48 protein-coding genes, 1 tRNA gene and 3 pseudogenes (2 of these 52 only partly in view) are annotated in these 55870 nt (G+C 69.8%); 28 read left to right on the forward strand and 24 right to left on the reverse strand.

Annotated features, from left to right (window positions below; genetic code table 11):
* The 4 genes in view from ACFYXH_RS10560 to ACFYXH_RS10575 are tightly spaced (at most 17 nt apart) and all read left to right on the forward strand, a layout consistent with a single transcriptional unit that may run on beyond the window.
* Positions 1–124, forward strand: partial view of a zf-HC2 domain-containing protein gene (locus ACFYXH_RS10560; protein ID WP_389561690.1) — the 3' portion only. Its footprint begins 806 nt before the window's first position; only the last 124 of its 930 coding nucleotides appear in the window; its start codon lies beyond the left edge, outside the window; the stop codon is at positions 122–124.
* 17 nt (positions 125–141) lie between these two features.
* On the forward strand, positions 142–1008 hold the full coding sequence (locus tag ACFYXH_RS10565; protein WP_389561691.1) for an ABC transporter ATP-binding protein: 867 nt from the start codon (positions 142–144) through the stop codon (positions 1006–1008).
* Complete coding sequence (locus ACFYXH_RS10570; RefSeq protein ID WP_389561692.1) at positions 1005–2645, forward strand: ABC transporter permease; 1641 nt, start codon at positions 1005–1007, stop codon at positions 2643–2645. The genes ACFYXH_RS10565 and ACFYXH_RS10570 overlap by 4 nt, the downstream gene beginning before the upstream one ends.
* A complete protein-coding gene (locus tag ACFYXH_RS10575) occupies positions 2642–3349 on the forward strand; it encodes a hypothetical protein (RefSeq protein ID WP_389561693.1) in 708 nt (235 codons plus the stop codon). Before ACFYXH_RS10570 ends, ACFYXH_RS10575 begins: the two co-directional genes overlap by 4 nt.
* Positions 3350–3472: 123 nt before the next feature.
* Here the strand turns inward: ACFYXH_RS10575 and ACFYXH_RS10580 are convergent, their stop codons facing one another.
* Positions 3473–4162 carry a TetR family transcriptional regulator gene (locus tag ACFYXH_RS10580; protein ID WP_389561694.1) on the reverse strand — a complete coding sequence of 230 codons (690 nt, stop codon included), beginning with the start codon at positions 4160–4162 and terminating at the stop codon, positions 3473–3475.
* Positions 4159–5142 (reverse strand): acyl-CoA desaturase, encoded by a 984-nt coding sequence (locus ACFYXH_RS10585; RefSeq protein ID WP_389561695.1) that lies wholly within the window; start codon positions 5140–5142, stop codon positions 4159–4161. The genes ACFYXH_RS10580 and ACFYXH_RS10585 overlap by 4 nt, the downstream gene beginning before the upstream one ends.
* A gap of 214 nt (positions 5143–5356) precedes the next feature.
* Between ACFYXH_RS10585 and ppc the strand changes: the two genes are divergently transcribed.
* A complete protein-coding gene (gene ppc / locus ACFYXH_RS10590) occupies positions 5357–8086 on the forward strand; it encodes a phosphoenolpyruvate carboxylase (protein WP_389561696.1) in 2730 nt (909 codons plus the stop codon).
* A 210-nt stretch (positions 8087–8296) separates the two neighbouring features.
* Here the strand turns inward: ppc and ACFYXH_RS10595 are convergent, their stop codons facing one another.
* The 7 genes from ACFYXH_RS10595 to ACFYXH_RS10625 all read right to left on the reverse strand — a co-directional run bounded on the left by ACFYXH_RS10595 (position 8297) and on the right by ACFYXH_RS10625 (position 14004).
* Positions 8297–8977, reverse strand: coding sequence for an LPXTG cell wall anchor domain-containing protein (locus tag ACFYXH_RS10595; RefSeq protein WP_389561697.1), 681 nt, complete (start codon positions 8975–8977; stop codon positions 8297–8299).
* Positions 8978–9151: 174 nt separating this feature from the next.
* Complete coding sequence (locus tag ACFYXH_RS10600; protein WP_389561698.1) at positions 9152–9622, reverse strand: hypothetical protein; 471 nt, start codon at positions 9620–9622, stop codon at positions 9152–9154.
* A 55-nt stretch (positions 9623–9677) separates the two neighbouring features.
* On the reverse strand, positions 9678–10271 hold the full coding sequence (pth, locus tag ACFYXH_RS10605) for an aminoacyl-tRNA hydrolase (RefSeq protein ID WP_389561699.1): 594 nt from the start codon (positions 10269–10271) through the stop codon (positions 9678–9680).
* A 154-nt stretch (positions 10272–10425) separates the two neighbouring features.
* Positions 10426–11019, reverse strand: coding sequence for a 50S ribosomal protein L25/general stress protein Ctc (locus ACFYXH_RS10610; RefSeq protein ID WP_389561700.1), 594 nt, complete (start codon positions 11017–11019; stop codon positions 10426–10428).
* Positions 11020–11287: 268 nt separating this feature from the next.
* Positions 11288–12265, reverse strand: a complete 978-nt coding sequence (locus tag ACFYXH_RS10615) for a ribose-phosphate diphosphokinase (protein WP_385300722.1) — start codon at positions 12263–12265, stop codon at positions 11288–11290.
* 109 nt (positions 12266–12374) lie between these two features.
* Positions 12375–13823 (reverse strand): bifunctional UDP-N-acetylglucosamine diphosphorylase/glucosamine-1-phosphate N-acetyltransferase GlmU, encoded by a 1449-nt coding sequence (glmU, locus tag ACFYXH_RS10620; protein ID WP_389561701.1) that lies wholly within the window; start codon positions 13821–13823, stop codon positions 12375–12377.
* Positions 13824–13932: 109 nt separating this feature from the next.
* Positions 13933–14004, reverse strand: a tRNA-Gln gene (locus tag ACFYXH_RS10625).
* Between the two features lie 237 nt (positions 14005–14241).
* Here ACFYXH_RS10625 and ACFYXH_RS10630 point away from each other — a divergent pair.
* Positions 14242–15576, forward strand: coding sequence for a sensor histidine kinase (locus ACFYXH_RS10630; protein WP_389561702.1), 1335 nt, complete (start codon positions 14242–14244; stop codon positions 15574–15576).
* A 257-nt stretch (positions 15577–15833) separates the two neighbouring features.
* On the opposite strand, the gene ACFYXH_RS10635 is transcribed toward ACFYXH_RS10630, so the two are convergent.
* Both ACFYXH_RS10635 and ACFYXH_RS10640 read right to left on the reverse strand, forming a co-directional pair.
* Positions 15834–16325 carry an SUKH-3 domain-containing protein gene (locus ACFYXH_RS10635; protein ID WP_389561703.1) on the reverse strand — a complete coding sequence of 164 codons (492 nt, stop codon included), beginning with the start codon at positions 16323–16325 and terminating at the stop codon, positions 15834–15836.
* Between the two features lie 10 nt (positions 16326–16335).
* Positions 16336–16842 (reverse strand): YwqJ-related putative deaminase, encoded by a 507-nt coding sequence (locus tag ACFYXH_RS10640; RefSeq protein WP_389561704.1) that lies wholly within the window; start codon positions 16840–16842, stop codon positions 16336–16338.
* Positions 16843–17057: 215 nt separating this feature from the next.
* Here ACFYXH_RS10640 and ACFYXH_RS10645 point away from each other — a divergent pair, with 215 nt between their 5' ends.
* The 4 genes and pseudogenes from ACFYXH_RS10645 to ACFYXH_RS10660 all read left to right on the forward strand — a co-directional run.
* On the forward strand, positions 17058–18041 hold the full coding sequence (locus ACFYXH_RS10645; protein ID WP_389561705.1) for an SMI1/KNR4 family protein: 984 nt from the start codon (positions 17058–17060) through the stop codon (positions 18039–18041).
* A gap of 7 nt (positions 18042–18048) precedes the next feature.
* Entirely contained in the window at positions 18049–20664 is a 2616-nt protein-coding gene (locus ACFYXH_RS10650) for an SUKH-4 family immunity protein (RefSeq protein WP_389561706.1), read from the forward strand.
* A 359-nt stretch (positions 20665–21023) separates the two neighbouring features.
* On the forward strand, positions 21024–21914 hold the full coding sequence (locus ACFYXH_RS10655) for a cellulose-binding protein (RefSeq protein WP_389561707.1): 891 nt from the start codon (positions 21024–21026) through the stop codon (positions 21912–21914).
* Between the two features lie 173 nt (positions 21915–22087).
* Positions 22088–22381: pseudogene (locus ACFYXH_RS10660) on the forward strand (hypothetical protein); the annotation flags it as partial.
* On the opposite strand, the pseudogene ACFYXH_RS10665 reads toward ACFYXH_RS10660, so the two are convergent.
* Positions 22379–23182, reverse strand: a pseudogene (locus ACFYXH_RS10665) (IS5 family transposase); the annotation flags it as partial. The pseudogenes ACFYXH_RS10660 and ACFYXH_RS10665 sit on opposite strands and share 3 nt — an antisense overlap.
* A 45-nt stretch (positions 23183–23227) precedes the next feature.
* Entirely contained in the window at positions 23228–23812 is a 585-nt protein-coding gene (locus tag ACFYXH_RS10670) for a DinB family protein (protein WP_389561708.1), read from the reverse strand.
* A gap of 5 nt (positions 23813–23817) precedes the next feature.
* Here ACFYXH_RS10670 and ACFYXH_RS10675 point away from each other — a divergent pair, with 5 nt between their 5' ends.
* Positions 23818–23946 (forward strand): hypothetical protein, encoded by a 129-nt coding sequence (locus tag ACFYXH_RS10675; RefSeq protein WP_257548903.1) that lies wholly within the window; start codon positions 23818–23820, stop codon positions 23944–23946.
* Positions 23947–23955: 9 nt separating this feature from the next.
* Here ACFYXH_RS10675 and ACFYXH_RS10680 read toward each other — a convergent pair whose 3' ends face one another.
* The gene (locus ACFYXH_RS10680) at positions 23956–25686 is read right to left on the reverse strand and encodes an MFS transporter (protein ID WP_389561835.1); all 1731 of its coding nucleotides are present in this window, start codon (positions 25684–25686) and stop codon (positions 23956–23958) included.
* 390 nt (positions 25687–26076) lie between these two features.
* Between ACFYXH_RS10680 and ACFYXH_RS10685 the strand changes: the two genes are divergently transcribed.
* The 5 genes from ACFYXH_RS10685 (at position 26077) to ACFYXH_RS10705 (ending at position 34379) form a co-directional block, all read left to right on the forward strand.
* Positions 26077–26895 carry an ABC transporter ATP-binding protein gene (locus ACFYXH_RS10685; RefSeq protein WP_389561709.1) on the forward strand — a complete coding sequence of 273 codons (819 nt, stop codon included), beginning with the start codon at positions 26077–26079 and terminating at the stop codon, positions 26893–26895.
* Positions 26892–29471, forward strand: a complete 2580-nt coding sequence (locus ACFYXH_RS10690; RefSeq protein WP_389561710.1) for an ABC transporter permease — start codon at positions 26892–26894, stop codon at positions 29469–29471. Before ACFYXH_RS10685 ends, ACFYXH_RS10690 begins: the two co-directional genes overlap by 4 nt.
* A gap of 161 nt (positions 29472–29632) precedes the next feature.
* Positions 29633–29809: a phospholipase A2 gene (locus ACFYXH_RS10695; protein WP_389561711.1), complete on the forward strand. Its 177-nt coding sequence runs from the start codon at positions 29633–29635 to the stop codon at positions 29807–29809.
* Between the two features lie 256 nt (positions 29810–30065).
* Complete coding sequence (gene mfd, locus ACFYXH_RS10700; RefSeq protein ID WP_389561712.1) at positions 30066–33596, forward strand: transcription-repair coupling factor; 3531 nt, start codon at positions 30066–30068, stop codon at positions 33594–33596.
* 87 nt (positions 33597–33683) lie between these two features.
* Positions 33684–34379 (forward strand): hypothetical protein, encoded by a 696-nt coding sequence (locus ACFYXH_RS10705; RefSeq protein WP_389561713.1) that lies wholly within the window; start codon positions 33684–33686, stop codon positions 34377–34379.
* Between the two features lie 28 nt (positions 34380–34407).
* Here the strand turns inward: ACFYXH_RS10705 and ACFYXH_RS10710 are convergent, their stop codons facing one another.
* Both ACFYXH_RS10710 and ACFYXH_RS10715 read right to left on the reverse strand, forming a co-directional pair.
* Positions 34408–35049: a hypothetical protein gene (locus ACFYXH_RS10710; RefSeq protein WP_389561714.1), complete on the reverse strand. Its 642-nt coding sequence runs from the start codon at positions 35047–35049 to the stop codon at positions 34408–34410.
* A gap of 68 nt (positions 35050–35117) precedes the next feature.
* Positions 35118–35876 (reverse strand): GntR family transcriptional regulator, encoded by a 759-nt coding sequence (locus ACFYXH_RS10715; protein WP_389561715.1) that lies wholly within the window; start codon positions 35874–35876, stop codon positions 35118–35120.
* A gap of 99 nt (positions 35877–35975) precedes the next feature.
* Between ACFYXH_RS10715 and ACFYXH_RS10720 the strand changes: the two genes are divergently transcribed.
* From ACFYXH_RS10720 to ACFYXH_RS10730, 3 genes are all read left to right on the forward strand, one after another.
* Positions 35976–36245 (forward strand): hypothetical protein, encoded by a 270-nt coding sequence (locus ACFYXH_RS10720; RefSeq protein ID WP_389561716.1) that lies wholly within the window; start codon positions 35976–35978, stop codon positions 36243–36245.
* A 351-nt stretch (positions 36246–36596) separates the two neighbouring features.
* On the forward strand, positions 36597–36878 hold the full coding sequence (locus ACFYXH_RS10725) for a hypothetical protein (protein WP_389561717.1): 282 nt from the start codon (positions 36597–36599) through the stop codon (positions 36876–36878).
* Between the two features lie 138 nt (positions 36879–37016).
* Positions 37017–38270: a hypothetical protein gene (locus ACFYXH_RS10730; RefSeq protein ID WP_389561718.1), complete on the forward strand. Its 1254-nt coding sequence runs from the start codon at positions 37017–37019 to the stop codon at positions 38268–38270.
* 82 nt (positions 38271–38352) lie between these two features.
* On the opposite strand, the gene ACFYXH_RS10735 is transcribed toward ACFYXH_RS10730, so the two are convergent.
* Together ACFYXH_RS10735 and ACFYXH_RS10740 are read right to left on the reverse strand one after the other, a co-directional pair.
* Positions 38353–38952, reverse strand: coding sequence for a MepB family protein (locus ACFYXH_RS10735; RefSeq protein ID WP_389561719.1), 600 nt, complete (start codon positions 38950–38952; stop codon positions 38353–38355).
* Entirely contained in the window at positions 38949–39542 is a 594-nt protein-coding gene (locus tag ACFYXH_RS10740) for a TetR/AcrR family transcriptional regulator (RefSeq protein WP_389561720.1), read from the reverse strand. The genes ACFYXH_RS10735 and ACFYXH_RS10740 overlap by 4 nt, the downstream gene beginning before the upstream one ends.
* A 93-nt stretch (positions 39543–39635) precedes the next feature.
* On the opposite strand from ACFYXH_RS10740, the gene ACFYXH_RS10745 reads away from it, so the two are divergent.
* The 3 genes from ACFYXH_RS10745 (at position 39636) to ACFYXH_RS10755 (ending at position 42061) form a co-directional block, all read left to right on the forward strand.
* Positions 39636–40502 carry a hypothetical protein gene (locus tag ACFYXH_RS10745; RefSeq protein WP_389561721.1) on the forward strand — a complete coding sequence of 289 codons (867 nt, stop codon included), beginning with the start codon at positions 39636–39638 and terminating at the stop codon, positions 40500–40502.
* A gap of 331 nt (positions 40503–40833) precedes the next feature.
* Positions 40834–41280 (forward strand): hypothetical protein, encoded by a 447-nt coding sequence (locus ACFYXH_RS10750; protein WP_389561722.1) that lies wholly within the window; start codon positions 40834–40836, stop codon positions 41278–41280.
* Positions 41281–41287: 7 nt separating this feature from the next.
* Positions 41288–42061, forward strand: a complete 774-nt coding sequence (locus ACFYXH_RS10755) for an HNH endonuclease family protein (RefSeq protein ID WP_389561723.1) — start codon at positions 41288–41290, stop codon at positions 42059–42061.
* Positions 42062–42100: 39 nt separating this feature from the next.
* On the opposite strand, the gene ACFYXH_RS10760 is transcribed toward ACFYXH_RS10755, so the two are convergent.
* From ACFYXH_RS10760 to ACFYXH_RS10770, 3 genes are all read right to left on the reverse strand, one after another.
* Positions 42101–42811 (reverse strand): N-acyl homoserine lactonase family protein, encoded by a 711-nt coding sequence (locus tag ACFYXH_RS10760; RefSeq protein ID WP_389561724.1) that lies wholly within the window; start codon positions 42809–42811, stop codon positions 42101–42103.
* A gap of 155 nt (positions 42812–42966) precedes the next feature.
* Positions 42967–43566: a DUF6262 family protein gene (locus ACFYXH_RS10765; RefSeq protein WP_389561725.1), complete on the reverse strand. Its 600-nt coding sequence runs from the start codon at positions 43564–43566 to the stop codon at positions 42967–42969.
* Positions 43563–43955, reverse strand: a complete 393-nt coding sequence (locus ACFYXH_RS10770; RefSeq protein ID WP_389561726.1) for a hypothetical protein — start codon at positions 43953–43955, stop codon at positions 43563–43565. The genes ACFYXH_RS10765 and ACFYXH_RS10770 overlap by 4 nt, the downstream gene beginning before the upstream one ends.
* A gap of 466 nt (positions 43956–44421) precedes the next feature.
* On the opposite strand from ACFYXH_RS10770, the gene ACFYXH_RS10775 reads away from it, so the two are divergent.
* Positions 44422–44841, forward strand: coding sequence for a hypothetical protein (locus ACFYXH_RS10775; protein WP_389561727.1), 420 nt, complete (start codon positions 44422–44424; stop codon positions 44839–44841).
* A 509-nt stretch (positions 44842–45350) separates the two neighbouring features.
* On the opposite strand, the gene ACFYXH_RS10780 is transcribed toward ACFYXH_RS10775, so the two are convergent.
* The gene (locus tag ACFYXH_RS10780) at positions 45351–46472 is read right to left on the reverse strand and encodes a tyrosine-type recombinase/integrase (RefSeq protein WP_389561728.1); all 1122 of its coding nucleotides are present in this window, start codon (positions 46470–46472) and stop codon (positions 45351–45353) included.
* Between the two features lie 122 nt (positions 46473–46594).
* Between ACFYXH_RS10780 and ACFYXH_RS10785 the strand changes: the two are divergent.
* Positions 46595–47017, forward strand: a pseudogene (locus tag ACFYXH_RS10785) (HNH endonuclease family protein); the annotation flags it as partial.
* A gap of 72 nt (positions 47018–47089) precedes the next feature.
* On the opposite strand, the gene ACFYXH_RS10790 reads toward ACFYXH_RS10785, so the two are convergent.
* A complete protein-coding gene (locus ACFYXH_RS10790; RefSeq protein WP_389561729.1) occupies positions 47090–47950 on the reverse strand; it encodes a DUF4352 domain-containing protein in 861 nt (286 codons plus the stop codon).
* Between the two features lie 224 nt (positions 47951–48174).
* Between ACFYXH_RS10790 and ACFYXH_RS10795 the strand changes: the two genes are divergently transcribed.
* The 3 genes from ACFYXH_RS10795 to ACFYXH_RS10805 all read left to right on the forward strand — a co-directional run bounded on the left by ACFYXH_RS10795 (position 48175) and on the right by ACFYXH_RS10805 (position 52588).
* Entirely contained in the window at positions 48175–50334 is a 2160-nt protein-coding gene (locus tag ACFYXH_RS10795) for an N-6 DNA methylase (protein WP_389561730.1), read from the forward strand.
* Positions 50335–50447: 113 nt separating this feature from the next.
* Positions 50448–51068: a hypothetical protein gene (locus tag ACFYXH_RS10800; RefSeq protein ID WP_389561731.1), complete on the forward strand. Its 621-nt coding sequence runs from the start codon at positions 50448–50450 to the stop codon at positions 51066–51068.
* Positions 51065–52588, forward strand: a complete 1524-nt coding sequence (locus ACFYXH_RS10805) for a protein kinase (protein WP_389561732.1) — start codon at positions 51065–51067, stop codon at positions 52586–52588. The genes ACFYXH_RS10800 and ACFYXH_RS10805 overlap by 4 nt, the downstream gene beginning before the upstream one ends.
* Before the next feature lie 12 nt (positions 52589–52600).
* On the opposite strand, the gene ACFYXH_RS10810 is transcribed toward ACFYXH_RS10805, so the two are convergent.
* A complete protein-coding gene (locus tag ACFYXH_RS10810; RefSeq protein ID WP_389561733.1) occupies positions 52601–54994 on the reverse strand; it encodes a YfhO family protein in 2394 nt (797 codons plus the stop codon).
* A gap of 124 nt (positions 54995–55118) precedes the next feature.
* Between ACFYXH_RS10810 and ACFYXH_RS10815 the strand changes: the two genes are divergently transcribed.
* Positions 55119–55870: the 5' portion of a glycosyltransferase family 2 protein gene (locus ACFYXH_RS10815; RefSeq protein WP_389561734.1), read on the forward strand. Its footprint extends 226 nt past the window's final position; only the first 752 of its 978 coding nucleotides appear in the window; it begins with the start codon at positions 55119–55121; its stop codon lies off the right edge, out of view.

Below are 55870 nucleotides of genomic sequence, written 5' to 3' on the forward strand. Positions count from 1 at the left end.
ACAGGACGCGCTGCTGAGCGCCACCGGACAGCTGTCCGCGGCCGGAGTGCTCTTTGCCGCCGCCCTGTCCATCACCCTGACCCGCACCCGGTACGACCGGGACACCCAGCACGCACGCGCGTGAACCGGAAGGAAATCCCGATGAGCCCAGCCGCGGTCACCGTCCGTGAACTCGCAGTGAACTACCGGAGCTTCAAGGCACTGGCCGGGGTGTCCTTCACCCTGGGACCCGGCGTGACCGGGCTCCTGGGCCCGAACGGCGCCGGCAAGACGACCCTGTTGCGGACACTCGCCACCGCGGCGCTGCCCGACGGCGGCGACATCTCGGTGCTCGGCATGGACCCGCGGACGCCCGAGGGGCGGCTCGGGATCCGGCGCCGCCTCGGCTATCTGCCGCAGGACCCCGGCTTCCACCCGGCCTTCACCGCCTTCGAGTTCGTCGACTACGTCGCCATCCTCAAGGAGCTGACCGACCGCGCCGCCAGGCACCGCGAAGTCCTGCGCGTACTCGACGCGGTCGGGCTGCCGGGCCGGCGCGGCAAGAAGATCAAACAGCTCTCCGGCGGTATGCGCCAGCGGGTCGCGCTCGCCGCGGCACTCGTCGGCGACCCCGAATTCCTCATCCTGGACGAGCCGACCGTGGGCCTCGACCCCGAACAGCGGCTGCGATTCCGGGAGTTGATCGCCGACCTCGGCGACGGCCGCACCGTACTGCTGTCCACCCACCAGACCGAGGACGTCGCCGCGCTCTGTCGCCGCGTCGTCGTACTGGACCACGGAACCGTGAAGTTCGACGGCGAGCCGCCCGCGCTCGCGGCCGTCGCCGCCGGCCGCGTATGGAGCAGCGCCGAACGGGACCCGCGGGCGCTCGCCGGATGGCGCACCGGAGTCGGAACCGTACGGAACATCGGCACCGCCCCCTCCGGCGCGCCCCTCCTCGAACCCACCCTGGAGGACGGCTACTTGCTGCTTCTCGACGCCACCGCCCAGAAGGAGCACGCGGCATGACCGTCGTCGGCGACGCCCGCCGGGGCCGGGCGGACCGGGCCGCAGCCCCGGCCGGGCAGAGCGGGACGCGCGGCGCGGTCCTCGCGCTGGCCCGCGTGGAAGCGCTGCGCCTGCTGCGCCACCCGGCGATGCTCGGCGCCCTGGCCGGCTACCTCGCGTTGTGGGGCTACGCCCTGGCGACCGGGGACGCGGCGAACCGCTACCCGGTCCTGCAGGACAGTTCCCGCCACATCCAGCTGCCGACCCTGCTGCTCGCCGCAGGCACCCTGCTCGCCGCCGACTTCGGTGTGCTGCGGGCCGTCCGAAACGGCGTGGAGCCGGTGTACGAGGTGCTTGTCGTCGGCGCCCGCGGCCGCACCCTCGCCCATCTGCTGGCGGTGCTCCCCGCGGCCCTGCTCTGCGCGGGCCTCAGCCTCGCCAGGATCGGCTACCTCGCTGCCAAACCGGGAGCCGTCGGCACCGTCCAGTGGCTCGAGGTGGCGACCGGCCCCGCTGTGGTGCTCCTCGCCGGAGTCCTCGGGGTGCTGCTCGCGCGACTGTTCCCGGCTCCCGCCGCGGCCTCGCTCGCACTGGCCCTGCTCGCGGTGTTCACCTTCATCGCCGCCGTCCAGAACACCGCGGGCTGGCGCTGGCTCGCCGTCGTCGCCATCGAGGACGAGTTTGTGCAGCCGCTGCCGTCGGCGCTGGTCGGCAGGCCGGCCGGGTTGCATCTGCTGTGGCTGACCGGCCTCACCGTGCTGCTCGCCGCGTGCGCCCTGCTGCGCGGCCGGCCGGGCGCGGCGCCCGAACCGCCGCGCCGCGGCACACGTCCGCTGTGGGCGTGCGCCGCCGTGGCAGCGGCCGTGGCCGTGGTCGCGGGCGCGCTGCAGATGCGGCCGCTGCCCGACAGTGTCGTACGGGCCAGGGCCGACGTCACCGAGCACCCGGCCGCCGGCCAGCAGTGCGTGACCAGGAAGGGCGTCACCTACTGCGCGTTCCCCGAGTTCAAGGGGCGGGTGACCGAGTGGGACGGCGTGGTGCGCGGCGTTCTCGCCCGTACCCCGGACGCCGTGGCCGACGCCCGCTACTCCGTACGCCAGCGGATCTTCCGGGACGGCATCGAGGCACACGCCAACAAGCCGCTGCCGTACACCGCCTGGGACGCCGACGACCGCCGGGAAGGGACGCCGGGCGCCGTTCCCGTCGGCACCTGGTGGAGTGCCGGCGATGCGGGACAGGACGCGGAGAGCGACGCGGTGGCCGAGTTCTCGGCGCTGTTCGCCTACCGCGTGGTGACGGGCACGCTGCCGCGGGAAGAGGGCGGGACCACCGTCTGCGGCGCCCGCGCCGTACTGACCCTGTGGCTCGCCGGCCAGGCCACCGACGACTCCGAAGCCGCCCTCAAGGACCTCACCGGCCGCACCACCGGCGGTCTGAGCCTGCTGGTTCTCGAATCGTCCAGCGGACTCGACTTCGACGCCAGGGAACGGGAGCTCGCGCTGAAGCTGCTGGACGGGCCGTCCGACCGGATCGGCGAGCGGGTGAAGGCGTCATGGCGCGAACTGACCGCGACCGGGACCACCACCGACCGTGCCGCGGAGCTCCTCGGAGTACGCGCGCCGGCGCAGGTGCCGGCCGGCGAGCGGGCCTGCGCATGAGCACCCGAAGGCTGTTCCCGCTGCTCCTGCCGTACGCGCTGCGCTCCGCACGCACACTGCCGCTGCTGATCGCCGTGACGGCCGCGGTGCTGCTGGTGGGCGTCCCCGCACTGGTCTCCGGCGGCATGCGGCTCATCGACGTCGTCCTGCTGATCCGTTCCGCGGCCGTGCTGATCGCGGTGGGTGCGGCATTCCTGCTGGACGACCCGGCCGCCCGTACGACGGAAGTGGTGCCGACTCCGCGCTGGGTGGTGCACGGGCTGCGGATCTTCGTCGCGCTGCTCGGGGCGGCGGCAGGCTGGACGGCGGTGCTGCTCCTGGGCGCCATGGCGGTGAACCCGGACGAGCGGCCACTGCTTCCGCAGCCCGGCCTCACCCTGGAGGCGGCGGCACTGCTGGCGATGGTGATCGCGCTCGCCGCGCTCGGGTTCAGGCTCAGCACGGGCAACGGCACCGGCGCGGGCACCGGCGGCGGTGCGCTGGCGGCGCCGGGGGTGGTGATGGGCGTGATCGTGTCGGTGCTGCTGCCGCTGCCGGAGGCCCTGGATCCGTTCGCCCAGCCGCTGTCGGCGGGCTGGGATCCGTCGCGCCGTGTCTGGGCCCTGGTGCTGTGCGTCGCGGTCGTCGCGGCGGTCGCCCTGTGCCGGGAGACAGCCCCCGGACGGCGCGCCGTCGGGTGGCGCGCTCCCGGACGGCGCGGCTGACGCGCGCTCCCGGACGGCGCGGCTGACGCGCGCTCTGGACGGCGCGGCTGACGCGCGCTCTGGACGGCGCGGCTGACGCCGCGCGTGCGCTCGCCCCGGGACCCGGGCCGGAGGCGGCGCCGCTCAGTTCTTGCGGTGCCCTATCAGCCGCGGCTTCGCCTCCAGGCTGCCCAGACCGTGCCAGGCCAGATTCACCAGATGCGCCGCGACCTCCGCCTTCTTCGGACGGCGGGCGTCCACCCACCACTGGCCCGTCAGCGCGACCATGCCGACGAGCGCCTGCGCATACAGAGGCGCCAGCTTCGGATCAAAACCGCGAGCCTTGAACTCCAGACCCAGAATGTCCTCGACCTGGGTCGCGATATCGCTGATCAGCGACGCGAACGTACCGGTCGACTGGGCGACCGGAGAATCGCGCACCAGGATGCGGAAACCGTCCGTGTACGTCTCGATGTAGTCCAGCAGCGCAAAGGCGGCCTGCTCCAGCAGCTCACGCGGATGCCCCGCGGTCAGCGCGCTCGTCACCATGTCCAGCAGCTGACGCATCTCGCGGTCCACCACAACGGCGTACAGACCCTCCTTGCCGCCGAAGTGCTCGTACACCACGGGCTTGGAGACACCGGCCTTCGCGGCGATCTCCTCGACCGAGGTGCCCTCGAAGCCCTTCTCGGCGAAGAGGGTGCGGCCGATGTCCAACAGCTGCTCCCGGCGTTCCGCCCCCGTCATACGGACGCGGCGCGCTCGCCGGCTCCCGGAGGGCCGGTTCTTGTCCGTGCTGCTGTTACCGCCGTCGATCGCCACGTCGTCAATCATGCCGCCTCGGCGGCGTCAATCTTGCGCCGGGCATCAATACGTGACGCATCCGGCCAGCGCACGTCGTACGCCCAGCCCAGCTGCTCGAACCAGCGGATCAGCCGGGCGCTGGAGTCGATCTGGCCGCGCAGCACGCCGTGCCGTGCGCTCGTCGGCTCGGCGTGGTGGAGGTTGTGCCAGGACTCGCCGCAGGACAGCACCGCCAGCCACCACACATTGCCCGAGCGGTCGCGGGACTTGAAGGGGCGCTTGCCGACCGCGTGGCAGATGGAGTTGATCGACCAGGTGACGTGGTGGAGCAGGCAGACACGGACCAGCGAACCCCAGAAGAACGCCGTGAACGCGCCCCACCAGGACATCGTGACCAGGCCGCCGACCAGGGGCGGGATCGCGAGGGACAGAATCGTCCAGTAGATGAAGTGGCGGGAGATGCGACGGAGCGCGGGATCCTTGATCAGATCCGGTGCGTACTTGTGCTGAGACGTGCGCTCCTCGTCGAACATCCAGCCGATATGGGCCCACCACAGGCCCTTCATCAGCGCCGGCACGGTCTCGCCGAAGCGCCACGGCGAGTGCGGGTCGCCCTCCGCGTCGGAGAACTTGTGGTGCTTGCGGTGGTCCGCCACCCAGCGGACCAGCGGGCCCTCGACCGCCAGTGAACCCATGATCGCGAGAGCGATCCGGAGAGGACGCTTCGCCTTGAAGGAGCCATGGGTGAAATAGCGGTGGAAGCCGATTGTGATGCCGTGGCAGCCGATGTAGTACATCGCCACCAGCAGGCCGAGATCCAGCCAGCTCACACCCCAGCCCCAGGCCAGCGGCACCGCGGCGAGCAGCGCGACAAAGGGCACCGTGATGAACAGCAGCAGGGCGATCTGCTCCAGCGACCGCTTTTTGTCCCCGCCCAGCGTGGCGAAGGGGAGATCGTCGGCTTCCGACGGCTTCGAGGCGTCGTCCAGCAGATGCGGGCTTGTGGCCATGAGGGTCCCCTGTGGGGTGAGAGATGGGACTGAAGATCGAGGCTACGGATGCGTAACCTACGCCATCGTAAGTATGCAGGTGCGCGGCCCCGCGGCAAGAGACCTGTGGATAACGTCAGGGAAATGGACACCTATCCTGGGTGTCGTCGGACAGCGCGGTCCGCAGCCTCCAGAACCCTCCAGACGTGCTCAAACACTGCAAGGAGCCGCACCTGTGAGCAGTGCCGACCAGACCCCCACCGCCAGCGCCGAGCTGCGCGCCGACATCCGCCGACTGGGCGATCTGCTGGGCGAAACCCTCGTCCGGCAGGAGGGCCCCGAGCTCCTCGAGCTCGTCGAGCGGGTCCGCGCACTGACGCGCAGCGACGGTGAGGCCGCAGCCGAGCTGCTCGGCGACACCGACCTCGAGACCGCGGCCAAGCTGGTGCGCGCCTTCTCCACCTACTTCCATCTCGCCAACGTCACCGAGCAGGTGCACCGCGGCCACGAGATGCGCGAGCGGCGCGCCGCCGAAGGCGGACTGCTGTCCCGTACGGCGGACATGCTCAAGGACGCCGACCCCGAGCATCTGCGCGAGACCGTCAGGAACCTGAACGTCCGGCCCGTGTTCACCGCGCACCCCACCGAAGCGGCACGGCGTTCCGTACTGAACAAGCTCCGCCGTATCGCCGAGCTGCTCGAGACCCCCGTCATCGCCGCCGACCGGCGCCGGCACGATCTCCGGCTGGCCGAGAACATCGACCTCATCTGGCAGACCGACGAGCTGCGCGTGGTGCGGCCCGAGCCCGCCGACGAGGCACGCAACGCCATCTACTACCTCGACGAGCTGCACGCGGGCGCCGTCGGCGACGTGCTGGAGGACCTGTCCGCCGAGCTGGAACGAGTCGGCGTCGAACTGCCCGCAGGCACCCGGCCGTTGACCTTCGGCACCTGGATCGGCGGCGACCGCGACGGCAACCCCAACGTCACCCCCGCGGTGACCTGGGAAGTGCTGATCCTCCAGCACGAGCACGGCATCACCGACGCGATCGCGGTCATCGACCATCTGCGCGGACTGCTCTCCAACTCCATCCGCTACGCGGGCGCGACGGAAGAGCTGCTGACATCACTGCAGACCGACCTCGAGCGGCTGCCCGAGATCAGCCCCCGCTACAAGCGGCTCAACGCCGAAGAGCCCTACCGCCTCAAGGCCACCTGCATCCGGCAGAAGCTCGTCAACACCCGAGAGCGCCTCGCCAAGGGCACACCGCACGAGGCGGGCCGCGACTTCCTCGGCACCGCCGAACTGCTGCACGACCTCACCCTCATCCAGACGTCGCTCCGCGCACACCGCGGCGGACTCTTCGCCGACGGCGGCCTGGACCGTACGATCCGCACACTCGCCGCCTTCGGACTGCAGCTCGCCACGATGGACGTACGCGAGCACGCCGACGCGCACCACCACGCGCTCGGGCAGCTCTTCGACCGGCTCGGCGAGGAATCCTGGCGATACGCCGACATGCCGCGCGACTACCGGCAGAAGCTGCTCGCCAAGGAACTGCGCTCACGACGGCCGCTCGCCCCGACGCCCGCGCCGCTGGACGCCGCAGGAGAGAAGACCCTGGGCGTCTTCCACACCGTCAAGGAGGCCTTCGAACGCTTCGGGCCCGAAGTCATCGAGTCGTACATCATCTCGATGTGCCAGGGCGCGGACGACGTCTTCGCGGCGGCGGTGCTCGCACGCGAGGCCGGTCTGATCGATCTGCACGCGGGCTGGGCAAAGATCGGAATCGTGCCCCTGCTGGAGACGACCGACGAGCTGAAGGCCGCGGACGTCATCCTCGACGCGATGCTCGCCGACCCCTCGTACCGCAGGCTCGTCTCGCTCCGGGGCGACGTCCAGGAGGTCATGCTCGGATACTCCGACTCGTCCAAGTTCGGCGGCATCACCACCTCGCAGTGGGAGATCCACCGGGCACAGCGGCGACTGCGAGACGTGGCACACCGGTACGGCGTACGGCTGCGGCTCTTCCACGGCCGCGGCGGCACCGTCGGCCGCGGCGGCGGCCCCTCCCACGACGCGATCCTCGCGCAGCCGTGGGGAACACTCGAGGGCGAGATCAAGGTGACCGAGCAGGGCGAGGTCATCTCCGACAAGTACCTCATCCCGTCGCTCGCCAGGGAGAACCTGGAACTCACAGTCGCGGCCACACTGCAGGCCTCCGCGCTGCACACGGCGCCGCGCCAGTCCGACGAGGCGCTGGCCCGCTGGGACGCGGCGATGGACACCGTGTCGGACGCCGCGCACGCCGCCTACCGGCGTCTGGTCGAGGACCAGGACCTGCCCGCGTACTTCTTCGCAGCCACCCCGGTGGACCAGCTTGCCGACCTCCACCTCGGCTCGCGCCCGTCCCGGCGGCCGGACTCCGGCGCCGGTCTCGACGGCCTCCGCGCCATCCCGTGGGTCTTCGGCTGGACGCAGTCACGGCAGATCGTGCCCGGCTGGTTCGGCGTCGGTTCAGGACTGAAGGCGCTGCGCGAGGCCGGCCTGGACACGGTCCTGGACGAGATGCACGAGCAGTGGCACTTCTTCCGCAACTTCATCGCCAACGTCGAAATGACGCTGGCGAAGACCGATCTGCGGATCGCCCGGCACTACGTCGACACGCTCGTGCCCGAGAACCTCAAGCACGTCTTCGCCACCATCGAGGCCGAGCACGCGCTGACGGTACGCGAGGTGCTGCGGATCACGGGCGGTGAGCAGCTGCTCGACTCCCACCCCGCGCTGCAACAGACGTTCGGCATCCGGGACGCGTACCTGGACCCGATCTCCTACCTCCAGGTCTCACTGCTCGCCCGCCAGCGCGCGGCGGCAAAGCGCGGCGAGGAGCCGGACCCGCTGCTGTCGAGGGCGCTGCTGCTCACGGTCAACGGTGTGGCGGCGGGCCTGCGCAACACGGGCTGACGCCCGCGGCCAGATGTATGACGGATGCCCCGCGCCGTGAGGTGCGGGGCATCCGTCGTCCCGGTGCATCCCGGGGCTGCGCCCCGCACCCGTTGCCGCGCGACGGGACAACCACCGGTATGCGATACACGGTGCCCCCGCCGGAGTCTCTCCTGGCGGGGGCACCCTTCTCAGCGCCTCTCAGCGCCTCTCAGCGCCTCTCGGCGCTGCTCAGTGCCGCTGGGCCGTGCGGCGACGGGCCAGCAGATAGCCGCCGCCCGCGACCAGCGCGGCCGCGAGCGTCGCGAGCATGCCGATGGGCGCGCCGTTGCCGGTCTCGGCGAGGTCGCCAGAGGTGCCGTCGGCGCTCGGCGCCACGCTCGGCTTCGAGTCGCCCGCGGCGGTCGGGGCCGGGGTGGCCGGCGTGGACGGCTGTTCACTCGGCTGCTCGCCCGGCTTGTCACTCACCGTGGCGCTCGGCTTGTCGTCCGGCTTGGAGTCCTCGCTTCCGCAGTCGGTCCAGAAGACCTTGTGCTTGGCCCGGCCGTGCTCGCCGTCGAAGTTCCAGAACAGCTTGTAGTGGCCGTCGGGCAGACCCAGATCCGTGGTCCTGCCGTGGCCGTCGCCGTCGAGCGTCAGCGAACCGGACTGAACCGTCTCGCCCTTGACGTCGGCGGTCGGGGCCCAGGCCTCGATGTGCCAGTCGACCTGCTGGCGGGCGTCAAAACCGAAGGCGTCGAGATAGAAGGAGCAGACGTGCGGCTCGTTCTTGCGGAGTTCTTCACCGGTCTTGGCATCGTGGATTTTCACGGTGCCGTTGTCGCCGGGAGGGGTGGCGAGCGCGGAAGGCGCGGCCAGCAGCGAGAGCGCCGCTGCCGCCACCAGTGCGCCGGAGGATGTGAGGGTGCGCATGGGCAATCCAACGTGAGAGAGGACGGATGCCGTGGGGGGCGGCTCAGCGTCCTGTGAACCCGCGGGCCGGTCAAGACACCTGGTGACGCATCCGCCCCAAGCGCTGACACTTGTCCCAATAGTCCTGGATAACGATCAGGTGAACGTGACGTTCCGGTAAGGGAGCCGGATCGTTCAGAGCGCGAAGAACGCCCCCACCAGCAGCGCCCCGCCCGCCGCCGCCGTTACCCAGGCCACGCGCGTCAGCCGCAGTCCGCCGCCGATCACCAGACCGGCCAGAATCAGCGCGCCGCCGAGTGGGAGCCAGGCGAACAGAGCGCCCGCCGTGCCCGTCCGCACCACCTCGTCCGTACCGGGCTTCACCACGACCGCGAGCTTCGCGCCCTTCCGCACGGCAACCGACTTGTCGATGGTCACGCCGGAGCGGGGAGGAGCGGCCGGGTCTTCGGGCACGTACGGGCCCGTGCAGGTGTCCTTGCCGCAACTGGCGATCTTCAGGGTGCCGTGTTCACGGCCCTTGGCCAGCAGGACGTGCTGAGCCGTGCCCCAGGACGACCAGACGCCGGCGACGAGCAGCAGCGCGGCAACACACGCCATCGCCGCCCGTTGGCCGTACAGGAGCATGCGGGTCCGCTTCGGGCTCATGGCCCGCGATCCTTGGCCATGCACACGCGCCCGGTCAACTCGCGGCCCGGCTTTTTCAGGAGTTGTACGTACTTTGAGCCCGCTCCAGGCCCTCAGTCACCAGACACTCCACCGCATCCGCCGTGCGGTCCACGAGATACGCCAGCTCCTTGCGCTCCGTGGACGAGAAGTCCTTCAGAACGAAATCCGCGACCTGCATCCGGCCCGGCGGACGGCCGATCCCGAACCGCACCCGGTGGTAGTCCGCGCCCATCGACTTGGTCATCGACTTCAGACCGTTGTGCCCGTTGTCACCGCCGCCGAGCTTGAGCCGCAGCGCGCCGTAGTCGATGTCCAGCTCATCGTGGATCGCGACGATATTCGCGGTCGGCACCTTGTAGAAGTCACGCAGCGACGTGACCGGACCGCCGGAGAGATTCATGTACGACATGGGCTTGGCCAGCACAACCCGACGGCCACTCGGACCCGGCGGGCCGATCCGGCCCTCGACGAGCTGCGCCTGAGCCTTCTGCGCACGCTTGAACTTGCCGCCGATGCGCTCGGCGAGGAGGTCGGCGACCATGAACCCGACGTTGTGCCGGTTCGCGGCGTAGTCGGGCCCGGGGTTGCCGAGGCCCACGACGAGCCAGGGGGCGTTCGCGTCGGACATCTGCGCTGCGTCTCCTCGCATACGGCATACGTACAGCAGGTACAGGTACAGCAGGTAGAGGTACAGATACAGGAAACGGGGTGGCGGGCCGCAGCCCGCCACCCCGTCAAGCCAAGCCAGGCAGAGCCAGGCCCGGCCGAGCAGAGCGTACGGCTCAGGCCTCGGCGGCCTCTTCGCCCTCGCCCTCGGCCTCGGCGGACGGCTCCTCGGCCTGCGCGGCCAGGACCTGCAGGACGACGGTGTCGTCCTCGACGGCCAGGGTCGTGCCGGACGGAAGCGGCACGTCCTTGGCGAGGATGGAGTCGCCGGCCTCCAGGCCCGCGATGGAGACCGTGACGGACTCCGGGATGTGCGTGGCCTCGGCCTCGACCGGCAGGGCGTTCAGCACGTGCTCGACCAGGTACGCACCCGGGGCCAGCTCGCCCTCGGTGTGGACGGGGATGTCGACGTTGACCTTCTCGCCACGCTTCACGAGGAGCAGGTCGACGTGCTCGATGGAGCCCCTCAGCGGGTCGCGCTGGACCGACTTCGGGATGGCCAGCTCGTTCTTGCCCTCGATGTCCAGGGAGATCAGAACGTTCGGGGTACGCAGGGCGAGCAGCAGCTCGTGGCCCGGCAGCGTGATGTGGATCGGGTCGGAACCGTGACCGTAGAGAACACCGGGAACCTTGTGCTCGCGGCGGACGCGACGGGCAGCACCCTTGCCGAACTCCGAACGGATGTCGGCGGCGAGCTTCACCTCGGACATGTGCACTCCTCGTATTGCAGATAGATCTGGTGGCGGTCACCCGGCCACGACAGGCCTGCTACGAAGAGCGCGTCGATAACGGACCGCCGTACATATGAGTACGGCCTCCCTCGCCGAGCAACCCGCACAGTCTACTCGGAGCCCCCCGAGTCACCCAATCGATCAAGAGCCGATGCGCTGCGGGCGCGGCCGACGTGAGGCCGGCATGAGGCTGCGGGCATGAGAACGGGCCGCCCCCAAGCGGAAGCGGCCCGTTCTCGTAACGTACTTAGCCCTGCTCCTCGAAGAGGCTCGTCACCGAACCGTCCTCGAACACCTCACGCACCGCGCGTGCGATCGTCGGCGCGATCGACAGCACCGTGATCTTGTCGAGCTCCAGGTCGCCCGGGTCGGGCAGCGTGTTCGTGAAGACGAACTCGCTCACCTTGGAGTTCTTCAGACGGTCCGCCGCCGGCCCGGACAGGATGCCGTGCGTCGCCGTCACGATGACGTCCTCCGCGCCGTGCGCGAACAGCGCGTCCGCCGCGGCGCAGATCGTGCCACCGGTGTCGATCATGTCGTCGACGAGGATGCAGACGCGGCCCTCGACCTCACCCACGACCTCGTGCACCGTCACCTGATTGGCGACGTCCTTGTCGCGGCGCTTGTGGACGATCGCCAGCGGAGCGTCCAGGCGGTCGCACCAGCGGTCGGCGACGCGCACACGGCCGGCGTCGGGGGAGACGACGGTCAGCTTGTTGCGGTCCACCTTCGCGCCCACGTAGTCGGCGAGCACCGGCAGCGCGGAGAGGTGGTCCACCGGGCCGTCGAAGAAGCCCTGGATCTGATCGGTGTGCAGATCGACGGTGAGGATGCGGTGAGCACCCGCGGTCTTCAGCAGGTCGGCGACCAGCCGGGCCGAGATCGGCTCACGGCCGCGGTGCTTCTTGTCCTGCCGGGCGTAGCCGTACGACGGGATGATCACGGTGATGCTCCGGGCCGAGGCCCGCTTCAGCGCATCGATCATGATCAGCTGTTCCATGATCCACTTGTTGATGGGAGCCGTGTGGCTCTGCATCAGGAAGCAGTCGGCACCACGGGCCGACTCCTGGAAGCGGACGTAGATCTCACCGTTCGCGAAGTCGAAAGCCTTCGTCGGCACCAGGCCGACACCCAGCTGATGTGCGACCTCCTCGGCCAGCTCGGGGTGGGCGCGGCCGGAGAAGAGCATCAGCTTCTTCTCGCCGGTCGTCTTGATCCCGGTCACAGCACTGTCTCCTCAGACGTGTTCTCTGGCCACGGACATACTGATCGCGAGCCAGCCGAATTTGTGTGCACGTATCACGGTACGCCGAGTTGGACGCACCGGTTTCCGGTCAGTTCCCCTCGGCGACCTGTTCCGTTGCCACTTGAGCCGCCTGCGCGGAGGCGCTGCCAGGGCGCTTCCGAGCCACCCAACCCTCGATATTCCGCTGCTGGCCGCGGGCCACGGCGAGCGAACCAGCAGGCACATCCTTGGTGATGACCGAACCCGCCGCCGTGTACGCGCCGTCCCCGATCGTGACAGGAGCCACAAACATGTTGTCCGAGCCGGTCTTGCAGTGCGAGCCGATCGTGGTGTGGTGCTTCGCCTCGCCGTCGTAGTTCACGAACACGCTCGCCGCGCCGATATTCGTGTACTCGCCGATCGTCGCGTCACCCACATAGGAGAGGTGCGGCACCTTCGTGCCCTCGCCGATCGTCGCGTTCTTCATCTCCACATACGTGCCGGCCTTGGCCTTCGCACCGAGCTTCGTGCCGGGCCTGAGATACGCGTACGGGCCGACCGACGCCCCCTCGCCCACCACCGCGGAGTCCGCCACCGTGTTGTCCACCCGGGCACCCGCGCCGACGACCGTGTCCTTCAGTCGCGAGTTGGGGCCGACCTCGGCGCCCTCGGCGAGATGCGAGGCACCCAGCAGCTGTGTACCGGGGTGCACGATCGCGTCCGGCTCGAACGTCACCGTCACATCCACGAGCACCGACGCCGGGTCGACGACCGTGACACCGGCCATCATCGCCCGCTCGAGGAGCCGCTCATTGAGCAGCTTGCGCGCCTCGGCCAGCTGTACGCGGTTGTTGATGCCGAGGATCTCCCGGTGGTCACCGGCGACGGACGCGCCGACCCGGTGACCGGCCTCGCGCAGGATCCCCAGCACATCGGTGAGGTACTCCTCGCCCTGGCTGTTGTCCGTACGCACCTTGCCCAGCGCGTCCGCGAGCAGCTGCCCGTCGAAGGCGAAGACACCGGAGTTGATCTCCCGGATCGCGCGCTGGTCGTCAGTGGCGTCCTTGTGCTCGACGATCGCGGTGACGGCGCCGGTGGCGCTGTCGCGCACGATGCGGCCGTAGCCGGTCGAGTCCGGGACCTCGGCGGTGAGCACGGTGACGGCATTGCCGTCGGCGGCATGCGTGGCGGCGAGCGCGGTCAGAGTCTCGCCGGAGAGCAGGGGAGTGTCGCCGCACACGACGACGACGGTGCCCTCGGGGGTCCGGCCGAGCTCCTCGAGCGCCATCCGGACGGCGTGCCCGGTGCCGTTCTGCTCGGCCTGGTAGGCGGTGCGGGTACCGGCGTACTGCTCGGTCAGATGGCCCTTGACCTGCTCACTCGCATGGCCGACAACGACGACGAGATGCTCGGGATCGAGCTCCCGGGCCGCGGAGACGACATGTCCGACGAGCGAGCGCCCGCAGATTTCGTGCAGGACCTTGGGGGTCTTCGACTTCATGCGGGTGCCCTCACCCGCTGCGAGGACGACGACGGCTGCCGGGCGGTTGGCGCTCACGGGAATGCCCTTCGGCTTCGGGTGGTGGACATCCGAAGGATACCGGGGGGTTTCGGGGGCGAAATAAGCGCGGGTCCTGACCGTGGAGGTCAGGACCCGAAGTGAGATGCTCCCCCGCCAGGACTCGAACCCGGACATAAGGCACCAAAAGCCTCAGTGCTGCCAATTACACCACGGGGGATAAAAAACGGCTGAACCGGACATTACGTCAGGCCGCCGAATCGGCACCCAACACTATGCCGTACCAAGCGCCTTCTATGCGACGGTAAAGATCGGCGCTCATGGTGACCGTCGGGGTCGAAAGTCAGCTCGATTCACCAGATCGTGCGATCAACGCTTGTTTCGTGCGTGTTCGAACTCCTTCCCTGCTGTCGCACTCCAAGGAAAATGACTCGCGCCCGCCCGTAGGCTGGAAGACATGACCGTAACGGGGGCACACCAGGACGGCACGGGCACGACTGCTCGTAGCTGGCTGTGGTGGGGACGGCGGCGCAGTGTCGCCTTGGATGTGGGGCTGGGGCTTGTCTCCGCCTTTGAGTGCGCTCTGGAGGGTGTGGGGTTCGCCGACAAGGCATCGATTCCCGTACCCGTCGGCGTGCTGTTCGGATTGATCGTCGGATCCGTGCTGGTGCTGCGGCGGCGCTGGCCGATCGCCGTGGTGCTGGTGTCGATCGCGACCACGCCCGCCGAGATGGGCTATCTGATGGGCGTGGTCGGGCTCTACTCGCTCGCCGCCTCCGAGGTGCCGCGCCGGATCACCGCGACACTCGCCGGGATGTCGCTGGCCGCGACGATGATCGTGACGTTCGTACGCGTACGGCAGGAAGTGTCGTCCGCGGACTTCGATCCGGAGCCCGGAGCCTGGTACGTACCGACGATGGCCGGCTTCATGGCGCTCGGGCTGACCGCGCCGCCCGTGCTGTTCGGCCTCTACATAGGGGCCAGACGGCGGCTGATGGAGAGCCTTCGGGAGCGCGCGGTCAGCCTGGAGCAGGAGCTGTCGCTGCTGGCCGACCGGGCCGAGCAGCGGGCGCAGTGGGCGCGTACCGAGGAGCGGACCCGGATCGCGCGGGAGATGCACGACGTCGTGGCGCACCGGGTGAGCCTGATGGTGGTGCATGCGGCAGCTCTGCAGGCGGTCGCGCTGAAGGATCCGCAGAAGGCGGTGAAGAATGCGGCGCTGGTGGGGGACATGGGGCGGCAGGCGCTCACCGAACTGCGCGAGATGCTTGGCGTGCTGCGGGCCGGGGAGAGCGAACAGCGGGTGGTGACTCCGGTGCCGCTGGCGGCTGTCGGTGCCGCCGCGGCGGCGGCTGCCGCGGCCGCGGCCGAGGACGGGCCGTGTCTCGCGGATCTCGAGGGTCTGGTCGGGCAGTCCCGGCAGGCGGGGATGGTCGTGGAGCTCGCGGTGCAGGGCGAGGCGCGCGAGTACGCGCCGGAGGTGGAGCAGACCGCGTACCGGGTGGTTCAGGAGGCCTTGACGAATGTCCACAAGCACGCGGCCGGCGCGAAGGTGATGGTGCGGCTCGCGCACCGTGGCGCTGAGGTCGCGATGCAGGTGGAGAACGGAGCTCCGGACGCGAGTGGCGGTGACGCGGCCGCGCGGCTGCCGAGCGGTGGCAACGGCCTGGTGGGGATGCGGGAGCGGGTGATGGCGCTGGGTGGGGTGTTCGTGTCGGGGCCGACGGACGCGGGCGGCTTCCGGGTGTCCGCGGTGCTGCCGGACCGGGACGGGTACGCGGAGCAGGTCTGAGGCGGTGGGGGCTGGGCGGGTGCGGGTGTGGGTGTGGGTGTGGGTGTGGGCCGGCGGCCCGGTTCGGGTTCCGGTCCAGGTCCAGGTCCAGGTTCCGGGCTCGGGTGCGGGCCGGCGGTCCGGTTCGGCGGTCGTCTCGGGTCCAGGTTCCGGGCTCGGGTTCCGGTTCGGGTGCGGGGCCCGGTCCCGGTTCGGATCAGGCGCGGGTCCCGGCCGGGGGGCCTCGCGGCGCGCTCGGTGGCCGTCGCCGCAGTCGCTCAGCCCAGGGCCAGGCGGACCGGCTGGACGCCCGTGACCATGGTGGCCAGTGCCTGGTCGATGTCCGGCCCGAGGTACCAGTCGCCGGTGTGGTCGAGGCTGTAGACCCGGCCCTCGACATCGATGGCCAGTACGGCCTGGCTGTCGCCCTCCTCCCCGAGCGGCGCGACCTCCGTGTCGAGCGCGCGCCCCAGGTCCGCGAGAGTGCGCGCGAGGTGGAGCCCGGCGAGCGGGTCGAAGTGCACCGGTGTGGGCGCCGTGTGCCGTCCCGGACCGGGCGCCGTCACGCGCAGTCCGCCGAACTCCGCCCAGGCTTCGACGGCCGCCGGGAAGACCACGTGCCGGTGGCCCGCCGGTGAGGCGTACGAGCGCAGGGTGTCGGCCCAGTGCTCGGCCTGCTTGATGTCCCAACGGCCGGGCTGCCAGCCCGCGTCGCGCAGGGCGGCGTCGACGGCGACCGGGAACCGGGTGGTGCTGAGGTGGTCGGGCATTGGTGCGAGGTCAGCCGTTCTGGGTCGCGGTCGGGTCGACGGTGCGTACGCCGAAGTGGTCGAGCATCGCCGCGCAGGAACGGCAGGGTGGTGCGTAACTGCCGTGCAGCGGATCGCCGTCCTCGCGGATGCGACGTGTCGTCAGTTTCGCTTGTTTGAAGGTCCGCTTTGCCTCGCTGTGGGTCAGCGGCTTGCGCTGGGCCCGCTTAGAGCGCTGAGTTTCCGCGGCGGTGAGATGCCGCGAGAGCAGGATCGCCTCCGGACAGCGGCCCGTGAAGCGTTCGCGCTGGCCGCTGGTGAGGGTGTCGAGGAAATCCTGTACGAGCGCGTGGAGTATGGGTGGCTGGTCGGCCTTGCCCGCGGTGCAGGTGAGGGTCTCGCCGCGTACGGACAGTGCTGCCGCCACGGCGGGCAGGATTCCGTCGCGTCGGTGACCCAGTGCGGGCGGGCGGCCGGCGTCCGTACTGCTCCAACTGAGGCGTGGATCACCTGAAGTATTTGGTTGCGCTGTGTGCATGGTGTGCTCGTTCCCTCCCTGCACTCCCCCGAGTTGCGGGACAGCCTGCCAAATGGGACGGGTGGTGTGGAAGCTGGGGGCTGAAACGTGTCGCCTCTTCGTCATTCGGTCACTTGTACGTGACCCTTCGTGATGGAAGCGGAGCGTCGGTCCTCCCTATTGCCCCACCGCATAGGCTGTCCTGAACCAGCCAGAAGCAGCAGGGGGCATCCGCCATGACGACAGGTCGGCTCGGGCAGCAAGCCGCGCCACCGAATGCGGCCTACGCCGGGCAAGTCGTGAACTTCCCGGACCCGGTCCGGGCCTCCCGCCACCCCAGGGGTGTGCGTGTGGACGACAACGGCTATCCGGTCTTCTCGCCTTACGCGCGTGCCGCCGCAGAGATCGCGGAGCCCCCGGAGGGCTTCGGCGTGGACGAGCTGCGGCTCACCGACTACGTATCGGCGAATGCGGCGCTGCACGCCGACGGCCATGCGCTGTGGGACACGATTCCGTCGGTCGCCACTCCGCACGGCTGGACCTGGCACCACGTGCCGGGCACCCGTCGGCTGGAGCTGGTGCCCGTCGAGGTGAAGGCGCTGCTGCGGCATCACGGAGGTCTCGCGACGACGCCGGTGGACCAGAGCAAGCGGGGTACGCGTCCGCTGCAGGAGACCCGGCCCGCGCATTTCGGTCTGCCGAAGGGCGTTGTGTCGGTGAGCGAGCAGCAGCTGCTGAGTGTCGAGGAGGATCTGGGCTACCGGTTGCCGGGGGCGTACCGCTCCTTCCTGAAGGCGGCGGGCGGTTGCGCTCCGGTCGGGGCGGCGCTCGACGCCGAGCTGGGGCTGCTGGTCGACCAGCCGTTCTTCACGGTGCGGGACGAGGCCGCGGTCAATGATCTGCTGTATGTCAACAAGTGCCTGCGGGACCATCTGACCAAGGATTACTTGGGAGTTGCGTTCGTCCAGGGCGGGATTCTGGCGGTGAAGGTCAAGGGCTCGGCAGTCGGCTCGGTGTGGTTCTGCGCGTACGACGACGCACGCGACCAGAACGGCTGGAGCGTGCAGGAGCGCGTGGAGCGGCTGCTGCTGCCGTGCGGCGACGACTTCGACGGTTTTCTGCAGCGTCTGGCGGGCAATCCGCCGGAGTTGGAGACCGTGGCGAACCTGATGGTGGACGGCGGCTTCGCGCGCGCCGTCCCGATCTCGGACGAGGGGTGACGGTCCGATGGTGACCTTCGCGCAGGCGCAGGAGCGCGCGGAAGAGTGGGTCAACGGCGATGTGCCCGCGTACCAGCATCGTGAGGTGCGGGTACGGGAGTTCGAGCTGGGCTTTGTGGTGTGGGCGGAGGACCGCGAGGGCGGGGCTCGTTCGGACGGCGGGCAGCAGCGGCTGGTGATCGCCCGGGACAGTGGTGAGGCGACGCTGTGGCCGGGACTGCCGGTGGGTGAGGTGATCCGCCGGTACGAGGAGGAGTACGGGATACAGGAGGAGGCCGCGGCCGCGCCGGAGCCGCCGCAGCGTATCGATCTGAATCAGACGTCGTTCCTGTTGAGCCCGCCGGAGTGGCTCCAGGAGGCGGCGGACAAGATCGGGATCCCGGACCGCAGGTCGCCGGAGCGCGCTTCGGGTGTGGCGTCCGGCGCGGCTTCGGACACGCCTTCGGGGACGCCATCCAGTACGCCTTCGGGGTCGCCGGAGCCGGTGGGTGCGGGTACGGGTGCGGCTTCGCGCGCGCCGTCGGCGGGGGCCGACTGGTCCGCCCCCGCGTCACCTGCGCAGGACAGCAACGCCTCGCAGGCGGGCGGGAGTTCGTCCGCGCCCGGCTCGGCGTGGCCCGAGCCCGGTTCCTCCGGCGCCAATGCCTCGCAGGGCGGGTCCGTGTGGCCCAGCGCCGGTGGTGGCGGCGACTACGAGCCGACGGCTTCCGAGGGTGTGCCCGCCACACCGTCGGGGGCGACTCCGTGGACGGACACCAGCGCCGGTTCCGAGGACGCGTCCGTACCGCTGCCGGCCACGGTGTTCGCGCCGCCGATCTCCGGGACCGATGGCGATGACGCCCCGCCGCCGGTCACCGGCGCGGAGGCGCCGACCGCGCTGATGTCGGGCGGCAGCCAGCTGCCGCGGACCGCGGTCGCCCCCGCGTTGGGCCCGCAGCCCGGCGGGCCCCAAGCGCCGCAGACACCACATTCGCCTCAGACGCCGCAGTCGCCGCCGCCCGGTGCGCCCGCGCGCGCGGGCGCCAGTGACATCGCGGATGCGGCGACGAGCAAGGCGGTCGTAACGCCGCGCGCCTCGCGCGGCAGCGGCCCCACGACTCCGCCGCCGCCCGGTGCTCCCGGTACTCCGGGTGCGCGGCCGGACGCCACGCCGCCGCCGTCGGGTCCGGGGGCGCCCGGTGCTCCGGCGGGCGGTTATCTGCCGACGCAGCTCGTCTCGCAGCTCGACCCGGAGGGCTCGCAGCCGCCCGGTCCGCCTGCTCCTCCCGCTCCGCCGGGTGGTGGCGTCCACCATGCGGCGACGATGCTGGCGGACCCGAGCCAGATGGGTGGTCCCAGTGGTCCGGGTCGTCCGGGTGCGCCTCAGCCGCCCGGTCCGCCGGGGGCTCCGGGTGCGCCCGGCGTTCCGCAGCCGCCCGGTCCTCCCGGTGCGCCCGGTGCTCCGACGCCGCCCGGTCCTCCCGGTGGTGGCGTCCACCACGCCGCGACCATGCTGGCCGGACCGGCCCAGATGGGTCCGGGTGCGCCGCAGCCGCCCGGCCCGCCCGGTGCACCTCTCGGCGCGCCGCCCGGTCCCGTACCGCAGGCGCCGCTGCCGCAGCAGGGTGGTCAGCCGCCCGCCTACGGCTATCCGCAGCAGCCGAGCGGTATGCCGACCGTCGGCCCCGGCTATCAGGCCGTGCTGCGCTACCGCGCGCCCGACGGCTCCGAGGCCCAGCTGATCCGCCGTTCGGCGCCCGGGACTCCGCATCCGGAGTGGCAGATCCTGCACGAGCTGCGCGCCATGAACGTGCCGCCGCAGCAGGTCCTCGAGCTCCACACCGAGCTGGAGTCGTGCGAGCTGCCCGGCGGCTACTGCGCCCGGATGATCCGGGAGACCTGGCCGCAGGTGCGGATCACCTCCGTCGCGCCGTACGGCAGGGATCACGCCGGCCGGCAGCAGGGCATGCAGCATCTGCTCACCCACCAGGGTGAGTTGCACCAGGTCGCGGACGGTCCGGCGCGCCCCGCGCCGGTCCGGGCCCCGCTGCCGCAGGTGCCGCCGGCCCCGCCGATCCCTCCGGAGGGGATCGCGCAGGAGCTGGTGGCCGCGTTCGGCCCGCAGGGCATCTGCCGGTTCGACCAGCGGGCTGTCTCGCGTCAGGGTGTGCCGGAGGTCGTGGCGGCCACTCTGGTCTGGGCGGGTCTGCCGGGCGACTTCAACCCGTTCTTCTGGGCGCAGCCGGCCCAGCCGGTCGTTCCGACGCTGGCGGAGCTCGCGGCGCAGCGTCAGCTGCAGCCGGCGGCGGACGCGGGCTCGTACCTGGTGGTGGGCAGTGACTTCGGCCGGGCGATCTGTGTCCAGTACGGCACGGCGCACATTGTGGCCGTACCGGTGGAGGCGGGGCCGGGCGGCCAGCCGGTGGCGCCGCAGTTCGTGAACAGCGGCCTTCCGGAGTTCGTACGCTGCCTGGCGCTGCTCGGCCGGATGTGGCGGCTGCGCTTCAGCCTCAACCCGGAGCAGGCCGGCCGCTGGACGGTCGATTTCCAGGCGCAGCTCGCGGCCCTGGACCCGGCGGCGCTGGCGTCGCCGGAGAGCTGGTGGTCGGTACTGCTGGAGCAGATGTGGGACGGACTGCTGTAAGGCGACCGTGTGGATGACTGAGGCGCCCGGCCTGTACGACACAGGCCGGGCGCTTTCTTGTCTGCCGCCGCGCGGGAGGGTGTTCCGCCCGGCCGGGAGCTGACCACAGAGAGCCTCACCAAATCTTCACGAACATGACGCTCACTCAGGCACCGGGGACGGGTTGGCAGGAAGGGCCGACGACGTACGGAGAGTCAACAGCAGGCTGAGAGGCCTGCTGTTTGTCCTGTTTCCGGCTTCTTTCGCCGAATGATGCATTCTTGACCAGTATCGACAGGTGGAGTGTCGCGTTATGAGCACTTCGCTGAGATCTAGCAGGATGTGCGCCAATTGCGTTGTGTGTCGGAGAGGCTTGAAGGATGAGTGCTGCATCGGTGTCACCTCACGGCTTCGTAGCCGTACGGGGCCGTGGCTACCACGTGAAGGAGACCGACGCCTACGTCACCGCTCTGTCCCAGGACCGCGACGACGCCTGGGAACGTGCCGCGCGTCTCACCGTCCTCGCGAGGGAGATGGAGGCGGAGGCCGTCAGCCTGCGCGAGGTCGTCTCGGCGCTCACCCCGCAGACGTACGAGAGTCTCGGTAGCCGCGCCCAGTACCTGCTGGCGTTGACCGTGGAGGAGGCCGAACACCTGCTGGCCGCGGCTCGGGACGAGGCCCAGGCCGTGTGGGACGCCGCCGACGCGGACGCTCGCCAGGCGCGCGAGGAGGTCCGTGAGTATGCCGAGGCGCTCCGGGCGGACTCCGAGGCGCGCGCCCAGCAGCTCGCCCTCGCCGCGCAGACCACGGCCGACGAGACCCGTATCGAGGCCCGCCTCGAGGTGAAGGAGCGGCGCGGCGAGGCCGTGGCCGCCTGGAAGGAGATGCGCCGCCGCTCCGAGGGCATGCTGGCCGACCTGGAGCAGGAGCAGGCCGAGCGCTGGGAGGCGATGGAGCGCGAACTCGCCTACCACGAGCACGAGTTGGACGCGCGCCATGCCGAGCTCGCCGCGTACGCCGAGGCCGGACTCGCCGAGGCCACGCGCACCTTCGCCGAGGCGGAGGAGAACACCCGCCCCGGCCAGGAGGACGCGGAGGCACGAGCCGCTGCGCTGATCGCCGAGGCGAGGGCCCGCGAGGAGCGGATTGCGCGCGAGACGGAGCGGGTGCTGCGCGAGCACGAGAGGTCCCGCGAGGAGATGGCCGCGCATATGGCGCACATCCGCCACAGCCTGGCGACGCTGACGGGCCGCGCGGCGGCGGAGGGCTGACGGGGTTGTGTGCCGTCCTGAGGAGCATGGGACGGCACATGGCTGGATGTCGGTTGAGCTGGATGCAGGGACGATGACGATCGGTGTCGTTACTGCGAGAACGTGCCGTGGACCTGCGGCAGTTACGTCCGCTTGCACTTGATCCATTGCCCGGGCATTGCTGCCACTTGATCGAGTCCGCGGGCAATGTCACCCGCCACACCGCCACGCACTTCGACGGCCCGGCCACTCGGATCGACCCGGACGGCACGACGTACGCCTTCGCGTACGACACCGAGATGCGGCTGACGGGGGTCACCAACCCGCAGGGGCTGACCTGGTCGTACGCGTACGACCAGGCGGGCCGACTGGTCGCGGAGACCGACTTCAACGGCCGGACGCTGACGTACACGCATGATGCGGCGGGCGGCCTGGCGTCCCGCACGAATGGCGCGGGCGAGACGCTGCGCTTCACTCGGGACGTGCTTCGCGAGCTTCTTGTAGCAGGTCAGGGCGGCGGCCAGGCCGAGGAAGGCGAGGAAGTGCGAGCCCTTTCGTTCGTATCGGACGGTGAGGCGGCGGTAGCCGAAGAGCCAAGCGATCGACCGTTCGATCTTCCAGCGGTGCCGACCGAGGCGTTCGCCGGACTCGATGCCGGGCCGCGCGATGCGCGCGACGAGCCCGCGCTCGCGCAGCCAGGCCAGGTGTTCGGCGGAGAAGTACGCCTTGTCCGCGCGGAGTTTGACGGGTCGGCGCCGCCGTGGTCCCCGGCGGGACCGGACGGCGGGTATGCCGCGGATGAGCGGTTTGAGGGCGAGGCTGTCGTGCATGTTCGCGCCGGACACGGCGACGGCGAGCGGGATGCGCTGGGCATCGGACAGCACGTGCAGCTTGCTGCCCTTCTTGCCGCGATCGACCGGGTTCGGCCCGGTCAGCGATCCCCCCTTTTGGCGCGAACGGAGGCCGCGTCGACGATCGCCGAGGTCCAGTCCACCTCGCCCCGGGCCCCGAGTTCGTCCAGCACCGCCCGGTGCAGCCGACGCCACAGGCCGGCCTCGGTCCATACCGTGAAGCGGCGATGCGCGGTGGCGGGCGACGTGCCGAACGTCGGCGGCAGATGCCGCCAGGCACAGCCGCTGGTCAGCGCGTACACCAGCCGTGAACACGGCCCGCTCGTCACACGGAGCGGTCCCACCACCTTGCGGACGAGCAGCGAACGACGGCAGCAACGGGGCGGCCGGCTCCCAGAGTTCATCAGGAACCAGACGCTTCGATAGATCAGCACCCACGACCGGCAGCATGCCGCACGAACATCACGTCACGTGAGACAACCTCTAAGCCTTGATTGGTGCGGCCGACCTGGCGGCCTGCTCGATCTTCGCGCAGTAGGCTGCACGGGCTTCCTCGTCGATCTGCTTCTCGTGTTCGGCGCGCAACCCGGTCCGGCCGTCGAGGCCCTCGCGCAGGATATCGGCGTGCCCGGCATGCCGGATGGACTCGCCGAGGACATGGACCATGATGGCGAACAGGTTCGTGTCGGCATAAGGCTCCGGCCACCACGGCACGTGGCCGGGGGCGTCGAGGGGAAGCTCGTTGATCGTCGCGTCCGAGTGTTCCCACGTGCGCCGGTAGAACCCGATGATCTGATCGCGGGTCTCGTCCTCGGTCGCCCACAGATCGCTGCCGTTGGAGTCCTGCCACCGGGGCAGCGGTTCCGGGGAAGGGCGGTCGAAGACCTCGCCGAAGTACCTGGCCTCGACGGTGGCCACGTGTTTGACCAGGCCGAGGAGGTTGGTCCCGGTCGCTGTCAAAGGTCGGCGGGCGTCGTATTCGGACAAGCCGTCGAGTTTCCAGAGCAGCGCCTTGCGGTCCCGCCGCAGTCTCCCGTACAGGTTGTCTTTCGCGACTTCATCGATCATGCGGCATGAGCCTGCCATGGGCTGCTCGTGGTCTCAAGATCCCGTACGTGGTCCGCAACGACTGGCAGAGCCGAGGCCTGGCCATGGCCGCTGCCCTGACCTGCTACAAGAAGCTCGCGAAACTTGCCACGTGAGACAACCTCTTAATCCTCCGGCTTGTCGGCGATGACCGGGAAGCGGCGCGGGGCGACGAACACCAGGACCAGCAGGGCGACTCCGGCCGCCGCGGCAGCCCCTACGTACACGTAGTCCACCGCCGCGTCCACCGCCCGCCGGAGGTGGTCGGCCGCCTCCGCCGTCATCGACGACGGGTCCGCGAGTGCGTGCGCGACCGAGTCCAGGTCGCCCGTGCCGTCCAGGCGTGAGGCGAGGACCGTGTTGGCGACGGCGCCGAAGAGCGCGGCGCCCATGCTCTGGCCGACCTGGCGGCAGAAGAGGACGGAGGCCGTGGTGGTGCCGCGTTCCGACCAGCCCACTGTCGACTGGACCCCGACGATCAGCGGGAGCTGGAAGAGGCCGAGCGCCGCGCCGAGCAGCAGCATGATCAGGGCCGGCTGCCAGGGTTCGCCCGGGTAGGGGAGGAGGGGGAAGGCGGCAAGGATCAACCCGGCGAGGGAGATGCCGATGATCGCGGTCTGCCGGAAGCCGATGCGGTTGTAGACGTGGTTGGACAGGGCCGCGCTGACCGGCCAGCTCAGGGTCATCACGGAGAGCACGAAGCCCGCGGCGATCGGGCCGAGGCCGAGGACCGATTGGGCGTAGGTGGGGAGGAAGACCGTGGGGGCGACCATCAGCAGGCCGAGCGCGCCGAGCGCCAGATTCACCGCGGCGATGGTGCGGCGGCGCCAGACCCAGCCCGGGATGATCGGCTCCGCGGCCCGGCGTTCGATGACGACGGTGATGGCGACGAGGACCGCGCTTGCGCCGATCAGGGCGAGCGAGGGTGCGGAAAGCCAGGGCCAGGCGATGCCGCCCTGGACGAGTGCGGTGAGCATGAGGGTTCCGGCGGCGAAGATGGCCAGGGCGCCCGGCCAGTCGATCCGGGGGCGGGCAGCCGGTCGCGTACGGGACGGTTCGCGCAGATGGCGGGCGACCAGCCACAGGGCGACCGCGCCGACGGGCAGGTTGATCAGGAAGATCCAGCGCCAGTCCGCGTACGAGGCCAGCAGGCCGCCGATCGCGGGCCCGGCCACCGCCGCACTCGCCCACACCGTCGACAACTTCGCCTGGATCTTGGGGCGTTCCTTGAGCGGATAGAGGTCGGCGGCGATGGTCTGCACCGTGCCCTGGAGGGCTCCGCCGCCCAGTCCCTGCACAACCCGGAAGGCGATCAGCGCGGCCATGCTCCAGGCTGCGGCGCACAGCATTGAGCCGAGGAGGAAGAGGATGATGCCGGCGATCAGGACAGGCTTGCGGCCGAAGGTGTCGGAGAGCTTCCCGTACACCGGCAGGGTCACCGTCACGGCGAGCAGATAGCCGGAGAAGAGCCAGGAGAAGACCGAGAAGCCGCCGAGGTCGCCCACGATTTGGGGCACGACGGTGGAGACGATGGTCCCGTCCAGCGCGGCGAGCGCCATCCCGAGCATGAGCGCGGCAACGACGGGCCCACGGCGCGGGGCGTCGGCGCCGGGGGCCTCGGGTGCGTCGGTCGCAGGTCTTGTGCGGGCCGCGGGCCGGGTGTCGGTTCCCCCGGTCGCTGCACCAGGGGCCGCCGTGGCGCCGGCTGTGGGGGCGTCGCCGGTCGCGGGCCTGGCCTCGGCGGCGGGACCGCGGCTCCCCGGGGCGGTATCTGCCCCGCGCCGGACGCCGTCGGCGGGCGTTGTGCTCCCCGCTCGGGCGCGGCCCCCGCGCCCCGCGTCGGCCGCAGGCCTCATCCCTATGCCCTCCGGATCGTCCGTGCTTCCCTCCGCGCTCACCCCGGGATCCTTTCCCCCTGCACGTATTTCCCCGGACACCTTCTCACTTGAGCCTCACGCAGGGGGAGGGTGCAGGCTGACCGGGTGCGGGTCCGCCCGGAGGCGGAGGGCCCCTAGGGGCTCCTCCTTACTGATGGCCAGGGGACGTTCGTCCCGGGGGACGACGAGGAGGAGCGGTTCGATTCCTTAGCTTGGTCCTACGGCCGCAGCTGAGGCCCGCACCACCGGGGGGTGGGGAAAACCCCCGGTTCAAGACTGCGCTGCGCACCAGCGCGCCGGACCGCTTCCGCCGACAGACTCGAACCGTACGCGGCGACGCCAACTCATTACCGACTTAGGAGACATACCGTGACAACGGCTGTGACCATTCCCCCGCACGGGGACACCGGAGGGCGTACGGCCGTTGCCGCGCGAGGTCGTCAGGTCGTCAAGGCGTACGGCTCGGGTGAGACGCGCGTCGTCGCGCTCGACCGGGTCGACGTCGACATAGCCCGCGGACAGTTCACCGCGATCATGGGCCCGTCGGGCTCCGGCAAGTCGACGCTGATGCACTGCCTGGCCGGCCTCGACACCGTCACCTCGGGCGAGATCTACCTCGACGAGACCGAGATCACCAAGCTCAAGGACAAGAAGCTCACGCAGCTGCGCCGGGACCGGATCGGCTTCATCTTCCAGGCATTCAATCTGCTGCCGACGCTCAACGCCCTGGAGAACATCACGCTCCCCATGGACATTGCCGGCCGCAAGCCGGACGCCGGGTGGCTGAACCGCGTCGTGGAGACGGTGGGCCTGTCCGACCGCCTCAAGCACCGGCCCACCCAGCTCTCCGGCGGCCAGCAGCAGCGCGTCGCGGTGGCTAGGGCGCTCGCCGCCCGCCCCGAGATCATCTTCGGTGACGAGCCGACCGGAAACCTCGACTCCCGCGCGGGCGCCGAGGTCCTGGGCTTCCTGCGCCGCTCGGTGGACGAGCTGGGCCAGACCATCGTGATGGTCACGCACGACCCGGTGGCCGCCTCGTACGCGGACCGGGTCCTCTATCTCGCCGACGGCCGGATCGTCGACGAGATGTTCCGGCCGACCGCTGACGCCGTGCTGGATCGCATGCGCCTCTTTTCTGGGGGACACCCCCAGACCCCCGACTTCGACGGCGGGGAGCGGACGTCGTGACCGTATGGAAGACCTCGATGCGCAACTTCTTTGCGCACAAGGGGCGGATGGCGCTCTCGGCGGTGGCGGTGCTGCTGTCGGTGGCCTTTGTGTCGGGGACGCTCGTCTTCACCGACACGATGAACACGACGTTCGACAAGCTCTTCGCCGCGACCGCATCCGATGTCACGGTCAGCCCCAAGGGCTCCGGCGGCAACGACAATCCGCAGACCGGCAAGCCCGAGTCGCTGCCCGCCTCGCTCGTCGACAAGGTGGCGAAGGCCGAAGGCGCCAAGTCCGCCGAGGGCTCGGTCTCGAGCACGAGCGTGACCGTCGTCAACTCCGAGAACAAGGACATGGGTCCCAGCAACGGCGCCCCGACGATCGCCGGCAACTGGACCGACAACGACCTCAAGGCCATGGAGATCACCTCCGGGCACGCTCCGCGCGGCCCCACCGAGGTGATGGTCGACGCCGACACTGCCGACAAGCACCACCTGAAGCTCGGTGACGAACTGCGCACCATCGCCGTCACCGGCGACTTCACCGCCAAGATCACCGGCATCGCCGCCTTCAAGGTCACCAACCCGGGCGCGGCCATCGTCTACTTCGACACCGCCACCGCGCAGCGTGAACTGCTCGGCAGGGAAGGTCTGTTCACCGGGATCTCGGTCACCGCCGCGGCGGGCGTCAGCGACGAACAGCTCAAGCAGAACGTCGCGAAGACCCTGGCCCTGGACGGCACGTACAAGCTGCAGACGGCGAAGGAAGCCGCCGACTCGAGCCGCGAGGACGTCGGCTCCTTCCTCGACGTGATGAAGTACGCGATGCTCGGCTTCGCCGGGATCGCCCTCCTCGTCGGCATCTTCCTGATCGTCAACACCTTCTCGATGCTGGTCGCCCAGCGGACCCGCGAGATCGGCCTGATGCGGGCCATCGGCTCCAGCCGTAAGCAGATCAACCGTTCCGTACTGCTCGAGGCGCTGCTGCTCGGCATCGTCGGATCCATCGCGGGCGTCGCCGCCGGCGTGGGCCTGGCGGTCGGGCTGATGAAGCTGATGGGTTCCATGGGCATGGAGCTGTCCACCCGGGACCTGACCGTGAAGTGGACGACTCCGGCCGTCGGACTCGTGCTCGGCATTGTCGTCACTGTCGTCGCCGCGTACGTCCCGGCGCGCCGGGCCGGCAAGGTCTCCCCGATGGCCGCCCTGCGCGAGTCCGGTACGCCGGCCGACGGCAAGGCGGGTTGGATCCGGGCCGCGATCGGCCTGGTCCTCACGGGCGGTGGCGCGGCAGCGCTGCTCGTCGCCACCCAGGCCGACAAGGCGAGCGAGGGCTCGATGTTCCTCGGCCTGGGCGTGGTCCTCTCGCTCATCGGCTTCGTCGTCATCGGCCCGCTGCTCGCCGGTGTCGTGGTGCGGGCGCTCAGCGCGGTTGTGCTGCGGATGTTCGGCCCGGTCGGGCGGCTCGCGGAGCGCAATGCGCTGCGCAACCCCCGCCGTACGGGAGCCACAGGCGCCGCCCTGATGATCGGCCTCGCCCTGGTGGCGTGTCTGTCGGTGGTGGGTTCCTCGATGGTCGCCTCGGCGACGCAGGAGCTCGACAAGTTGGTCGGCGCGGACTTCATCGTCCGGGCCGGCAAGGACGACCAGACGATCGTGCCGAAGGCGCAGCGGGCCCTGGAGAAGTCCCGGTACATCTCCCATGTCACGGAGTACAAGGAGGTCATGGTCAAGCTGACCGCCCCGGACGGCAGGACGGAGGACGAGGGCCTGATCGCCGCCGACCCGACGTACGCACAGGATCTGCGCCGCGAGATGGTCGCGGGCGAGCTCTCGGCGGCGTACGGCAAGGACGCGATGTCGGTGGGCGACCGCTACGCCAAGGACCACGGCATCAAGGTCGGCGACAAGATCAAGGTCGCCTTCAAGAACGGCCGGACCGCCGAGCTGAAGGTCGCGGCGATCACCTCCGACGACACCAACGTCGACAAGGGCGCGATGTACACCAACATCACGACCGCCGCGCAGTACGTCCCCGCCGACAGGATGCCGAAGAACGTGATCATGTTCGCGTCGGCGCAGGACGGCAAGGAGAAGGAGGCGTACGCGGCGCTCAAGGCGTCGCTCGCCAAGTATCCGCAGTACAAGGTGCAGAACCAGACCGACTTCAAACAGGAACTGAAGGACCAGGTCGGCCAGCTGCTGAACATCGTCTACGGGCTGCTGGCGCTCGCGATCATCGTCGCGGTGCTGGGTGTGGTGAACACGCTGGCCCTGTCAGTGGTCGAGCGGACCCGGGAGATCGGCCTGATGCGAGCCATCGGCCTCTCGCGCCGCCAGCTGCGCCGGATGATCCGCCTGGAATCGGTGGTCATCGCCCTCTTCGGCGCCCTGCTCGGCCTCGGCCTCGGCATGGGCTGGGGCACGGCGGCCCAGAAGCTGCTGGCGCTCGAGGGCCTGGGAGTGCTGGAGATCCCGTGGTCGACGATCATCACGGTCTTTGTGGGCTCGGCCTTCGTGGGTCTGTTCGCGGCACTGGTCCCGGCCTTCCGGGCGGGCCGGATGAACGTCCTGAACGCCATCGCTTCCGAATAGCGGCCGGCGGGAGGGGCAGGGGCAACGGCCCCGGCACGGGGGGCGGGCCCCGGTGGACACCTCGGTGTTCACCGGGGCCCGATGCCGTCAACGCCCCCTGGTGTCCAGGGAGTTCACTCCAGTGAGTGGCATGGATCACACTCCGGTGCAACTAAAAGAAGATGCATGCGTTCAGCAGCGCGAATCGACTGCGTGTCGATAATTCATTCCTTTCTGACATGAAGTGGCAATGCGAGAAGCAGTGGGGTCCCTACACCACTGCGCAGCGAAATGCCCGCAAAAGGGTCGCCAATAAGTGCTACCAGGCAGTAAGGGTCCACGGACGCCTCGGCGGCTGATCACTCCGGCCCCGGTGCGCATCTGCGGCGCGCCGGGGCCGGGCTGTTCCATGCCCCGCCCCCGCGGCTCCCGTGCGTGGACAGATCTCACTGCCTGTACGCGCCGGGGCGCTCCATTCGGTTGACAGCACGACGGACATCAGGCCGGGAGGATTCCGGACGCGGCTGTCAGTCGGCAGCCGTAGGCTGGAAGCACCCCGGCCCGTTCGACGTGTCGGGCGGTTCGCGTTGCCCACTCCCCGGATGGAAGCCCTTCATGAGCCTGCACGGTCTGCTCGATGCCGTCGTACGTGACCCGGCGCTCGCCGAAGCGGTGAAGGCTGCCGCGGACGGTCACCGTATGCACGTCGACCTGGTCGGTCCGCCCGCCGCGCGCCCCTTCGCGGTGGCCGCGCTCGCCCGGGAGGCCGGGCGGCCGGTGCTGGCCGTCACGGCGACCGGGCGGGAGGCCGAGGACCTGGCGGCCGCGCTGCGCTCGCTGCTGCCCGAGGAGGGCATCGCCGAATACCCCTCCTGGGAGACCCTGCCGCACGAGCGGCTCTCGCCCCGCTCCGACACCGTGGGCCGCAGGCTCGCGGTGTTGCGCAGGCTGGCCCACCCGGCGCAGGACGACCCGGCCACCGGACCGGTGTCGGTCGTGGTCGCGCCCATCCGCTCCGTACTGCAGCCGCAGGTCAAGGGGCTCGGTGACCTGGAGCCGGTGGCTCTGCGCACCGGGCAGTCCGCCGACCTCGGCGAGGTCACGGAGGCGCTGGCCGCCGCCGCGTACTCCCGGGTCGAACTGGTCGAGAAGCGCGGCGAGTTCGCGGTCCGCGGCGGCATCCTGGATGTCTTCCCGCCGACCGAGGAACACCCCCTGCGGGTGGAGTTCTGGGGTGACGACGTCGAGGAGATCCGGTACTTCAAGATCGCGGACCAGCGTTCGCTCGAGGTCGCGGAGCACGGGCTGTGGGCGCCGCCCTGCCGCGAGCTGCTGCTCACCGACGACGTACGGGAAAGGGCCGCGGCCCTCGCCGAACAGCACCCGGAGCTGGGTGAGCTGCTCGGCAAGATCGCCGAGGGCATCGCGGTCGAGGGCATGGAGTCCCTCGCGCCGGTCCTCGTCGACGAGATGGAGCTGCTGCTCGATGTCCTGCCCAAGGGCTCGATGGCCGTGGTCTGCGACCCGGAGCGGGTACGGACGCGGGCCGCGGACCTGGTGGCGACGAGCCAGGAGTTCCTGCAGGCCTCCTGGGCGGCGACGGCCGGCGGTGGCGAGGCCCCGATCGATGTCGGCGCGGCCTCGCTGCGGGGGCTCGCGGATGTACGGGACCGGGCTCGCGAGCTCGGGATGATGTGGTGGTCCGTCTCGCCGTTCGCGGCCGACGAAGAGCTGTCGGACGAGACCCTCAAACTGGGGATGCATGCCCCGGAGACGTACCGCGGCGACACCGCGCGGGCGCTCGCCGACACCAAGGGCTGGCTGGCGGACGGCTGGCGCACGGCGTACGTGACAGAGGCGCACGGCCCCGCCTCCCGTACCGTCGAGGTGCTGAGCGGCGAAGGCATCGCGGCCCGCCTCGACGCCGACCTCCGAGAGATCACCCCGTCCGTCGTCCATGTGTCGTGCGGCTCGATCGACTACGGCTTCATCGACCCGGGCCTCAAGCTCGCCGTGCTGACGGAGACCGACCTGTCGGGCCAGAAGGCGGCCGGCAAGGACGGCCAGCGGATGCCCACCCGCCGTCGCAAGACGATCGACCCGCTCACTCTGGAGGCGGGCGACTACATCGTTCACGAGCAGCACGGCGTGGGCCGCTACATCGAGATGGTGCAGCGGACCGTGCAGAACGCGACCCGCGAGTATCTGCTCGTCGAGTACGCCCCGGCCAAGCGCGGCCAGCCCGGCGACCGGCTCTACATTCCCACCGACCAGCTGGAGCAGGTCACCAAGTACGTCGGCGGCGAGGCCCCGACCCTGCACCGGCTCGGCGGCGCGGACTGGACGAAGACCAAGGCGCGCGCGAAGAAGGCGGTCAAGGAGATCGCCGCCGACCTGATCAAGCTCTACTCGGCGCGGATGGCGGCGCCCGGCCACGCCTTCGGTCCGGACACCCCGTGGCAGCGGGAGCTGGAGGACGCCTTCGCGTATGTGGAGACGCCCGACCAGCTCTCCACGATCGCCGAGGTCAAGGAGGACATGGAGAAGACGGTCCCGATGGACCGGCTGATCTGCGGCGACGTCGGTTACGGAAAGACGGAGATCGCGGTACGGGCGGCCTTCAAGGCGGTGCAGGACGGCAAGCAGGTCGCGGTCCTGGTGCCGACGACACTGCTGGTGCAGCAGCACTTCGGCACGTTCTCCGAGCGCTACTCCCAATTCCCGGTGAATGTGCGGGCGTTGAGCCGTTTCCAGTCGGACACGGAGGCGAAGGCGGCGCTGGAGGGCCTGCGGGACGGCACGGTCGACATCGTCATCGGCACGCACCGGCTGTTCTCCTCCGAGACCAGGTTCAAGGACCTGGGACTGGTCATCGTCGACGAGGAGCAGCGCTTCGGCGTCGAGCACAAGGAGCAGCTGAAGAAGCTGCGCGCCAACGTCGACGTACTGACGATGTCCGCGACACCGATCCCCCGTACGTTGGAGATGGCGGTCACCGGCATCCGCGAGATGTCGACGATCACCACCCCGCCGGAGGAGCGCCACCCTGTGCTCACCTTCGTGGGGCCTTACGAGGAGAAGCAGCTCGGCGCGGCGATCCGCCGTGAACTGCTGCGCGAGGGCCAGGTCTTCTACATCCACAACCGCGTGGAGTCGATCGACCGGGCGGCGGCCCGGCTGCGTGACATCGTGCCCGAGGCCCGTATCGCGACCGCCCACGGCCAGATGCCCGAGTCGGCGCTCGAGCAGGTCGTGGTGGACTTCTGGGAGAAGAAGTTCGACGTGCTTGTCTCCACGACGATCGTCGAGTCCGGAATCGACATCTCCAACGCGAACACTCTGATCGTCGAGCGCGGCGACAACTTCGGTCTCTCGCAGCTGCATCAGCTGCGCGGCCGCGTGGGCCGGGGCCGCGAGCGCGGTTACGCCTACTTCCTCTACCCGCCGGAGAAGCCGCTCACCGAGACCGCCCACGAGCGCCTTGCGACGATCGCCCAGCACACCGAGATGGGCGCGGGGATGTATGTCGCGATGAAGGACCTGGAGATCCGCGGCGCGGGCAATCTGCTGGGCGGCGAGCAGTCCGGCCATATCGCGGGCGTCGGCTTCGACCTGTACATCCGCATGGTGGGCGAGGCGGTGGCGGACTATCGCGCCGCGGTCGACGGTGGCGTGGAGGAGGAGCCCCCGCTCGAGGTCAAGATCGAGCTCCCGGTCGACGCGCATGTCCCGCACGACTACGCACCGGGCGAGCGGCTGCGTCTGCAGGCGTACCGCGCGATCGCCTCGGCGAACACCGAGGAGGACATCAAGGCGGTCCGTGACGAACTCACCGACCGCTACGGCAAGCTCCCGGAACCGGTCGAGAACTTGCTCCTGGTGGCGGGCCTGCGGATGCTGGCCCGGGCGTGCGGGGTCGGCGAGATCGTGCTCCAGGGCTCGAACATCCGCTTCGCGCCGGTGGAGTTGAGGGAGTCGCAGGAGCTGCGGCTGAAGCGTCTGTATCCGCGTACGGTGATCAAGCCGGCGGTCCACCAGATCCTGGTGCCCCGCCCGACGGCGGGCAAGATCGGCGGCAAGCCGGTGGTGGGGCGCGAACTGCTGTCGTGGACGGGCGAGTTCCTCACGACGATTCTGGGGTCGTGACGCTGCCCCTCCGGACGTATGATCTCGGCCGCCGGGAGGCGCGCACGGCGAAAAGTCGTCGTGCGCACGGCGCCGGGGGTGGGGGAGATGTTGAACAGGGTGCTGCGTGCCGGTATGGCCGTTCTGGTGCTGACGGGCGTGTCGTCCATGGCTGCGTGCGGCGAGCGGGATCGACCGGAGCAGCCGACCGCGAGCCCGGCGGCGGACGGGGTGGGGCTCACTCAGCCGCAGCTGGAGCGGGCAGCGGTGACGAAGCAGGATCTGCCGGGATACACCGTGGATGCGATCAGCACCTCTGTCTCGGCTCCATCGCTCCCTGCCAAACCTGCGGAATGTCAGGCGATCGGGGACACGCTCGGAATGGTCAGCCAGTACCGGCCCACAGCACGCCTCGGTCGTGTGGTGAGCAAGCCGGGCGAGGGCACGGCCGGTCTGGGCCTGGCCGCGTACCGGGCAGGCGACGCCAAGAAGGTGATGGCGGACGTGCGGGCCGGCATCTCTACGTGCGTGGGCAAGGCATTCGACGACGCAGGTGACCCGTTCCGGTACGAGGCGGTCACCGCGCTCCCGGATCCGGGGAAGGGCGATGAGTCCGTCTCCTTCAAGCTCGTACAGGTCGTGGAGGACTCGAAGGCGCGGTCCGAGGTTTCCCTCGTGTACGTCCTGGTGCGTTCGGGTTCGACGGTGGCGACATTCCGCGCATTGGGCTTCGGCGGCCGGGCGGCGGCTGTTCCGGCCGATGCCGTCGACGCGCAGGTGCGCAAGCTGGCGATAGCGGCCTGACCTGGTTCAACGGTCGTCGGTCCGGGCGTCACTCTCCGAGGCGGGCGGTGGTGGCCGCGAACATGTCCGTGACCCTCTGTTCCGTGGACCTGATCGAGTCGCGCTGGATCCAGTAGCAGTAGCCGATGACACCGGTACCGGCGATGACTCCGGCAGCCGTCAAAGTGATGTACAGCCATGCTCGTTCATGACCCCAGGCTCCTGGGGTGAGGGTGTGAGTCGCTTGGGTGAAAGCGAGTCCCGCGCTCGCCATGTATACGGCTACACCGAGGAGGAACACGCTCATGACGTGGCGGCGGGATCCGTTGTGGGCGATGACGCGGGACTGCCATGCGATCAAGGGGAGACCGGTACGTCTCTCGACTTCCTTCTCCAGGCCTATCTTGTAGCCGATGAGAGCCTGGGTCATGTTGGTCAGATAAAGCCCGTGGACGAAGACGATGGCCACGCCGAGCGGTAGCCACATGAGGAGGTAACTCTTGCCGCCTCCGATCGCGACCGTCGCGCCAAGCGCAATCACCGTGCTGCCTGCGGCGAGTATTCGGTCGCCTGACGTCGTCAGGGCTGCGATTCGACTACCCGCGTCCCGGCATTCGTCGATCAACCAGTTGACTATCTGCTCGTTGGTGAACTGCGACGACGGTATGGGTCCGTGCGGCTCTCCCGGCATTCCGCCAGGTTCTCATGGGCCGAGGCCGAGCTCACCCTCAAGACCGGCAGGCGCCAAGGCCTGGTCGGCTAGGGCCCGTCGACGCCGAATTCGTACGCCACTTCCCAGCGCGCGTCTGCAACGACGATGTCCGCCGTCTCCACCGGCCGCCCGTCCGTATCGAAGTACGTGCGCTCGATCGTCAGCACCAAGTCACCCAGGCTGATGCCCAACAGGTTCGCTTGCTCCTGACTGGCGCGCGCCGGGCGGGGCAGCTCTACTGCGGTCTCCACGGAGACCCCGATGGAGTGCATCCGCTCCACCACGCCCATCCCGGCCAGCGGCCCCATCTCCGGGAGGACAACCGGGGTTTCACCGGTGATGGCCATCGGCTCCCACGATTCGGAGAGCTGAACCGGTTTGCCGTCGGCCAAGAACTCGTAGCGTGTGACGACGCATGGATCAACGGGCTCGATGGCAAGGCGCTCGGCGATGTGCTCGGGCGCGGGCGTCCGGGCCTGGCTGTGGGCCTCCCAAGTGCCCATCCGGCCCTGCCCCTTCATGTCAGCACGGAAGGGAGAGGTCCCGCGGCGCTCGCGGTGGTGGGAGCGGACCATGCGCAGTCGCTCTCGCGGCCTGCGCACATACGTGCCGGACCCAGCGCGCCCCTCCAACAAGCCCTCGATGATCAGGCGATCCATGGCCCGCTGGGTGACATTGCGGCCGACGCCGTACTCATCGGCGAGTTGGGCGCGGGAGGGCAGCCGTTCACCAACTGCCCATTCTCCAGAGAGGATCCGGACTCGCAGTGCGTCGGCAACCTCAAGGTACGGCGCCTCACGAGGCATGGGCGGCTCTCCGTTCACCCCGGACAGGGGCAGGCAGTGCAGTTCCTAAGGCTCGGCATTGACAAGCTACTGCATCAGGTAGAACCTACTGAAGTAGAAATGCGCTCCGTAGTCGTACCGTCACTGGGGAACCTTGTGTGCTCACCCAAAGCTCTGGCCATCGCGATCGCGGCACAACTGGCGGCTGTGACCCGTCAGGAACCGAGCACTCATGAGACCCCGCACCGCATCCGCATCGAGGTCCTCCTACCGGAGCACCTCACACACGCCGGCCGTCGGTCCGTACTGGCCGCGCTGGCGGGTGCGGACCGCTTCGGACATGACCTGACGTCGAGTGGCGGCGTGGTCTGGGCCGAGGTTGATGTGTGACGGCCTCGCCGGCCTGTCCTTCAGTCCCAACAGCGGGAGAGTCACCGAGATGCGCCGACTGATCACTCAACTCGTCGACTGGCTCCGGGTGTTGCTCGCACCCGATGGCCGTCATCGCGCGGGGTGTCCCGCACCCACGCCGCGTGTCGATGTGTTTCGCCCGGCGCCGTCAGTAAGTGCGTGGTACGAGCCCATCGACGGGCAGGCCACCGCGTTGGTCCGCCCGTATCTGCAAGTGCACGAGCGGAATGAGGAGGCTCGTGCGCAGCGGCAGCGGCGCAGGGTCCTGTGGTTCGCTACATACGGCATCGACCTCGACAGTCGGGACGTTCATGCTGCGAGGGTGGTCGCATGAATGAGCACCGCTCGATTCGTCTGCTGCCGTGGTCCGGCCCTGATGGCCGACCCTGCTATCTCGTTGGTGACGGTGACGGGCCTGTGTCCCGAATTGCCGACCAGATCGAGGCGGTCCAGCTCGATCTGGCAGGGCAGTTGCTGGAGCGGTCGCAGTCCATGCTTGGCTCGTCCGGGGTCTTGGGCTCCGAGCTACGCGTCTTGGCGGCACACCTGTCGGAGGCGCTCCGGGACGCACTGCGCATTGCCGAGAGCCGGGGCGCCAACAACGTGGAGTGAGTGATGCTGCTTGCGGCCGCCCGTGGCAGGTTCCGCAGCCCTGAGGCCGAGGTCCCTCTGATGGGCCGTGAGGCTTTCGTGCTTGTGTGCGGTGCCCCCTGATTCAATGTGCCGTCGACAGAAGGAGGACGGGGGCAGATGCTGGAGACGACGATCGGCGCTGCTGGGCTCGTGGTGGCGGTGGTCGCGGCCATACTCGCGTGGTCCCCACAGCGACTGGCGAGCCGGGAACACAGCGTTGCGACGTTCTTACGGATACGGCGCCATGTGAAGTCGCGTCGCGCCGAGTTGGCCGAACAGTGCATCGAACAGCAGGCGGAGTACCGCGCGGACGACTCGCTGGCACTGCTGACCAAGCCTGGGTGGATCCCGATGCAGCCGCTGCCTCTTGACGCGGTGAAGCTGACGCTTCGGGAGGCCCTGCCGCAGGAGCAGCTGCATCAGGCGCGCGCGGACCTGCGCCGCTATTGGCCGCGCGAGGCGAGCAAGGGGCGGCTTGAAACCTACGCGGCGGCGGTCGAAGCGTTGGACAGGCCGGGTACATGGTTCAACGGCCCCTCGTACCGCTTGCTGGAGGTGACACCACCACCTACGGACAGCCCCGATGCCGGACCTTGCCTCACCTTCGCGCTGGGGCACTACTTTGACGGGCTTGACACCACGGAGGCCCTGGCCTACGAGGAGGCGCTGCTCGATCTGCGGGGCATTGATGACCCGTTGCACGGTCGCTACCGCCGAAGTCTCGGCGGCCCTTTCAGGCTGGGCGGACGTGCGGCACTGCCGGGGGTCAGTGCCCTCACGGTGCGGACCGAGGGGGACGACGCATTCTTCTTCATGCACCGGCGAGATGGGGACGGGGTCGCGGTGGCCATGGACACCACGCATGTGGTGCCCGCCGGGGAGTTCCAACCGCACGTGAACGTCCTGCCGGTGTGGCAGTCCGATCTGGATCTGTGGCGAACGACGATGCGCGAGTACGCAGAGGAGTTTCTCGGTGCCCCCGACGCCACCGGGGACGGCGGCGTTACCCTCGACTACGCGCACGACGCCCCGTATGCAGACTTTGAACGTGCGCTGCGTGACGGCAAGGTCCGTGTGCGGTTCCTTGGGCTCGGGATGGACCCGCTGACATGGAAGCCGGAGATCTGTCTGGCCTGTGTGTGGGACGCCGAAGTTTTCGACAGGATCTTCGCTTCGATGGGGCAGCGCAACGAGGAAGGGACACTCGTCGTTGGTTCCCGGGCGCGCTCGGGCTATCGCGGGATCCGCTTCACTGAAGAGAACGTCTTGGGCTATGCGTCCCACAAGGAAACGCTCCCCGCCGGCAGAGCCTGTCTCGCGCTGGCGTGGCGCTGGCGGCGCGAGCTGGGGTTGAGCGGCTCGGATCGTTGATCTCCCGCGGCCGAACAGCCTCCGCGAGCGATGTGCTCGGGGTCAAGTCCTCCCGGGGAAGGGGGCATGCCGAATCAATGGGTCAATTCGGCGGAGCGCCTCCCTGGAGCGGGTGTCCTGGGCGATAGAGCGCTTGGGCACGGGCAGAGTTGATCGCGCCGTCCTCAGGTATGGGCAGGAAAAAGTTCAGCTGCCACGCCTGGGAACTGCGGGCTTGGCGGCTGGTCGTGGTCACCCACGGCGGGTAGACGCGGAACGCCCGCTTCCCGCCGGAACCGTTCCTTGAGACGACGTCCCGTTCGCACAGCACGTCTCGCGGAAAGACGAACTGTCCGAAATGCTGATGGTCCCGGGTGCTGATGGCGAAGAGGTCGACGGGGTCCCCGGCGTCGAAGGGCTGGATCGGCCCGTCCGCGGACCTCTTCCATACGGTGACGAATTGGCCGACCTTCGTCGGGGTTGTTTTGGCTACACGGAACCTGACGGAGGCGCCGTCCAGAGTGAATTCGTGAGCTCCGTACGCGGCACTCTCCGCCTCCGGTACCGGTTGTGAGCATCTGAACCCGCTCGGGTCATACACCAACGCCTTCGCCGAGAGAAGGTCACCGGGGATCGAGCCCGTGCATGACCAAGGCTCGGGATCAGCGGCGCGGGACTCTGAATTCTCAAGCGTCGTCGTCATTCCTGCATCGTGTCATCGCCGACCTTCGAACCTGCCGGCTGGGTCCTGAAGGTCACGCCGGTCAGGGCGCGGAAGACCTCCTCGGGGTCGCGGTCGCCCACCGGCCGGTCCAGGTTGTGGCTCAGCAGCAGCGTGGCGAAGCCGTGGGCGATCGACCAGGCCGCGATGCCCATCAGGCCGGCGTCCTCGGCGGGGGTGCGGTCCGCGACTCCCGCGCGGAGTTCCTCCGTGGCCCGGGCCTTCGCGGCCAGGAGTTCCGGGTCGTCGGGGCGGTAGAGGTCCGGTTGGAACATCACCTGGAAGTGCGCGGGGTGCTCGACCGCGAAACGGACGTAGTGCACGCCTCGTTCGCGCAGGTCGGGGGCGTCGGCCAGGGAGGCGGCCAGGAGGTCGTACCCCTCCGTCGCGATCGCCGTGAGCAGGCCGCTGCGGTCCTTGAAGTGGTGGGCGGGGGCCGCGTGGGAGACGCCCGCGCGGCGGGCCAGGTCGCGCAGGCTCAGGGCCGAGGGGCCCTCGGTACGGATGACGTCGAGGGCGGCGGTGAGGACGGCCCGCCGCAGATCTCCGTGGTGGTACGTGCGCTCGCTCATGGGATCAGGCTACGCGGAATCTAGGCATTGACAAGTTCGGGGCGGACGAGCAATCTAGTCGATGACAAGATAAGAATGGATGGAGGAGGAGACATGTCCGAGGAACTGGGCCGGGTCCGCCAGATGTGGCATCTGCTGGAGCCCCTGCATGCCGTGCTCTACTACGCGCCGGAGGTGTTCGACGAGGTCGCCGCGCTGGGCTACGAGACCGGCGAGCGCTGGCCGAGCTACTTCGCGCTGCGGTCCGCGCCGCTCGGTTCGCCCGGAGCCCGGCAGGTGGCTTCCGCGTTCTACGGCTTCAGTCCGCGCATGGTCGCCGAGCATGTCCCCGCCGCGTGGGACGTCGCCGCGCCGGACAAGGTGCTCGCCGCCCGGTTGCGCGGGATCGACCGGGCGTACCGCACGATTTTCGGCGAGAACGTGGACAGCCCCGAGTTCGCGGAGGCCGCGGCCCTCGTCCGCCGGGCCGCTGAGGGCGTGAACACCGAAGGACGACCCCTCGCCGCCGCCAACGCCGCGCTGCCCTGGCCGGACGCGCCGCATCTCGTGCTCTGGCAGGCCGCGACGATCCTGCGTGAGCACCGCGGGGACGGACATCTCGCCGCACTGCTGACGGCCGGTCTCGACCCCGTCGAGGCGCTGGTCTCCTTCGCGGGCATCGGTGCGGCCCCGGTGGAGACCTTCACGAGCCGCGGCTGGAGCGAGGAGGAGTGGGGCGCGGCGCGTGAACGGCTCGTGGCGCGCGGGCTGTTGGACGCGGACGGTGCGGCGACCGAGGCCGGACGGGAGCTGCGGGCCGAGGTCGAGCGGCGTACGGACGAACTGGCCGCCGCGCCCTGGGCGGCTCTCGCGGACGCGGACCGCGACCGCCTTGTCGAGCTGCTCGGGCCGCTCTGGGTCGAGGTCCTGGGCACGGGCCTGCTGCCCGGGGTGACCACGCTGGGCATCGGCAAGGTGTGAGGTCGCGGGCCAGTGCGGGGCCGCAGCCGTGCGGGGCCGCTGCCGTACGGGGTCCTGGCGGCACGGGATCCGGAACGACACACCGCCCGCGGTGGCCGGCTCGGCTCCGCGGGCGGTGGATGTGCGGATGTGTATCTCTGTGTGCGTATCGCTGTTGCTCTCCTCCGGACAGGTGGATTGCAGACTTGGTGCTTTCGACGCTACGCGCCCCCTCCGCCTTCCGCGCGTCGAAGCGCGCCGCGGACCGGTCCATAGCGGTGGATAGCGAAAATATCCTCCGCAACGCTCCTGAACTGCCTTGTCTCGTGCAGGGCTTGAGTAGGGTGCGAGCGTGAAAAGACTCGGGGTTCGAATATCGCGTGTGCTCGCAGGCGGACTGACGGCTGTCGTCGCAGGGACACTGCTCGCAGGCTGCGAAGGAGGCGGGCTCACCGGGGACGCCAAGCCCTCGGACTCCGCATCCGCGCCCTCCGCCGGAGGCTCGGGCGTCGGCACCAGCCCGCTCGCCAAGCCCGAGGGGACGAAGCCCGGCCTCGCCCCTCTCGCCTCCGAGCGGGACAGGGCCGCCGCCCGTCGGCTGATAGGGAAGGTGTCCACCAAAGGCCGGGGCCCGAAGACCGGTTACGCCCGGGACCGCTTCGGCTACGCCTGGATGGACACCGCCGACGGTGTTCCGCTGGCACGGAACGGTTGTGACACCAGGATTATCTCTATGCTCCGGCCCCTGATCGAGGCGTTTTCGCAGCGTACGCAGATGGTGGTCAGCTGTGGGTATTGAGAGGCACATGGGGCACAGAAATGCTGTGCGTACCCGCTGGATGCGGCAGGTGCTCGGCGCGGCCGCTGCCGTGCTGCTCCTCGCGGGATGCGACGGTCTTGAGGCGGGTGGTACTTCCTCGGGTTCCGGATCCACCGCAACCGACGGACGGGCGGTGAACCCGTTGGAGAACCCCGACGGGACGAAGCCGGGGCTCGCTCCTGTTACGTCAGCGGAGGACAAGTCCCAGGCCCGCAAGCTCATCGAGGAACTGCCTACGAAGGGCCGTGGCCCGAAGACGGGCTATGCCAGAGACGAATTCGGTTACGCGTGGATGGACACGGCAGACGGGGTGCCGCTGGCGAGGAACGGCTGCGACACTCGAAATGATCTTATGAATCGCGACGGTGAGGGGCTGAGTTTCCGCAACGGTTCCGACTGTGTGGTCGTCTCGATGACGCTGCACGACCCCTACACAGGCCGCACCATCGAGTGGCGCAAGCAGGACGCCATGGAGGTACAGATCGATCACGTGGTGCCGCTGTCGTACAGCTGGCAGATGGGCGCTGCTCGCTGGCCGGAGACCAAGCGTCGGCAGCTGGCGAACGACGTGCTCAATCTGCTCCCCGTCGAGGGACGCGCCAACTCCGCCAAGAGCGACTCCGGGCCGGCTTCCTGGCTCCCGCCGAACAAGCGCATCAGGTGCGCCTATGTCGTGCGGTTCGCGCAAGTGGCGCAGAAGTACGACATGCCGGTGACCGCCCCGGACAAGGACATGATGTTCGCCCAATGCGATGGCTGACGTCGCACGCCCGGGTGGTGATAGTCGGGGTGGCTGGCATCAACTGCTGTGCCGGGGTGGTTCCCAGACTGAGCAGTCGTGGGCGAAGAGCACGCGGCGGGGGTCGAATTCGGTGAGCCGCTCCAGCCATGACTGATAAGTGGGAAGCGGCGGTTCGAGGCCCTGGAGGGCGGCCTGGCGGGCTAGGTGGTCCGAGGCGAAGTGGGATGCGAAGTCGTGTGCCTGGCCGGCGAGGACCACGGTGCCGTCGTTCTCCCGGATGACGAGCGACTGGTGCCCGGCGGTATGCCCGGGAGTCGGGACGATCCGGACTCCTGGCCAGACCTCGGCTTCTCCGGTGATCTCCTCGTAGGTGGCGCCGGGGAAGTCCACGAGTTCGTCGATGGTGTAGCCGCCTCGGCGGGCAGTGGCCAGCTCCACGGACTGCACGAGGACGGGCTTGCCGCCCAGCAAGGGATTCCCGCCGCAGTGGTCGAAGTGGAGATGGCAGTTCACCACCAGGGAGATGTCCGTGAGGGTGACTCCTGCGGCCGCGAGGGCTGCCTCGAGTGACCTGCGGTGAGGGCGGTAGTGGGCTTCGGTTTCCGGGTCGGCAGCGCCGACGCCGGTGTCGAAGAGGAGCAGTCCCTCGTCGCGCTGCACGAGATAGGCGAGGACGGGTTCGACTCGCGGCTGCGAGCCACCGGCTTCCGATGCCGGCCGGACGAAGTAGCCCAGGTCGAGTCGGCGTAACGCCGTCTGCTTGTTCATCGGGTCATGCTGGCAGGCGGCAGTGTCCCTTGCCGGGGCTTTCCGCCGACAGCGGACTCGGATCGGCCCGCGGGCGGTCGTCGGCGCCCCTGGACGGGCGGACGCACCGGAGGCGTAGTGGTTGTCGGAGACGGGCCTCCGACGACCACTCGGCGTCAGTGGTTCGGAACTGCCCGCATCGCCCTGCGGAGACCTGTGCGGGCAGCGGCGAGTTCGTCCTCCGATGTGCGCAGGCGCTGCTCCAGCACGGTTTGGCTATCCCGGGCCTCTGCCAGTTCGCGGCTCAGCGCAGCATTCTGCCGCTCCAGCTCCTGAACTCTGTCGATCAGATGGCTGCGGTTCGTATCCTCCAGCTCCGCCCCCAGCGCGAGCTGTACGCGTTCACGGAGACGGTCCCGCTCTTTCTTGAGGTCCTTGATCTCGTCCCGTGCCAGGGCAACTTCCGTCTGCAGTCCGGCAGGCGACAGCTGTTGCCCACCACGTGGGGCAGGGCAGGAGAGGCCCTGCTCGCGTTGGGTGGTCATGGCGCCCAGAACGGCGTCCCGTACCTGAGGCTGGTTGTAGATGAACCAGGTGGATACCGATGCGTCTCGGGCGACTTGAGCGATGGTGATGCGTCGGCCTGCGCTGAGCAGGTCACGTACGACGGCGAGTGTGCGCGCGGTCTTGACCTCGCTGTCCTGTACGCGGCTGGCGCGCAGCCGCTCAACCCGGGCGTCCCGGCTGTGCCTTTCGGCGGCGGGCGTTCGCTTCATTCGGGGCTCCGTGTGGTCAGGGCCTGGACAGGGAAGAAGGCCGCGGCCGAGCGGGCCTTGCGCAGCTCGCGTGAGGCCGACTCGACGGCGGCCCGTTCCTCGGCGGGCATGGCATCGAGTTTGCGTCGCATCTCGACGGCCGACTTCGAGTAGGCGTGGATCTGGTCGTCGAGGTTGCGCACGACCCACTCGGCGGCATCCATGGCCAGGGCGGCCTCCTTGTCGGCCCGCAGGTCCGCGATCTGCTGCTCCAGGGCGGGGAGGTAGGAGGGGTCCGGGCGGTAGAAGTCGCAGCCTGCGCACTGGAAGCGGATGCGGCAGTGTCCTCCACCCGCTTTGACGTTGCTCGGCTCCGTGCAGCCGCCGTACGGAACTCCGACGCTTTCCACCTCGTAGGCCAGGGGATCGCCGAATCCGCGCGAGTCGCCGTGCCGGTCGACGGCGAGTGCCGCGACTGTCCTGACCGTGGCGCCGCCGTTTGTGGTTGTCGTAGATCAGCGTCGGCTTGCCGTCGACCCACTCCAGGCAGTCGCGGCGCAGGCTCGTGACCTCGCCGGGGCGGCGGCCGGTATCCCGGAGGACCGAGTAGACCATCTGGTACATCCGCGCGAAGTCGGTGGCTGTCCAGCCACCGCTCTCGTACGCCGTCGAGGTGCCCAGCAAGCCAATGTTCGCGTCGAGCTGGGCAATGACGTGTGCAGGGATAGCCCGGCCGATGTCGTCCTCGGAAACCTCCACCGCGGCGATGGTGTGGAAGCGAGGGTTCAGCGCGAAGCCGCCGGGCACGTGGTCCATCATCCCGGCCTGTCGCGCGTACTCCAGTAACGTGCGCCAGTGGCGCAGGAGTGCCCGGCGGTGGCTGGTGGAGTAGTCGTGGCCGTCCTCAGGGCGCTTCGTGATGCGGATCAGGTCAACCACGGCGTTCATGTCCGCCATCGCCAGCCGCTGTGGTTCATCGCCGTACGGGCGGCTGGCCAAGGCACCGGAGGCGATCGTCGCCGCGTACACGGTCTGCCTCAGGTCCTGGACGTTCGGACGAGCTGTACGGCCGTACTCCTTGACCAGTTCCCGCAGCCAGCTCTGCTGTACGGGCCGGAAGTCGATGTCCCCGTGGACGGCGACATACTTCCTGCCACGCCCGGCGGACAGGCCGACCAAGGCGCATTCCCACACGTCACCGGTGGTTGGGTCGGCACCTTCGAACTCGACCCGGGCGCGGCGGACATGAAGCAGTACACCGTTCAGGACGCCGGCGGTAGCGGCCGGGAGACCTGAGGCGAAAGTGTCGTCCAGGTCGAGGAGCGAGCAGAGGCCCGGAGGGAGTCCGGCCACGATCCGGCGGACACGCTGGGGGACCAGGCTGATTCCGGTGGCGTCACGCTGCTGCAGCCCGTACAGAATCTCGTGGCGCACGGCGGGGGACAGCTCGGACAGTGAGAACTGGGACACCCCGGGGAGCGCACCGTCGACCGAGGTGTTGGGCCGACGGCGGGACGGCACCGGAGCGTGTGTCGTGTCGAAGTCGGCCGGGTTGCCCTGGAGATAGCGGGCCTTACGGCACGTGTCGCAGCGGGATCCATTGCTTGCCACGTGAGTGGAGCACGCGGTCACGAGGCAGACGAACACGCTGGTTGTCGGATTGCCCGGGTCCGCCGTGAATAGGGCCTTGTCGTGGTCCCACTCGCTCGCGCGCCAAGCGGGCGCGAGACGTCGGGAGAGCCAGGCAGGCCACTCGGGGTCGCGGTGGTCGCTCGGGGCGACGACAGCGAGGGCCGCGGCGGGCGTCATCGGACAGCCTCCGGGGCGACGCGGTCGACAGCGGCCCGGAGGTCCTCGTCCCGGGCGTGCAGGTAGACGGCGGTGCTCGCCGACGACGCGTGACCCAGCAAGGTTTGTACGACATCCGGGGCGATTCCGCTGCGGACCCACTGGGTCGCGGCCGTGTGCCGCATCATGTGCGGGCGAGCGCGGAATCCGCAGCGCTTGCCGATCCGCTCGATGACCTGCTTGGCGTTGGAGTAGGTCATGGGACGGCCCGCATGACCACGGGTGAGATTGACGAACACGTAGTCGCAGTGGGTAGCTTCGAGCACTCGCTCGCGCTCGGCGAGGTGCTCGCGGTACCGATGGACCGCCTCCTGCGCCAATGGCACCATCCGGTGTCGGCCGGCCTTCGCGCGGGCTCCGTTCTCGTTGTCCTGACGCGGCCGAATGTGCAGGTGGGCCCCACGGGTCCGGCATCCGAGGTGCGTGGAGTCCGGCAGCAGATGCATGTCCTCGCGGCGTAGCCCGAGAGCCTCGCCGATGCGGAGGCCGCCTGCGACGAGAACGGTCAGCAGCAGCCGGTCTCGGGCTGTGTGTGCGGCGTCGAGGATCTCACTCACTTGGGGCTCGGAGAGCGTCGCAGGCGCCAGTACGATCTCGGGCGCCTTCAGCACGCGGGCCTTGACCATCAGGTGCTGGCCGCCCTCGCCCGGATCAAAGCCGGTCGGGGTGTGGGTGAGGAAGCGCGGTTCGCTGAGCCGGGCGGCGAGCTCGTGGTCTACGTAGCCCTGCGAGGCGCAGAAGCGCAGGAACTCGCAGACCGCGGTGAGTGTGGCGTTGACTGTCTTGCCGGACGGGAGCTGTCCGCGCCGCGTAGGCATTTGCTCGACATGGAACTTGAACCGGCTCATGACCCCGAGCCCGGCGGTCTTCCAGTCGATGCCCCGCTCAGCGCACCACGTAAGGAAGCGTCCGACTCTGGGGATGTACGCACGCTGCGTCTGTGGCGATCGTCCTGCTCCGCGCAGATACAGCGCGAACTCACGCGCCTCGGGGTGCGGGCGGTACGTCTCTTCGTCCACCAGGAGCCAAGTGACTTCTCCGCTGGAGGGTGAGATGGCCTTCTCCGTACGTAACGTCATGGCGCCGTCCCCTTCCGTTGGCGTAGCCCATGTGCCTCATGGTGTGACTGATAACGGCGAGTCACAGGGAAGAGTTACGCCTGTCCCTCATGTGAATCGAGAGAAAGGGAGAGGTGCAGATAACCAGGAACGACTTGCTCGCCCGCGACGGCCGCGAGTTGCGCTACCGCTCAGGATCCGACTGCGTGGTCATCGCGATGACGCTGAACGATCCGTACACCGGCACCGTCATCGACCGGAAGAAACAGAAGGCCTCGGCGGTCCAGATCGACCATGTCATCCCGCTCTCCTACGGCTGGCAGATGGGCGCGGCTCGCTGGGACAAGGCGAAGCGGCAGCAGCTCGCCAACGACCCGTTGAACCTGCTGCCCGTGGAGGGCAGCGCCAACAGCTCGAAGAGCGACTCGGGCCCGGCGTCCTGGCTGCCCCCCAACAAGCGGATCCGCTGCTCGTACGCGGTACGGGTCGCGCAGGTGGCGGTCAAGTACGAGCTGCCGGTGACGGCGGCGGACAAGAAGACGATGCTGGCGCAGTGCGGCGGCTGAACCAGGACGTGCCGGGGGAACGAGAAGAGGCCGCCCCGGAGGCGGCCTCTTCGCCCGAGGGGCGGCGGCGGGTCAGAGCTTGAGCTCCCACTGCGAGGCGTCGTACGAGATGCCGGGGCTGACCTCGACCGTGAGGATCTTGGCGTCGGCCGGGGCGTCGAAGGCGTACTTCACCGTGGTCTTCTTTCCGGGCAGGATCTTGCCGCTGAAGCCGTCGCCGACCCCTTCGTCGAAGATCTGCTCGGCCTTGACGCCGTCCTTGCCGGCGCGGGCCTCGGCGGTCAGCAGGGCAGCGTCGAACTTCTCCTTGCCGGCGTTCTCGATGACGACGGTCACCACGTAGGCCTTGTTGCCCTTGGTGTGCCCGGCGGCGAACTCGCTGGGGGTGAAGTCCTTGGGCGCGGAGACGGTGACCTCGAGGTCGTCGTCGTAGATGGACGTGTCGCCCGCGGCGAGGGTGTCGGCCGAGTCGGTCTTGTCGTCGCTCTTGGCCTTGTCGGCCGTGCCGCCCTTGCCCTTGTCGCCCGTTCCGGCGGCCGGCGCCTTCGACGCCGTGGTGCCCGAGGTGGCCTTGTTGATCTCGTCCACCGCGTCGCCCACGGCCTTGAACGTGATCACCGCGCCGACGATCGAGAGGATCAGCGCGACCAGTCCGAGGATGGCGCCGGTGGTGGTCACGCCCTTGTTGGCGGCCTCGCCGCGCTTGACGCGGCCGCGGCCCGACAGGCCCAGGATCAGGGCGATCAGGCCGAGGATGCCGGCCAGCCAGAAGAAGAAGGGGATCAGGCCGGAGATGGTGCCGATGATCCCGAGCACCAGCGCGGCCGTGCCGAGCCCGTTGCGCAGCGGCAGCGGCTGTGGCGCCGGGGCGTAGGGGCCCGCGCCGGGCGGCTGCTGCGGGTCGTACTGGGGCTGCTGCGTGGAGTGGGACATGGGTGCCCTCCCGGACGTGGAGTGTGGGCGGGACCTTGTGGTGAGCCCCGTTCAGCGCGCCGTGCGGCGACGTGGTCAATAAGAGCAGACGCTGTGAACCGAGTCAACGCGATTCACGGAATCGTGATTTGCTCACGCTGTGAAGAGGTTTCTCCTGGGTGCGCCGCTATGCTCGGCAACACAACAGGCAGGTGCGGATCAGCGCTTACGAGGGAGTCAGCCAGGTGCCGGAGAAATCGAGCGAGGTGACGGCGGCCGATATCGCCCGGCTGGCGGGAGTTGGACGCGCCGCCGTCAGCAACTGGCGGCGCCGTCACGCCGACTTCCCGAAGCCGGTCGGCGGCACCGAGGCGAGCCCGTCGTTCGCGCTCACCGAGGTCGAGCAGTGGCTCCGCGACCAGGGCAAACTCGCCGAAGTCCCGCTCCGCGAAAGAGTTTGGCAACAGCTGTCGGGCCATCTCGCCGGCCCCGTACCGGCGTTGGTGCAGGCGGGCTGCACGCTGCTGCTCGTGAGGGACCGTCACCCGGCCTGGCTGGAGCTGACGGCGGTCTCGGACGAGCGCCTCGCGGAGCTGCTGCCCGGCGCGCTGGAGCAGGTGCTCACAGCGCGCTTCGGCGAGGATGCGGTGGGGCTTTTCGCTGCGGTGTTCACAGCGCACCCGGGCTCGGTGACGCGCCCGGAACTGTTCACAGAGGCCGCGGGCTCCTCGTTCGGGCCGGAAGCCTCGCTGCTGGCATCCGTCCCTCTCCTGCGCGGTGTCGCCGAGCTGGCTGCCGAACTCGGCTCACGCCAGGCCTTCGAGTTTCTGCTCGGGCGGTACCTGGATGCCAACCCCCGGCAGTACACCCTCACCCCGCCCGGGCCCGCCGCGCTCATGGCCGCGCTTGCCGGGGCCGGCGCCCGCGCCGTGCTCGATCCCGCCTCCGGCACCGGCACGCTGCTGCGCGCCGTCGAACGCCCCACCGCCCTGTACGGACAGGACGCCGACCCCGACCTCGCCGCGCTCACCGGTCTGCGCCTCGCTCTGCACTCCGATGCCACAGTGCGCGCCCGCGCGGGCGACACCCTGCGCGGTGACGCGTTCCCGAAGCCCGCGTTCGACGCTGTGCTCTGCCACCCGCCGTTCAACGAGCGCAACTGGGGCCACGACGAACTCGCCTACGACCCCCGCTGGGAGTACGGCTTCCCGGCCCGTACCGAGTCCGAACTGGCCTGGGTTCAGCACGCGCTCGCCCGGCTGCGCCCCGGCGGCGCCGCCGTCCTGCTGATGCCGCCCGCCGCCGCGTCCCGCCGCTCCGGCCGCCGTATCCGCGCCGGGCTGCTGCGCCGCGGTGCGCTGCGGGCCGTCGTCGCCCTGCCCGCCGGCGCCGCGCCCCCGTACGGCATCCCCCTGCACATCTGGGTGCTGCGCAAGCCCGACCCGGGCCGGCCGGCCCCGCCCGAGCTGCTGTTCGTCGACACCGCGGAGCACGCCGGGGCCGGCGGCGGCCGCGACAAGCTCGACTGGCAGGCCGTCCACAGCGCCGTACTCGACGCCTGGCAGCCCTTCGAGAAGCACGGCACGGCCGAGGAGCAGCCGGGCGTCAGCCGCTCGGTTCCCGTCATCGAACTCCTCGACGACGACGTGGACCTGGCCCCCGCCCGGCACCTGCCGCCCCCCGCCGCGGGCGGCGGCGCGGACGAGCTGCTGCGGGTACGGGACCGGCTCGCCGAGACCCTGCGGCTGACCGGGGAGCTCACCCCGGCGCCCGCCGGGCAGGCGCAGCCCGCCCCCTGGCCTGCCACGACCGTCGGCGAACTGGCCCGCGCGGGAGCCCTGGTGCTCAGCGCGGGCGGCACGGGCAGTACGGGCGGCACGGCCAGTACGGCCAGTAGGGGCGGCAGGGGCGGTACGAGCACCGAGCCCGAGCCCGTACTCACCGAGCAGGACGTGCTCTCCGGCACCGCGCCCTCGGGCACGCTTCCCGAAGGCCCCGACGAGGAGCCCGTGCGCGTCGAAGAGGGCGATGTCGTCGTGCCCGTGCTCGGCGGCGGATCCGTCGTCCGCGTCATCGACGAAGCCACCGCAGGAGCGGCCCTGGGCCGCAATCTCCAGCTGCTGCACCCCGATCCGGCCGCGCTCGACCCCTGGTTCCTCGCCGGCTTCCTGCGTGGCACCGCCAACAACCGGCAGGCCAGTAGCTACGCCTCCACGGCGACCCGGCTCGATGTGCGCCGACTCCAGCTGCCCCGGCTGCCGCTCGCCGATCAGCGGCGCTACGGCGAACGCTTCCGCGCGCTCGCCGAATTCGAGGACGCGCTCAGGCAGGCCGGGCGGCTCGGCGAGCAGCTCGTCCAGGGGCTGTACGACGGGCTGACGGACGGCTCGGTCACGCCGGAGTGAGAGCCGGAGCGTGACGCATCGGACAACGGGTCCGTACAACCCGGGACCCGTTGTCCGTGTCGGTGTATACGCTCGTCCCCATCTGCCTCGTCCCCAGGCCATCAGGAGCAGTAATGCACGGCCACGGCTATGCGCCGCCGCAGCCCAAGCGACCGCCCACCGCGCTGCTCGTCGCCATGCGCGTGCTCTTCGTGGCGCTCGCGCTGCTCAGCTTCGGCATGCTCGCCTGGGGCACGATGCTACGAATAGCGATCATGCGCCGCCGACGGCTCGACTGGCTGCTGTTCTGGGTCAGCCTCGCCCTCGCGATCACCGCGTTCGTCGTCATCGGCGAATTCGGTTCCGACGCCGAGATCGATGCGGCCGAGCAGGACGAGATGACCGCCCTCGACTATGTGTTCCTGCCGCTTCTGCTCGGGCTCGCCATCGGGGTGCCCACGCACTATCTGGTGGCCGACATCCGTCACTACCAGGAGCCCCGGGCGAGCTGGGGCCCGCCGCCCCCGCCGTACGCCAACCGGACCGCCCCGTACGCCGCGCCGACCGTCCCGTACGGCCTGCCGCCCCAGCCGACGCAGATGCCTCACACGTCCCAGAGGCCCGGCTCCGGCTACCCGCCCGTCCCACCACAACAGCCTCAGCCCGACAAACCCCGTATCGACCAGGTCCGCGCCGAGCTCGACGAGCTCAGTGACTACCTCCGCAAGGAGCAAGGCCGGGAGCAGGGCCGGTGAACGGACGCGTCATCGCGGGCCGTTACGAGCTCTCGACCGTCATCGGCCAGGGCGGCATGGGACAGGTCTGGACGGCGTACGACGGCCGTCTCGACCGCCGCGTCGCCGTCAAGCTGCTCCGCCCCGACCACATGGCCGCGGCCACCGCCGCCGACGAGATGCGCCGCCGCTTCGTCCGCGAGTGCCGGGTCACCGCGCAGGTCTCCCATCCCGGACTTGTCACCGTCCATGACGCGGGCAGCGACGACGACGACCTCTATCTCGTCATGCAGTACGTCGAGGGCGCGGACCTCGCCGATCATCTCGCCGAGCACGAGCCGTACCCCTGGCCGTGGGCCGTCTCGGTCGCCGCCCAGCTCTGTGCCGTGCTCGCCGCCGTGCACGCCGTGCCGATCGTGCACCGCGACCTCAAGCCGCGGAATGTGATGGTGAAGCCCGACGGCACGGTCACCGTCCTCGACCTCGGTGTCGCCTCCGTCATCGACACCGACACCACCCGCCTCACCCACACCGGATCCCCCATCGGCAGCCCCGCCTATATGGCTCCCGAGCAGGCGATGGGCGGCGCGGTCGGCCCGTACACCGATCTCTACGCCCTCGGTGTGCTGCTGCACGAACTCCTCAGCGGCAACGTCCCGTTCGCGGGCTCCACCGCCCTCGGCGTGCTGCACCGCCATCTCTACGAGCCGCCGCTCCCGGTCCGCCAGCTGCGCCCCGAGATACCCGAGCCGCTCGAAGCGCTCGTGCTGCGCCTGCTCGCCAAGGACCCGCAGCACCGCCCGTCCGGTGCGCAGGAGGTCTACGAGACGCTCGCGCCGCTGCTGCCCAGCCGCGGTGCGCCCGGCGGTCCGCTCGACCCGACCCGCCCCTTCCTGCGCCCGCACGCGCCGTGGCCGGACCGGGTAACCAGCCCGCCCCCGGACCCGCGCTCCGCCGCGCCGGTGGCGCCCCGCCCCGATGTGGCGGCCGCAGTCGACGAGGTCAAGCGCCTCCTCGGCGAGGGCAGCATCACCCAGGCCGTCGACATCCTCGGCGGGATCCTCCCGGCCGCCGCAGCCGAGCACGGCGAGCACTCGCCGGTCGTACGGATCCTGCGCAAGCAGTACGCCACGACACTGATGGACGACGGGCAGTACCGCCGTGCGCTGCCCGAGCTGCGGCGGCTGGCCGACGACCGGGCCGCCGAGACGGGCCCGGCCGATCCGCAGACGCTGCAGTTCCGCTACGACGCCGCGCAGTGCCTGGAGCAGCTGGGCGAGCCGGCCGCCGCGCTCGCCGAGTACCGCGCCGTACTGCCGTACTACGAGGACCACCGCTCGGGCGGCGCGGACCCGGCCCGCGCCTTCGACGTCCGCCACCGCATCGGCCATCTGCTGCTCGCGGTCGGCGACCATACGGCGGCGCGGCAGCAGCTGCAGGGCCTGCTGTACGACGCGGAGCGGGCGTACGGGCCCTACCACCAGCTGCCGGTCGAGCTGCGTCGTGCGCTCGACCGGCAGCAGCAGTTCCACAGCGGCTGACAGGCCGGTCGGTCACATCCGGGCGTCCCCTTGCACACGGCCGTTGTGGCGCCGGAGGCGTGACCTCAGCAGCGGCAGCAGAGCGAGCACTCCGAGCGCCAGCAGGCCCGCCGCCCCGATCGCCGTACCGGCCTTCAGGCCGGGCGGGCGGAAGGAGCAGTCCACCGTCGTCGACTTTCCGTCCAGAGGTACGGCGACGAGACCCAGGTAGGAGTCCGCGGGCCTGCCGTCGCAGCTCCAGCCCGCGATCCGGGGCGCGGCGAGCACCGCCGTCCCCCGTGTGCCGGGCGGGAGCTGGGCCCGTACGCCGCTGTCGGTGACCTTGACGGACACCGCGCCCGTCGACTTCAGCCGGTCCACGGCCGCGGCGAGCTTCGCCCGGTCCAGACAGCCGACGCTCGCCCGGCGCGGCGCCGCGCGACCGTAGCCGATCGTGGTGTCCGGCGCGGTGACCGTCCCGAGCGGGGTCAGCGCGGCACGCCGCTTGGGCTGCCCGCCGCGCAGTTTCACCGGCTTTCCGCCGCCGAGCCTGGCGGTCCCGGTGAAGTCCGGCGCCCAGAGGAAGACCTCGCTGCCGACCGGACAGGCGCCCGCGACCGGGGAGCTGTAGACCTGCGCGCCGAGCAGCATCTCCTGGTTGCGGAACGGCGAGTCGCCGTACCGCGGTTCGGGCCCCGGCGGCCGTACGGTCAGCAGCGGCCCGGTCGCCGACCGGGTCACCTCCGGGTGCTGTCCCTGCCCGGTGCGGACCCGCGCGCCGACGGAGAAGATCGCGTCGGTGACCGGGTTGTCCAGGGACTGCACACTGCGGCCGTTGGACGTCCAGCCCGCGCCGAGCGCGGCCAGCGTGCGTGTGTACACATCGGGTGTGTGGCTGCTGTAGTACGAGCCGCCCTGGCCGCCCAGCAGGATCGGATCGTTCCCGGTGATCTGGTCGCGGCCCGGATCGGTGCGGTAGCCGGGCCAGCCGTCGGCCTTCGCCACCGCCGCGGCCCGCTCGCTCTGAGGCTCGCCCCAGGCCGGATAGTCGTCGAGCCTGCCGAGACGCTGCCGGTCGGCGTACGCGGTGGTCGCCGCGGCCTGCCCGACCAGCGCGCCGCTGAGCAGCAGCGCGGCGAGCACGGCGTACTTTCCGCGCCTGGCCAGCACCAGACCGGCCAGGACCGCCGCGATCCCGGCCGCGAACAGCGGGAACGTCCAGGCGGTGACCAGGTCGCTGAAGGAGGCCCCGAGCGCGATCACCGCCACCACCGCGCCACCGCCGAGCAGGGCGCGCCGCCCCGGCCAGCCGTGCGAGAGGCAGATCCAGCCGGCGATCACCAGGATCCCGGCGAAGACGAAGGTCTGCCGGTACGGGCTGCCGTTGGGCGTCGCGAAGACATGCCACACCAGGTGCGTCGGCCCCCACTGCAGCGATACGGCGACAGTCGCTGCCAGCCCCGTCCACACCCACCGCTCACGGCGCGGCACCGCGCTGTTGAAGGCGAGCGTGCAGGCCAGCAGCAGCGCACCGCTGCCGAGGAAGACCGCGGGCGTGAAGAAGCTGTACGTCGCCGGCAGCGTACGGGCGAACACATCGGCCCAGCCGGCCGGCGTGAACTCCTTTGTCCACCCCGGATAGGCGTGCTTGGAGCCGAGGAAGACGGGGATCAGTACGGGCGCGGCCAGCGCGATGCCGAGCAGTACGGCCCGGGCGGCCCGCAGCAGCCCCCGCAGCCGGTCGCCTGCCGCCGTCTCCTCCAGCAGCAGCCGCACGAGAAGCACGAGCGCGGCCCCGATGGTCGCCATGTAGGCGGTGTAGAAGTTGGCGATCCACGCCACCGCGACGACCGCGGGGCCGAGAACCGGCCGGCGTGCCGTGCGCGCCCACTCGCCGACCAGGCACAGCAGCGGGAAGAAGACGAGGCCGTCCATCCACATCGGGTTGTACGAGGCCTCGACGACCGACCAGCCACACAGCGCGTACGAGGCGCCGAGCACCGCCGCCATCCACCAGCGCCCGCCCGTGTCCTTGCGCAGCGACAGCAGCAGCCAGGTCATGGCCGCGGCCGCGGTCGCCATCTTCAGCAGCGTGACCACATAGACGGCGAGATCGATCCCGTCCCGCGGGAAGAGCCCGACCAGCATCGAGAACGGGCTGGTCAGATAGGTCCCGAGGTCGGGGAGAAAGCTGGTTCCGTAACCGGACTGCCAGTTGAGCAGCAGTCCGCCGTCCGCCCGGCCGTGCAGCAGGTCCCACAGATGCGCATGAAACGGCACAAACTGATTGCCGAGGTCGTTCACGCTGCGGGTGTGCGGTCCGAAGGGGAAGCTGCGGGCGACGGCGTCACCGGCGCACACGGCCCCCACGGTGATCAGTGCGGCGAGGGCGGCGGCGCGGCCGCGCGCGGATTGCAGAGTCGACATGATTCCTCGAATATGCCAGCGCCGATCGTGAAAACATCCCGCAGGAAGCCCAGTTCACGGAATGGTCGCCTACGCGTCATGTAGGGAATCCGCATGGGACATTCGGGTGGGATGTTGTTCTTCCGTGCTGATCTCGATAGTTGTTCCGTGCTTCAACGAAGAGGAGATCATCGGCCGCTTCCATGAACATGTGACCGCGGAAATCTCCCTGCTCGGGCAGGAATTCGAGTTGGTCTATGTGGACGACGGAAGCCAGGACCGTACGCTCCCTCTCCTCGAGGAGATCGCCGCGGCCGACCCTCGTGCCCGCTATGTCTCCTTCAGTCGAAACTTCGGCAAGGAAGCGGCGATGCTCGCCGGCCTCCAGCATGCCGAGGGCGACGCGGTCGTCATCATGGATGCCGACCTCCAGCACCCGCCGGAGCTGGTCCGGCGCATGCTGCAGCTGCACCAGGAGGGCTTCGACCAGGTCATCGCCCGGCGCACCCGCAAGGGCGACCGGGTCACCCGCACCGTCACCGCCCGCGCCTACTACTGGCTGATCAACCGCCTCGTCGACGTGGAACTGGTCGACGGCGTGGGCGATTTCCGGCTGCTGTCGCGCCGTACCGTGGACGCGATCCTCGAACTCACCGAGTACAACCGATTCTCCAAGGGTCTCTTCGCCTGGGTCGGATTCCGCACCACGACCTTCGAGTACGAGAATGCGCTGCGTGAGCAGGGCCGCTCCAAATGGAGTTTCGGAAAACTGCTCAACTATGGCCTCGACGGACTGCTCTCCTTCAACAACAAGCCGTTGCGGGCCGCCGTCTATCTCGGACTTCTGCTTGTCACGCTCGCCATGGCGTATACCGCCTGGATTGTCGGTGTCGCCCT

The organism is Streptomyces sp. NPDC002730 (assembly GCF_042888805.1).
In the GTDB taxonomy this organism is placed as follows: domain Bacteria; phylum Actinomycetota; class Actinomycetes; order Streptomycetales; family Streptomycetaceae; genus Streptomyces.

What these genes read in the sequence shown, in the direction of transcription:
- ACFYXH_RS10565 (WP_389561691.1), top strand. Translation starts at nt 142, where the DNA reads ATGAGCCCAGCCGCGGTCACCGTCCGTGAACTCGCAGTGAACTACCGG.
- ACFYXH_RS10570 (WP_389561692.1), top strand. Translation starts at nt 1,005, where the DNA reads ATGACCGTCGTCGGCGACGCCCGCCGGGGCCGGGCGGACCGGGCCGCA.
- ACFYXH_RS10575 (WP_389561693.1), top strand. Translation starts at nt 2,642, where the DNA reads ATGAGCACCCGAAGGCTGTTCCCGCTGCTCCTGCCGTACGCGCTGCGC.
- ACFYXH_RS10580 (WP_389561694.1), bottom strand. Translation starts at nt 4,162, where the DNA reads ATGATTGACGACGTGGCGATCGACGGCGGTAACAGCAGCACGGACAAG.
- ACFYXH_RS10585 (WP_389561695.1), bottom strand. Translation starts at nt 5,142, where the DNA reads ATGGCCACAAGCCCGCATCTGCTGGACGACGCCTCGAAGCCGTCGGAA.
- ACFYXH_RS10595 (WP_389561697.1), bottom strand. Translation starts at nt 8,977, where the DNA reads ATGCGCACCCTCACATCCTCCGGCGCACTGGTGGCGGCAGCGGCGCTC.
- ACFYXH_RS10600 (WP_389561698.1), bottom strand. Translation starts at nt 9,622, where the DNA reads ATGAGCCCGAAGCGGACCCGCATGCTCCTGTACGGCCAACGGGCGGCG.
- pth (WP_389561699.1), bottom strand. Translation starts at nt 10,271, where the DNA reads ATGTCCGACGCGAACGCCCCCTGGCTCGTCGTGGGCCTCGGCAACCCC.
- ACFYXH_RS10610 (WP_389561700.1), bottom strand. Translation starts at nt 11,019, where the DNA reads ATGTCCGAGGTGAAGCTCGCCGCCGACATCCGTTCGGAGTTCGGCAAG.
- ACFYXH_RS10630 (WP_389561702.1), top strand. Translation starts at nt 14,242, where the DNA reads ATGACCGTAACGGGGGCACACCAGGACGGCACGGGCACGACTGCTCGT.
- ACFYXH_RS10635 (WP_389561703.1), bottom strand. Translation starts at nt 16,325, where the DNA reads ATGCCCGACCACCTCAGCACCACCCGGTTCCCGGTCGCCGTCGACGCC.
- ACFYXH_RS10640 (WP_389561704.1), bottom strand. Translation starts at nt 16,842, where the DNA reads ATGCACACAGCGCAACCAAATACTTCAGGTGATCCACGCCTCAGTTGG.
- ACFYXH_RS10645 (WP_389561705.1), top strand. Translation starts at nt 17,058, where the DNA reads ATGACGACAGGTCGGCTCGGGCAGCAAGCCGCGCCACCGAATGCGGCC.
- ACFYXH_RS10650 (WP_389561706.1), top strand. Translation starts at nt 18,049, where the DNA reads ATGGTGACCTTCGCGCAGGCGCAGGAGCGCGCGGAAGAGTGGGTCAAC.
- ACFYXH_RS10655 (WP_389561707.1), top strand. Translation starts at nt 21,024, where the DNA reads ATGAGTGCTGCATCGGTGTCACCTCACGGCTTCGTAGCCGTACGGGGC.
- ACFYXH_RS10670 (WP_389561708.1), bottom strand. Translation starts at nt 23,812, where the DNA reads ATGATCGATGAAGTCGCGAAAGACAACCTGTACGGGAGACTGCGGCGG.
- ACFYXH_RS10675 (WP_257548903.1), top strand. Translation starts at nt 23,818, where the DNA reads ATGAGCCTGCCATGGGCTGCTCGTGGTCTCAAGATCCCGTACGTGGTC.
- ACFYXH_RS10680 (WP_389561835.1), bottom strand. Translation starts at nt 25,686, where the DNA reads ATGAGGCCTGCGGCCGACGCGGGGCGCGGGGGCCGCGCCCGAGCGGGG.
- ACFYXH_RS10695 (WP_389561711.1), top strand. Translation starts at nt 29,633, where the DNA reads ATGCATGCGTTCAGCAGCGCGAATCGACTGCGTGTCGATAATTCATTC.
- mfd (WP_389561712.1), top strand. Translation starts at nt 30,066, where the DNA reads ATGAGCCTGCACGGTCTGCTCGATGCCGTCGTACGTGACCCGGCGCTC.
- ACFYXH_RS10705 (WP_389561713.1), top strand. Translation starts at nt 33,684, where the DNA reads ATGTTGAACAGGGTGCTGCGTGCCGGTATGGCCGTTCTGGTGCTGACG.
- ACFYXH_RS10710 (WP_389561714.1), bottom strand. Translation starts at nt 35,049, where the DNA reads ATGCCGGGAGAGCCGCACGGACCCATACCGTCGTCGCAGTTCACCAAC.
- ACFYXH_RS10715 (WP_389561715.1), bottom strand. Translation starts at nt 35,876, where the DNA reads ATGCCTCGTGAGGCGCCGTACCTTGAGGTTGCCGACGCACTGCGAGTC.
- ACFYXH_RS10720 (WP_389561716.1), top strand. Translation starts at nt 35,976, where the DNA reads ATGCGCTCCGTAGTCGTACCGTCACTGGGGAACCTTGTGTGCTCACCC.
- ACFYXH_RS10725 (WP_389561717.1), top strand. Translation starts at nt 36,597, where the DNA reads ATGAATGAGCACCGCTCGATTCGTCTGCTGCCGTGGTCCGGCCCTGAT.
- ACFYXH_RS10730 (WP_389561718.1), top strand. Translation starts at nt 37,017, where the DNA reads ATGCTGGAGACGACGATCGGCGCTGCTGGGCTCGTGGTGGCGGTGGTC.
- ACFYXH_RS10735 (WP_389561719.1), bottom strand. Translation starts at nt 38,952, where the DNA reads ATGACGACGACGCTTGAGAATTCAGAGTCCCGCGCCGCTGATCCCGAG.
- ACFYXH_RS10740 (WP_389561720.1), bottom strand. Translation starts at nt 39,542, where the DNA reads ATGAGCGAGCGCACGTACCACCACGGAGATCTGCGGCGGGCCGTCCTC.
- ACFYXH_RS10745 (WP_389561721.1), top strand. Translation starts at nt 39,636, where the DNA reads ATGTCCGAGGAACTGGGCCGGGTCCGCCAGATGTGGCATCTGCTGGAG.
- ACFYXH_RS10755 (WP_389561723.1), top strand. Translation starts at nt 41,288, where the DNA reads ATGGGGCACAGAAATGCTGTGCGTACCCGCTGGATGCGGCAGGTGCTC.
- ACFYXH_RS10760 (WP_389561724.1), bottom strand. Translation starts at nt 42,811, where the DNA reads ATGAACAAGCAGACGGCGTTACGCCGACTCGACCTGGGCTACTTCGTC.
- ACFYXH_RS10765 (WP_389561725.1), bottom strand. Translation starts at nt 43,566, where the DNA reads ATGAAGCGAACGCCCGCCGCCGAAAGGCACAGCCGGGACGCCCGGGTT.
- ACFYXH_RS10780 (WP_389561728.1), bottom strand. Translation starts at nt 46,472, where the DNA reads ATGACGTTACGTACGGAGAAGGCCATCTCACCCTCCAGCGGAGAAGTC.
- ACFYXH_RS10790 (WP_389561729.1), bottom strand. Translation starts at nt 47,950, where the DNA reads ATGTCCCACTCCACGCAGCAGCCCCAGTACGACCCGCAGCAGCCGCCC.
- ACFYXH_RS10800 (WP_389561731.1), top strand. Translation starts at nt 50,448, where the DNA reads ATGCACGGCCACGGCTATGCGCCGCCGCAGCCCAAGCGACCGCCCACC.
- ACFYXH_RS10810 (WP_389561733.1), bottom strand. Translation starts at nt 54,994, where the DNA reads ATGTCGACTCTGCAATCCGCGCGCGGCCGCGCCGCCGCCCTCGCCGCA.